Below are 57345 nucleotides of genomic sequence, written 5' to 3'. Positions count from 1 at the left end.
CCGCACACCGTCCGCTCGCTCGCCGAGCAGGTCGCGCTGTCGCCCTCCCGCTTCGCGCACCTGTTCACGCGGACGCTCGGGCAGTCGCCGATGCGGGCGCTGCGCGAGGCACGGCTGCGGCATGCGGCGCGGCTGCTGGAGAGCACCGATCTGACCGTGGAGCGGGTGGCCGCGGCTTCGGGCTTCGCGAGCCCGTTCCATTTCAATCGGGTGTTCCGGGAGCGGTACGGGGTGCCGCCCGGAGCGTACCGGGGCGGGCCTGTGACCAGGTGAATGAAGGCTGCTATTTCCATGTCGACACGGCGTCAGTCGGAAATGGGTCCCAATAGCAGACTGGATTGACGTTTCGTCAAGTCTCCATCAAGAGAAGGTAATCCACAAAACCCCGAGATCCCTTGTTCCGCTTCGCTGAGCTGTGTAAAGGTGTGCTCTGTCGGCGTGCAGTCAGAACATGCAGCCCACATACCCATTGGTATGGACTTTACGCCGGAAGCCCTTGAGAGGAAATGCAGCTGTGAAAGACGCAGGCCTGCCGAATTCCCCCACGTCCGCGCCCTTGTTCGAGGTGACGGACGAACAACTCAGCACCGAGCTGAGGAAATGGACGGGAACGGCGCCCGCGCTGCACCCCGTCGGTGAACTCCTCGACCGGCACTGGGAAGCGGCCTTCGCCTACGCGCGGTTGTGCACCGACGGCCCGCGGGCCGCGGGCATGCTCACCACGGCGGCCTTCACGAGGCTCTTCGGCGAGTCCCTGCGGCAGACCGGGCCGACGGCCGCCTGGCGGCCCCATCTGCTCGTCACGGTGCGCCGGATAGCCGCCGAGTGGGACGGCGACCGCAGACGCGAACAGCTCCACCCCGAGCTGAGATCCGAGGCCGGGGGCGGCGACCGTGTCGCGGCACGCCTGCTGCCGCCGGCGGACCGGCGCCTGATCTCCGGGGCCTTCCAGCGGCTGCCCCAGTCGGCCCGCTGCCTCCTCTGGCACATCGAGGTCGAGGGCGAACCGCTGCGGACACCGGCCGCACTGCTCGGCCTCGACGAAGAGGACGCGGGCGTCGAACTGCAGCGCGCCCGGGAGCGGTTGCGCGAGGAGTGCCTCCAGGTGCACCGCGAACTCGCCCCCGAGCAGGAGTGCCGGCGCTTCCAGCGGATGCTCGACGTCACCTACCGGCGCGGCGGAGTCGACGTCGACCCCGATCTGCGCGCGCACCTGGACGGCTGCAAGCACTGCCGCTACACCGCCGGCCAGCTCGACCACTTCAACGACGGGCTCGGCACGGCACTCGCCGAAGCGGTCCTCGGCTGGGGCGCGCGGGCCTACCGCGAGTACTGGGCGGTGGCACCCGAGGCAGTCGAGGAGGTGTCTCTCGGGGAGGAGCCCCTGGCACAACTGGCACAACCGCCCTTCGCCGGCGAGGAGTTCGCTCCCGCAGCGCCTTCCCCGCGCTCGCCCTCCCCCCGCTCGGCCCACAAGGCCGCCCGCCGCGCCGCGCGTCGTCGGAACGTCACCATGGCTGTCGCGATCGTGGGCGGCCTGATCGTCCTCCCCCTCGTCCTGTGGTCCGCGTTCGGCTCCGGCGACGAGACCACCCCGTCCGACGGCGGCCACTCCTCCGACGCACCCGTCCCGGGTGCATCGCCCGGCAACCCCTCCTGGGTCGGGTCGGGCGAGGAGGCGGACGGCGCCCTGAGCGGCCGGCTGCACAACGTGGACTCCGGTCTCTGCATCGGCATCGAGGGCAAGAAGGCCGTCGACGGCGCGGAGGCCGAGGTCACCAAGTGCTCCGCCGCGGCCGGTCAGCAGTGGTCGTACGAGCCCGACGGGCTGCTGCGCAACGTCGCCGACCCCGACCTCTGCCTCGACTCCCACCTCGGCTACGAGGTCCTGCTCGCCCCCTGCACCGGGACGTCCCAGCCGGACACGAAGAACGTCCGCTACGACTTCACCCTCCAGGGCAGCCTGGTCCCCCGCTGGAACCAGGACCTCGCCCTGACCTCCGCCGAAGACGGGGCCGGTGCGCTGGTGCTCAAGAACCGCGACGACAGCACGGCCCAGCGCTGGGTGATCGACACCGCCAAGACCGACCTCCAGATGGAGGTCGTCAACTGGGAAGCCGCCGCAAGCACCCCGAAGCCGCCCGCCGCCCCGACGCCTTCGACGACGCCCACACCCACCGCCACGCCCGAGCCGACGCCCACCGCGACCCCGTCGACCACACAGCCGACGCCGACCTCGTATCCCTCCTGCTACGGGTACTACTGCTCCTGGAACGGCCCGTACGGCTGGTACGGATACGGAGGCGGGTACGGCTATGGGTACGGCGGTAACGGGTACGACGGTTGGCGTCGCTGAGCCGCACGGCGGAGGGTCAGGCGCCGGTGCCGGGGCTGAAGACCGTCAGGAACACCGAGGACTCGTTGCCGCCCACCGGAACCTCACCGGCCGTCCATGCCACCTTGAGCGGGTCCCGCTCGTCGGGCGGCGTCACAAGCAGGGAGTCCGGTGTGGCCGTACGGGCCCCGCTGATCTCGGGGTTGGAGTACGACAGCCCGGCCCAGGCGCTGCTGCCGGGCGTCAGCGTGACCGTGGCGGGAGAGCCGTCGGAGCGCTTCGGGTCCGGGCCCAGCTGCTTGCCGGAGGCGTCGACGAAGGCGGCGCCCGGATAGCCGCGCACCGTGCAGGGGCTGGACGAGGTGTTGGTCAGCACGATCGGGTAGTTCCGCTGCCCGGCCCCAGGGTTGACGCGGCCGAGGGACGCCCGCAGCTCGGAGGTGTGGCAGCGGGTGCTGGTGGCGGGCCGGGTCTGCTCGGCGGGGGCGGACGAGGAGGGCGTCCCGGGTGTTTCCGGCGTGGCGGTCGGCTGGGTGGTCGAGGGGGAGGCCGAAGCGGGGGTGCTGGTGCCGGTCGCGGGAGCTGCCGTGCCGGGCAGCGTTTCCGGAGTGCTCGCGGTGTTGCTGCTGTCGCTGCCGTTGCCGCAGCCGGCCAGCAGCCCCAGCACGGCGACGGCGCTCGCCAGCAGGGTCGTCCGGCGTACGGACCGGTGGGTGTTCGCCATGGTTCTCAACGCTCCTGAGATGTCCCGCACCCGTCGTGACGCGTGCGTACGGCGCCTTGTGCCCCGTCACTCGTGTCCGATGCGCGCGGAACGGGAAAAGTTCGCGCCTTTCTCGTGCCTTTCATCCATTCGCCCGCACCGAGTCCAGGATGCGCCCTGACTGGGGCGGATCGCCGTTCTGCCGGATCTGCACATACACCTGAGGCTGCGCGTCGCCGTCGGCCGGAGTGAGCCCCGCCTCCGTGATCGACCCTCCGCCGCCCGCACAGTCGGTCCAGGTGCGGACCCGGCCGTGCCACCGCTCTCCGGTGTAGGTGCGGCCCCCTTCGTAATGGCAGCCGGCGTGGGCGAGGGCGTTCACCCGCCCGGTGACATCGCCGTGTTCGCTCAGGCCGACGAACACGCCGTTCACGTCCGAGGTCAGGTCCTGCCATTTCGCCAGGTCGTCCGCGACGGCGAACCCCGGCTCGCGTCCCGATTGCAGGCCGATCGACGCGGGATCCCACCCCGAGTCGCGTACCTGCCGGCCCCATGCGCCGGGCACTTCGGCCGTCACCCGGCCGCTGGAGTCCTCGACTCGGATGCCGGGGACGGGGGAGTCACGGGCCACCAGCGCCAGGGTCACACCGACGGCCGTGAGCAGCAGCAGCGCGGAGGCGGCCAGCGCGATGGCCCTACGAGGCCGCCGGGGGCGAGGCGCGCGGGACGCCAGCCGCTCGATCTCCTCGGCGAAGGCCTGGGCCGTGGGCCAGCGGCGCCCGCGGTCCGGTTCCAGTGCGCGCAGCAGGGCCCGCTGCACGCCGGGGTCGAGGCCGGGGCGCAGCCGTCCCGGCGGTACGACGTGTCCGGGCTCGCCGGGCACGGCGCCGGTGACGAGGTGGTAGCCGACCGCACCCAGGCTGTAGACGTCGGCCCGCTCGTCGATGCCCGCGCCGGGCCCGGCCTGCTCGGGCGGCCGGTATCCGGCCGAACCCGCCGCGAGGGTGAGACCGGACGCCTCCGCCAGGCTCTTGGCCAGCCCGAGGTCGGTGAGCAGCACCCGGGCGGCGCCGCCGGGGGAGGTGCGCAACAGCACGTTGGACGGCTTGATGTCCCGGTGCACGATCCCCGCCTCGTGCAGCGCCGCCGCGCCCCGGGCGGCCGATGCCGTCAGCCGCAGCGCCTCCGGCACGGGGAGCGGCCCGTTGGCGAGCAGGTCGGCGAGGGTACCGCCGTCGGCGTACTCCATCACGAAGTACGGCCTGCCGTCGGGGAGTTCGCCGATGTCGTAGACCTGGACGACCCGGTCGGAGCCGGCCCGGCGCAGCATCCGTGCCTCGGACAGGAAGCGCTCGCGGACGTCCAGCCGGTGCGCCCAGTTGTCGGCGAGCACCTTGACGGCCACGAGGGCGTCGAGCTCGTCGTCGTGGGCGAGCCAGACGGTGCCGAACGCCCCGGTGCCCAGGCGGCGTTCGGGGCGGTAGCGCCCGATCCGCTCGACGGAGTGCATACGACTATCATGCCTGGCCTCAGATCCACACCGAGGACTCGCGCCGAGGATCTGTTGACGCAAGACCGAGGGGAGCCCCCGTGTCCGACGCCGCGCCCACCGAGGACCTGGCCCGGCGCGCGGCCGCGGGCGACGGCGCCGCCTTGGACGGGCTGCTGCACGCGATCCGGCCCGAAGTCGTCCGGCGCTGCGGGCGGTTCCTGCCCAATCGGGAGGACGCCGAGGAGGCCGCGCAGGACGTATTGCTCCAGGTCGCGCGGAAGATCACCGGGTTCGAGGGCCGCAGCCGCTTCAGCACCTGGCTCTACACCGTCGTCGCCAACTGCGCTCGCCAGAAATACCGCGAGCTCAAGCGAAGGGCCGCCGAACAGCCCGCCCCGATCGACGCGGGGCAGTACGCCGACCCGCGGACGACGAGTGTCATCGCCGGCTCCCGCGTCGACCTGCTGGAAGCGCTGGACCGGCTGGAGCGCGAACACCCGCATCTGGTCGCGCCGTTGGTGTACCGCGACATCTGCCAGCTGGACTACGCCGAGGCCGCCGAACGCGCCGGCGTCCCCCTGGGCACACTGAAGTCCCGTCTGCACGAGGCACGCAAGCAGGTCCGACCCTGGCTGTCGGACACGCCCTGAGGGGCAGCGCCCCAAAGGGGCGCGGGGAACTGCGCGACCAGCCACGACGGCGCCGCAGCCGACCAGCGACCCATCGCGGCACCCCCAGCGGAGCGCTTACGCGTCGAGCAGCCCGATCTCCGCCCAGATCGTCTTGCCGTCCGCCGTGTGCCGGCTGCCCCAGCGCTGGGTGAGCTGGGCGACCAGCAGCAGACCCCGCCCGCCCTCGTCCCAGGTCTTGGCGCGCCGCAGATGCGGAGCCGTATGGCTGGTGTCGGACACCTCGCAGATCAGCGTGGCCGTGTCATGGATGAGCCGCAGCCTGATGGGGTGGGTGCCGTACCGGATGGCGTTGGTGACCAGCTCGCTCACCACCAGCTCCGCAGTGAACGAGGCGTCCGGCAGCCCCCAGAGGTCGAGCTGCCCGACGACCTGCTTGCGGATCGGGGCGACCAGCGCCGGGTCGGCCGGGATGTCCCAGGTCGCGACGCGGGAGGCGGGCAGTCCCTGGGTGCGGGCGAGCAGCAGGGCCACGTCGTCGGAGGCACCGCCCGTGGGGAGCAGCGTGTGCAGGATGCGGTCGCAGGTCTCGTCCAGGGAGTTGGAGGGGGCGGCGAGGGCATCGCAGAGCAGCGCGTGCCCGGCGTCGACGTCACGTTCGCGGGACTGGATCAGCCCGTCGGTGTAGAGCGTGAGCACCGTGCCCTCGGGGAGTTCGATCTCGGCCGGCTCGAACGGCAGCCCGCCCAGGCCCAGCGGCGGCCCCGCCGGCAGGTCGACCTGCCGGGGGCGGCCACCGGGTGGCTGCATCACGGGCGGCGGATGCCCGGCGCGGGCCAGTGTGCAGCGCCGGGACACCGGGTCGTAGACGGCGTACAGGCAGGTGGCGCCGACCGCGGCGGTGCTGCTGTCGCCGCCCGCCTCCGCGGACAGCCGTACGACCATGTCGTCGAGGTGGGTGAGCAGCTCGTCCGGGGCCAGGTCGATGTCGGCGAGCGTGCGCACGGCGGTGCGCAGCCGGCCCATGGTGGCCGAGGCCTGGATGCCGCGGCCGACGACGTCCCCGACGACCATCGCGACGCGCATCCCCGACAGCGGGATCACGTCGAACCAGTCGCCGCCCACCCCGGCCCGCGCCGCCGGAAGGTAGCGCGAGGCCGCGTCCAGTGCGGCCGTACGCGGCAGTGACTGGGGGAGCAGGCTGCGCTGCAGGGCGATGGCCGTCTCGCGCTCGCGTGAGTAGCGGCGGGCGTTGTCGATGCAGACCGCGGCGCGCGCCGTGATCTCCTCGGCCAGCAACTCGTCGTCCGGCGTGAAGGGGTCCGGGCGGCGGAAGCGGGTGAGGACGGCGACGCCGAGAGTCGCGCCGCGGGCCCGGATCGGCACGGCCATCGTGGAGTGGATGCCGTACTCCCTGACTCGCTCCATACGCGCCTTGTCCCAGCTCAGCCACTGGGTGAGGTCACCGGAGGGCACCGCCGCGACGATCGTCCGGCCGGCCAGCAAGGAGTCGGCCTGGGGCGAGGTGGCCGGGTACACGTCCAGCTGGCCCGGCTTGAGGACGGCCTCGGGGCTGCCGGGATTGACCGACTGATGGGCCGCCCGACGCAGGGTGACCGGCGGGGTGACCGGCCCCGTGGCAGGCTCGCCCGTGGGCTCGGGCGGGTCCAGGAGGTCGACGCTGACGAAGTCGGCGAGCGCGGGCACGCACACGTCGGCGAGCTCCTGTGCCGTGCGAGTGATGTCCAGGGTGGTGCCGATGCGGACGCTCGCCTCGTTGACCAGCTGGAGCCGCTCGCGCGACTTGTACTGCTCGGTGAAGTCGTGCACGGCGACACACACCCCGCGCGGCCGTCCCGCGGCGTCGGTGATCGGTGCCATCCGGGCCAGCCAGGCGTTGACCCGGCCGTGCACGCCGATCGGCACATAGGCCCGTACGTCGTCTCCCCGTCCGGTGGTGAGGACCCGGTGCAGCTGCTGCTCGATCCTCTCGCCGTCCAGCCGGCCGCTGAGCTCGGGTACGCGCAGTCCGCGGATCCGCTCCTCGGGCAGTCCGATCACCTCGGCCATGGCGTCGTTGATGCGGTGCAGCCGGAGCCGCTCGTCGTAGATCGCCACGGCGCAGGGGGACTGGATGAGGCCCGCCTGCTCCAGCGGATCGTCGGGGTGCTGCGGCCGGTCGCCCTCCAGCGGGGTGACCGCCAGCCAGTCGCCGGTGCCGCCGCTCTTGGGCTGCCGGTGGTGGACGAGCAGCCAGACGGTCACCGTATGGCCGTCCCGGTGGCGCAAAGTGACCGTTCCGTTCCAGCGGGGCGGGCGGACGGTGGGCGGCGGGCCCTGGATCAAGGCGGCGGAGGGGCGCCCCACGACCTCCTCGGCCGTCCAGCCCAGCAGCCGCCGGGCCCCTTCGCTCCACTCGGTCACCGTGCCGTCGCCGTCGAGGACAGCCCGGGCCGTGGCGGCCTCGTCGAACGGATACACCGGGCTCATCGTCGTCGCTCCATCGCGCGTACGCACAGTGAACAGATGGGTCACTTCAGTTCCAGCCTAGTGCGTCGCGCTCCCGCGCGAACGGGAACCGTGAGCCGTCCCGGCGCCCCCGGTCAAGAGAGAGATCCGGCCGATGTGACCCCTGGGACAGAAGCACCTCACGCGCCCCTTGACGGCCTCATGTGGCCCACCGTCAGAATCTGTTTGTTCACGATCAGTTGTGAGTACTTCTGGGCCCTGATGAGGGAGAGCCGCCATGACGGTCACTCGCAGATCGGTTTTGATCGCCTCTACGACCGCACCCGCGGCCGGGGTGCTTCTGGCCACCCCGGTGGCACGGGCCGCCGAGGCGGTCGCGGGCGCATCCGGCCGCCGTACCGTCGCCCTGCGCGACGGCTGGCGCTTCGCGCTGGTCAACCCGGGCGGCATCACCGACCCGACCGGCGCCTACGCCGACGCCGCCGCACCCGCATACGACGACTCGGACTGGCGTGAGGTCGCGGTCCCCCATGACTGGAGCATCGAGCAGTCCCCGACCACCGAGCACGGCACGACCAGCGGCACCGGCTTCCTCCCCGGCGGCCTCGGCTGGTACCGCCTCGCCTTCACCCTGCCGCCCGCCTTCGCCGGCCGCCGGATCTCGGTGGAGTTCGACGGCGTCTACATGGACGCGTACGTCTACTGCAACGGCAGGGAAGTCGGCCGTCACCCCTACGGCTACACCGGCTTCGCCTTCGACCTCACCGACCTCCTGCACACCGACGGCACCACCGAGAACGTCCTCGCGGTCAAGGTGCAGAACCAACTCCCCAGCAGCCGCTGGTACTCGGGCAGCGGCATCTACCGCGAGGCCCGGCTGGTGGTCACCGAGCCGGTGCACGTGGAGCGCTGGGGCACCTACGTCACCACACCGGAGATCACCGAGGAGCGGGCCGTCGTACGGGTGCGCACGTCCGTGCTCAACGAGTCGGGCGACGTTCAGGAGGTCGAGGTGAGATCGCGGGCCGTCGACGCCGACGGCCGTACGGTCGCCCGGACGTCCACCACCGTCTCCGTCGACGACCGGACGACGCAGACCCACGAACTCACCGTCGAGAGACCCAGGTTGTGGGGCTTCACGGACCCGCACCGCTACACCCTCCACACCGAACTCCGTATCGACGGCAAGACGATCGACACCTACCGCACCCCCTTCGGTATCCGCACCTTCCGCATCGACCCGGACGAGGGCTTCCAGCTCAACGGAGTCCCCGCCAAGCTCAAGGGCGTCGACCTGCACCACGACCTGGGCGCGCTCGGCGCGGCGGTCAGCAAGGACGCGGTGCGCAGACAGATGGTGATCATGAAGTCGATGGGCGTCAACGCCCTGCGCACCTCGCACAACCCGCCCGCGCCGGAGGTCATCCAGGTCTGCGAGGAACTGGGCGTGGTGATGCTGGTGGAGAACTTCGACTGCTGGCGCACCGGCAAGAACCGCTACGACTACGGCCGGTTCTTCGACGAGTGGTGCGAGAAGGACACCACCGAAATGGTCCTGGCCGCCCGCAACTCGCCCGCCGTCATCATGTGGTCCATCGGCAACGAGGTCCCCGACTCCACCACCACCGCCGGACTCGCCATGGCGGACCGCATCATCGCCGCCATCAAGGCCGCCGACGACACCCGCCCCCTCGTCATCGGCTCCGACAAATACCGCCGCCTCCCGGCCAAGGGCTCGGCCGCCGACCTGATGCTGGCCAAGCTCGACGGGCTCGGCCTGAACTACAACACCGCCAAGTCCGTCGACCAACTCCACGCCGCCTACCCCCACTTGTTCCTCTTCGAGTCGGAGTCCTCCTCCGAGACCTCCACCCGCGGCACCTACCAGGAGCCCGAGCGCCTCAACACCGGCGAGAACTACACCCCCGGCAAGCGGGCGACCTCCTCCTACGACAACAACCTCGCCTCCTGGACCATGAGCGGCGAGTACGGCCACAAGAAGGACCGCGACCGGAAGTGGTTCACGGGCCAGTTCCTGTGGTCGGGCATCGACTACATCGGGGAGCCCACGCCGTACGACGTCTTCCCGGTGAAGGCGTCCTTCTTCGGCGCGGTCGACACGGCGGGCTTCCCGAAGGACATGTACTACCTGTTCCAGAGTCAGTGGATCAGCAGGCCGATGGTGCATCTGCTGCCCATGACCTGGAACCACGCACCGGGGGATGTCGTAGAGGTGTGGGCGTACGCCAACGTCGACACCGTCGAGCTGTTCCTCAACGGCACGTCCCAGGGCGTACGGCGCTTCGACACGAAGAAGGCCGTCGACGGCCGCGCCTACCTGGAGACCACGGAGGCCACCGGCGACGACAAGACCTTCACCGACGGCCCCTACCCCGGCAGTTACACCAGCCCGAACGGCAGCGCGGGCAAGCTCCATCTGACCTGGAAAGTGCCGTATGCGCCCGGCGAGTTGAAGGCGGTGGCGCGCAGCGACGGCAAGGTGGTCGCCACGGACGTGCTGCGCACGGCCGGAAAGCCGTATGCCGTACGACTCACGCCTGACCGCAAGTCCCTTGCCGCCGACGGCCGTTCGCTGGTCTTCCTCACCGCCGAGGTCGTCGACGCCCGCGGCGTGGTCGTGCCCGACGCCGAGCACCTGATCACCTTCGACGTGACCGGCGGCTCCCTCGCCGGGCTCGACAACGGCCGGCAGGAGAGTGCCGAGCGCTATCAGGCCCGTACCCGGACGGCCTTCCACGGCAAGGCGCTCGCGATGGTCCGGTCCGGTACGAAGGCGAGCACGCTGAAGGTGACGGCACGGGCGGAAGGTCTGCGCGCGGGCACGGCGTCAGTGCGCACCACTCCTGCCCCGTCGGCGGCGACCACCCCCGCGGCGACGTTCAAGCCCGACCATCCGGCGCCCCCGAACCACCCCTACGCGGACGCCAGTTACTCGGGCCGCCCCGACACACTGCCCGCCGCGATGCTCGACGGCGACCCGTCCACCGGCTGGTCCAACGCCTTCTTCAAGGCCGCCACGCCCCTGCTGCCCGCCTTCGACGGGGCCCGGGAGGAGGACTGGGTCTCCGTCGACTGGGGGCGGTTGCGGACCCTGGACCGGGTGGAGGTCTCGTTCACCGTGGACTCGACGCACTCGCTGCCCGCGTCGGTCGAGGTCGCGGTGTGGGACGGCCGCCGGTATGAGCCGGTCGACGGGGCGGCCGTCGACTGGGCCGGCGCCTCGGACGAACCGACCGTGATCACTTTTGACGCCGTACGGGGCTCCCGGCTGCGGCTCACCATGACGAGTGGTCATCCGGGCGAGGCCCGGGGGGCGGTACGCATCAGCAGGCTGGAGGCTCCGGCCGGCTGATCGGCCCGCGTGGTCCGGACGGGACGGTGTCCAACCAGTCCCGTCCGGACCGTTGACGTGCCGTCAACTCTCCCACAAGCATGGTTCGCGCCCGCATCTGGGAGCGCTCCCACGCCGGTAGCGTCACCCGTACCTCTCCCGAGGAGCCCAGACGTGAAACGACGCAGAACCGCCCTGTTGTCCCTGACGGCCCTGCTGGCGGCGGCGCTCACCGCGCTGCCCGCCGCAGCCGACGAGGTCGAGCAACTCAAGAACGGCACCTTCGACACCACCACCGATCCCTGGTGGACGACGACCAACGTCACCGCCGGTCTGTCCGGCGGACAGCTCTGCGCGGACGTGCCGGGAGGCACCGCCAACCGCTGGGACGCGGCCGTCGGCCAGAACGACATCACCCTGGTGAAGGGGGAGTCGTACCGGATCTCCTTCACCGCGAACGGCGCGCCCGAGGGCCATGTGGTGCGTGCGATCGTGGGGCTGTCGGTGGCTCCGTACGACACCTGGTTCGAGGTGAGCCCGCAGCTGAGCGTCTCCGGCGACTCGTATGCCTACACGTTCACTTCGCCCGTCGACACCACCCAGGGCCAGGTCGGCTTCCAGCTCGGCGGCCAGCCGGACGACTGGCGGTTCTGCATGGACGACGTGTCGCTGCTGGGCGGGGTGGAGCCGGAGCCGTACGAGCCGGACACCGGGCCGCGCGTGCGGGTCAACCAGGTCGCCTATCTGCCCGCAGGGCCCAAGAACGCCACGCTGGTCACCGACGCCACCGGCAAGCTGCCCTGGCAGCTCAAGAACGCCGCCGGGACGACGGTCGCCCACGGCTGGACCGTGCCGCGCGGCACCGACGTGTCGTCCGCGCAGAACGTCCACTCGATCGACTTCGGCGGCTACCGAGCGCGCGGTCAGGGCTTCACGCTGGTCGCCGACGGGGAGACGAGCCGCCCGTTCGACATCGACGCGCGCGCCTATGAGCAGCTGCGCGTGGACGCGGTGAAGTACTACTACACGCAGCGCAGCGGCATCGCGATCCGCGACGACCTGCGGCCCGGCTACGGACGCCCCGCCGGCCATGTGAACGTCGCGCCCAACCAGGGCGACGCGAACGTCCCCTGCCAGCCCGGCGTCTGCGACTACACGCTCGACGTGACCGGCGGCTGGTACGACGCCGGCGACCACGGCAAGTACGTCGTCAACGGCGGCATCTCCACCTGGGAGGTGCTCAGCACCTACGAACGCTCCCTGCTGGCCCGCACCGGTCACCCGGCGAAGCTCGGCGACGGCTCGCTCGCCATACCGGAGAGCGGCAACAAGGTGCCGGACATCCTCGACGAGGCCCGCTGGGAGGTGGAGTTCCTGCTGAAGATGCAGGTGCCGGACGGGCAGCCGCTCGCGGGCATGGCCCACCACAAGATGCACGACGAGCAGTGGACCGGCCTGCCCCTGCTGCCCAGCGACGATCCGCAGAAGCGCGAACTGCACCCGCCGACGACCGAGGCGACCCTGAACCTGGCGGCGACGGCCGCGCAGGCGGCACGGCTGTACCGGCCGTACGACCGCCAGTTCGCGACCGAGGCACTGGCGGCCGCCCGGAAGGCCTGGTCCGCGGCGCTCGCGCACCCGGCGGTCCACCCCGATCCGAACGACGGCACCGGAGGCGGCGCCTACCCCGACACGGACGCGACCGACGAGTTCTACTGGGCCGCCGCCGAGCTGTATCTCACCACCGGCCAGAAGGAGTTCGAGAAGCACATCCTGAACTCGCCGGTCCACACGGCCGACATCTACGGCCCCCTCGGCTACGACTGGGCCAGGACGGCCGCCGCCGGACGACTGGACCTGGCGACCGTCCCGAGCAAGCTGCCCGGCCGGGACAAGGTGCGCCAGTCGGTGATCAAGGGCGCCGACACCTACCTGGCCACCCTGAAGTCACACCCGTACGGCATGCCGTACGCCCCCGAAGGCAACCTCTACGACTGGGGCTCCAACCACCAGATCCTGCACAACGCGGTCGTCATCGCCACCGCCTACGACCTCACCGGCGCCTCGAAGTACCGCGACGGCGCGCTGCAGAGCATGGACTACATCCTCGGCCGCAACGCGCTGAACATCTCCTACGTCACCGGCTACGGCGAGGTCGACGCCCGCAACCAGCACAGCCGTTGGTACGCCCACCAGCTCGACCCGAAGCTGCCGAACCCGCCGAAGGGCACGCTCGCCGGAGGCCCCAACTCGAGCATCCAGGACCCCTACGCACAGAGCAAACTCCAGGGCTGCGTCGGCCAGTTCTGCTACGTCGACGACATCCAGTCCTGGTCGACGAACGAGCACACCATCAACTGGAACTCCGCCCTGACCCGGATGGCGTCTTTCGTGGCGGATCAGGGCTGAGGCTCGCCCGCTCCACCTCCACCGGTTCCCCTGGCCGCTCATGGGCGGTCAGGGTGTGGAGCCGGGCCTGATCGAGCGGCTGGTGCACCTCGACGTACTCGCCGTGCGGCAGCCGCTTGATCACACCGGTCTCCCGGCCGTGCGCCACCAGCTCCTTGTCGCGGAGCTGGAGGCCCAAGCAGATGCGCCGGGTGACGACGAAGACGACCACCGGGACCACGAACACGGCGATCCGCACCGCCCACGTGACCGTGTTGATCGACAGATGGAGCCGGGTGGCCACGATGTCATTGCCGCCGCCCGCCAGCAGGATCAGATAGAGGCTGATCCAGGCCGCGCCGATGCCCGTACGCACAGGGCGGTTGCGCGGGCGGTCCAGGAGGTGGTGTTCCCGCTTGTCGCCGGTGATCCGGGCCTCCAGGAACGGATACACGCCGATGAAGAGCAGCAGGAGCGGGAAGACGACGACCGGGATCAGCACACCCATGACCAGCGTGTGACCCCACAGATTGATCTCCCAGCCCGGCATCACCCGGACCAGACCCTCCGCGAACCCCAGGTACCAGTCCGGCTGGGCGCCCGTGGAGACCTGATCGGCGCGGAAGGGGCCGTACTGCCAGACCGGGTTGATCGTCGCGATCGCCGCGATCAGCGTGAGGACACCGAAGACCAGGAAGAAGAAGCCGCCCGCCTTCGCCATGTACACCGGCATGAAGGGCGAGCCGACGACATTGCGCTCGGTGCGGCCGGGGCCCGCGAACTGCGTGTGCTTGTGGTAGAAGACCAGCAGGATGTGCGCCACCACCAGCGCGGCCATGATGCCCGGGACCACCAGGATGTGCAGCGAGTAGAAGCGGGCCACGATGTCGTCGCCCGGGAACTCGCCGCCGAACAGGAACATCGTCAGATACGTCCCCACGATCGGCACCGACAGCAGCGCGCCCTCGACGAACCGCATCCCCGTCCCCGACAGCAGGTCGTCCGGCAGCGAGTAGCCCATCAGGCCCTCGAACAGGCCGAGGAACAGCAGGGACCAGCCGAACAGCCAGTTGATCTCACGCGGCTTGCGGAACGAACCCGTGAAGAAGTGCCGCATCATGTGCGTCAGCATCGCGGCCACGAAGATCAGCGCCGCCCAGTGGTGCAACTGCCGCATCAGCAGCCCGCCGCGCACATCGAAGCTGATCTCCAATGTGGAGGCGTACGCCTCGGACATCCGGACGCCGTTCAGCGGGACGTAACTGCCGTGGTACACCACCTCGTTCATCGACGGATGGAAGAAGAAGGTGAGCCACACGCCGGTGAGGATCAGCACGATGAAGCTGTACAGGCAGACTTCGCCGAGCAGGAACGACCAGTGGTCGGGAAAGACCTTCCGCAGGTACTTCTTGCCGAGCGTGTGGGTGCCGAGGCGGCCGTCGAACCAGTCGGCGAGCCGCTCGCCCTTCCCGGGCCGCACGGTGGTGGTCACTCCTCCTCCTTGTGGACGTGCGTGAGCTTGTCGGGATTGGCGACGATGTAGACGCCGGACACCCGGTCGCCCTCGGGCGTGAGGTCCATGACCATCACCGCGTAGGGCTCGTCGCCCTGGAACAGCACCATCGCCTCGTCGCCGTTGACCCGGCGGTAGCGCAGTTCGAGGCCCTGCGCGGCACCCCGGGCGCTGAGCGAGCCGATGAGGCGGACCGCCTTCTCCCGGCCGTGCACCGGGCGCAGTGCCGCGCCCCTGCGCTTGCCGCCACCGTCCGACCACACCGTCACGTCCGGTGCGAGGATCTCCATCAGCGCGGCGATGTCCCCGCCGAGGGCCGCCTGCACGAACCGCTCGGTCGCCTCCCGGCGCACCCGCGGATGCGCCTGATACAGCGGCCGCCGCGCGTGCACATGCGCCCGCGCCCGATGCGCCAGCTGCCGTACGGCCGCCGGGGTGCGGTCGATCAGCTCCGCTATCTCGGTGTGGGCGTACCCGAACACCTCGTTGAGCACGAACACCGCGCGTTCCAGCGGCGTGAGCGACTCCAGCACGACCAGCATCGCCAGCGACACGGACTCGGTGCGCAGCGCGGGATCGTCGGCGCCGTCGTCGGCGACCAGCGGCTCCGGCAGCCAGGGACCGACGTAGGTCTCACGGGAGCGGTTGATCGCGGCGCGCCGTCCCAGCGCGTGGTTGACGGCGATACGGACCAGATAGGCCCGGGGGTTGTCGATTCCGTCGAGATCGCGGCCCCGGCCCCGAGCCGTCCAGGACAGCCAGGTCTCCTGGAGCACGTCCTCGGTGTCGGCGACACTGCCCAGGATGTTGTAGACGAGGCCGAACAACAGCTCACGGTGGTCGACGAAGACTCCGGTCGCCACGCTGAGTCGCTCGTCGGTGTCGGGCACAGGGAACTCGGACATGAACAGGCCTCCGCAGTGGTGCGCTCACTACTGCGAGGGCCGCAGGGGGCCGGACTGTGACATCGACGGCCGAATTGTGACCTACGTCTCACCACTCGCCCGTGCCGGGCTCAGGACGCGTCGTGAAAGACGAGCCCCAGCGAGTGCCGGCGGCCGGAACGCACCGGGCTCACCCCGTGCCGCATCGCCCCGGCCGACCAGCCGCGTCGGGTGCGCACGGGCCGGTCCCGGGTCGTGAAGACCAGACCGTGGCCCTGCTCGAGCGCGGTGGCGGTGCCCCGCGACTGGGCCCTGGGCCGCTGCTCCACCATCAGGAACTCGCCGCCGGTGTAGTCGGTGCCGTACGCGTCGAGTCCGACGACCACCTGGAGCGGGAAGAGCATCTCGCCGAACACATCACGGTGCAGCGCGTTCCAGTCGCCCTCCCCGTAGCGCAGCAGGATCTGCGCCGACCGGTCCTGTCCGGCCGAGTGGCAGCGCTCCAGCCACTCGTCGAGCGAGTCCGGCCACGGCGCCGGGCGGTCCAGCCGGGCCGCCCAGTCACGGGCGATCGGCAGCAGACGCGGATAGAGCGCGGCGCGCAGGGTGGCCACCGGGGCGGGCAGGTCATGGGTGAAGTAGCGGTACTCGCCCGAGCCGAAGCGGTGCCGTGCCATGTCGACGGTGGTCCGGAACAGCTCCGGCTTCTCGTACAGCGCCGCCAGGTCGCGGCACTCCGCCGGAGTCAGCAGCCGGCCCGTCCGCCCGCTGCCGTACGCGTCCAGTTCCTCGGCGAGGGCGGCCCAGTCCGTCCCGTCGACGCGGCGGCGGGCCCGGTCCGTGGTGAGCGTCATGAGATGGTCACCGTCCTGTGCGGTTCGTTCGTCGTGCTCTCGCTTCCGAGTCTGCCGCCCCGTCCGCGCCGCGTCCGGCGGGAATCAGACATGGCGTTCCGACCTTGTGGTACCGCGCTGTTGACGCTGTGACCTGGCGGTATTTACGAGTCAGTACCCGCGCGGTACCCTGAAATGCATGCCAGCCCTCAACGTGGAGTTCAGTGACCGCGAACTGGAGGACCTGCGGCAGATCGCCAAGGAGCGGGGTACGTCGATGAAGGCCCTCGTGCGTGAGGCCGCAGCCGCCGACATAGCCCGCCACCGTGCCCTCCAGGAGGGCGCGGAGGCCTTCCGCCGCTTCTTCGCGGCCCACGCCGACGAATTCGCGGCCGCCTTCCCCGACGACGAACCAGCCATCAAGGGCGAGGGGCGGGTCGCCTGACCGATGGCTCCCGTCGTCCACATCGACGTCCCGTGGCTGCTCCAGCGCCACGAAGAGGTCCTGCCCGACCAGCCGACCATCAACGACTTCTCGGCCCTGGTCGCCGCCGTCGCCCGTCATCGCGTCGACCCGCCGCGCCTCGGCGTGGACTCCGACCCGGCCTGGCGGGCCGCCGCCCTGCTGCACACCCTCGCCCTGCTCAAGCCGCTGCCGGCGGCCAACGCCCGCTTCGCCTGCGCCACCGCCGTGGCCTACATGTTCGTCAGCGACGTCGGTATCGACCCGCCCTACGGCGCCCTCGTCGACCTCGCCCGCGACCTGATCTCCGGCAAGGCGGACGTCTACGGCGCCGCCGACCGGCTGCGCTCCTGGCAGATCTGACACGGCTGGACGGCGCAAGGGCCGCCCGCCCCGATGCCGCCGGCCGAGGGCGGGAGGAGCAGGGCCGGCGGCCGGGTTCGCGCAGAAGAGCCGCCGTCCTGCGCGTGGCCTTCCGAGGTGGGCCGCCTCCAGTGGACTACGCGGGGGCGTGCGCGAGGGAGCGTGCGCGGCGCACCGGCGAGTGCGCCCGATTCACACGGGGCGCATGGAAAAACGGGAAAACAGGTGCCCAGAGGCGAGTTGCGACCGCTTCTGACTTTCTTTCAACGAGGCGGATGTTGCCCGAGTGCCTTGTTGGTCATGAGTGTGTTGTGCAAGGGTGAACAGCGCATGCGGGGGGCATTGGCGGAGTCGCATTCGTCCTGGGGGGAACAGGGCCGGATCGGCACTCGTGAATTCATGCTCCCCGCGTCGTCGCCCAAAAGGTACGCACCAACACTGAGTTCCTTTTTCGGCGACCAGAACATCTGAGAGTCACCTGCGCGTGGGAAGGAATCCGCTCAGTGCCCACCCCCCACCCCCCTCGCCCGCCCTACCCCCCGCCCGGCGGGGTTCCCGCAGAATCCGACGAGGGCCTCGCCACCCGGCTGAGAGGCCGCACGGACGTCGAGGCCTCCCCGTCCGTCGCGCTGCTGATGGCGCGGCACTGGCGACCCGCTCACGAATACGCGGTCATCTGCCTCGCCTCGAAGTCCGACGTCGCCTCCATGGTCACCGCTGCCGCATTTCACCAGGTTCTCGACCGGCTGGCGCTGGGCGAGCCGGCCGACGCGGTGCGCCCGCGGTTCCTCGTGGCCGTGCGGGACACCGTCGGACAGTGGTCTGCCGAGGAGCGAATATCCGGTGTTCTGCCGGATTTGGTGAAACCCGCCGGCGGCCGCGGTATGCGTGCCGCGAAGTCCATGACGCCGGAAAATCGCAAGCTGGCCGAGCGTTCATTCCACGCCCTTCCCGGACTCGCGCGGTGTCTGCTGTGGCACACCGAGGTCGAGGCGGAACCGATAACCGTTCCCGCCGGACTGCTGGGCATGGACATCGACACCGCGACGGCCGCTCTCGAACAGGCGCGTGAAAAATTCCGCGAGGGCTGTGTACATGCTCATCGGGAACTCGCGCCGAGCAAGGATTGCCGCTTCTACAACCGACTCCTCGATGTCCCGATCCGCCGGGGCGGCGCACTGCTTCCGGATGTCCAGCAGCATCTCGGAGAGTGCCGCTACTGCCGTTTCGCCGCCGAACAGCTGAGTCATTTCGAGGGCGGATTGGGTGTGCTGCTCGCCGAGGCCGTGCTCGGCTGGGGCGCGCGCCGATACCTCGACTCCCGTCCCGGCCGCGCCGAGCAGGGCACGCGGGCACGCGGCTCCGGCCGGCACGGCAGGGCGCGCCAGCGGATCCTGTCCCGCATCCCCGCGCCGGCCCGCCGTCGTGTCGCCGAGGCTCCGCGGCCCACCCGGGCGCTGCTCACGAGCGTGGGCATCGCCTCCGCCGGGCTCTTGGCGGGCGTGCTGGTCTCCAGCCTGTGGGCTCCGGACGGCGGAACCGAGCCGACCGAGTCCGCCGCCGCGACCGGCGCCCCGGGAACGGCCACCCGGCCGGGCACCGCCCAACTCCCCACCGCACCACTGCGGTCCACGCTGCGCAACGAGGCCGCGAATCTGTGCCTGGACATCCGCGGCGAGGCCAAGGCCGGCGCCGGGACCGAACTGGCCGCCTGCTCGTCCGACGAGACCCAGCAGTGGTCGTACGAAGCCGACGGACTGCTGCGCAGCGTGGCCGACCCGGGCCTGTGCCTGGACTCGCGTGCTGACGCCGGTGTCGTCATCCTCGGCACCTGTGCCCCCGAGGACTCCGAGCGCGGCGACGACGTCCGCTACGACCTGACCGTGCGGGGCGAGTTGCTGGCCCGCTGGCAGGAGGGACTCGCGCTGACGTCCACCACCGAGGACGAGGGCGCCGACATCGTCGTCAAGGTCCGTGACGGTTCCACCGAGCAGCGCTGGCTGACCGACCAGGCGACGGCCGACACCGGGTCGCTGTCGATCGCCGGGACCGCCGCCCCCTCCGTGCCGCCCACCCGGCTCTCCGGCCGGACGGCCTGAGGGGCGCGGCTCCCGCTAACTCACCACGTCCCGTGGGGGGTTGCCCGCCAGGAATCCGGCCACGTTCTGGACGGCGGCCAGCGCGATCCGGACCAGCGTCTCCCGGGTGACCCCCGCGGCATGCGGGGAGAGCACCACGTTCGGGGCCTTGAGCAGACGCAGGGCCGGGGTGGGCGGTTCCGGGTCGAAGACGTCGATGCCCGCCCCGGCCAGCGCGCCCCGCTCCAGCGCGTCGGCGAGGGCGGCCTGGTCGATCAGGGCACCCCGGGCAGTGTTGATCACGAACGCGGTCGGCTTCAGGAGCGCGAGGCGTTCGGCGTGCAGCAACTGCCGGGTCTCCTCGGTGAGGGGCGTGTGCAGGGAGACGTAGTCGGCCGTGCGCAGCAACTCGTCGAGCGGCACATGACGGGCGCCGCCGAGACTGGCCTCCGTCTCCGGCGGTACGCGGCGCCGCCCGGCGTAGACGACGGTCATGTCGAACGCGACCGCGCGCCGGGCGACTTCCTGCCCGATCTGCCCCAGGCCCACGATGCCGAGGGTCTTGCCGGACAGCTCGGTGAGGGAACGCTGCAGCCGGGGGAGCGCCCAGTCGGCCTCGACGAGGGCGGTGTGCGCGGGGATCAGCTGCTTGGCCAGGGCGAGCATGAGGGCGAAGGTCTGCTCGGCGACGTTCTGCGCCTCGGCGCCGCTGGAGCCGATCGTGCAGACGGGCACGTCGCGGGCGCGGGCGGCCGTCACGTCGACGTAGTCGAAGCCGTGGCTGGCGCACTGCACCAGCTCCAACTCCGGTGCGGCGGCGAGGTGTTCGGCGGTCACCGGGGCGAGTGCCGTGACGATGACATGCGCCGCGCGCAGGGCGGCGGGGTCCTCGTCGGCGGCCTCGACGACGGTGACGTGCGCCTCGCTGGGGAGGAGAGTGGCGAGTCCGGCTCCGGTCGCCCGGCCGCCGACGTGGGGTGCGACGACGGCGAGGACGTTCTTCTTCGCGTCGGTCATGCGGGGTCCTCGATGAGGTCGGCGGGGCCCACCGTGGCGGGGGTGGCGTGTCCGGACAGGGCGAGCGTGAGGTCGAACTCGGCGAGCAGACAGCGGATCACATGCTCGACGCCCGCCTGTCCGTCGAGGCCGAGCCCGTAGACGTACGGCCGTCCGACCAGCACCGCCCGCGCGCCGAGCGCGAGCGCCTTGAAGACGTCGTCGCCGGTGCGCACCCCGCTGTCGAAGAGGACGGTCAGCCGGTCGCCGACGGCCTCGACGACCCGGGGCAGCGCGTCGGCCGCAGCGACGGAACCCGCGACTTGGCGGCCGCCATGGTTGGACACCACGACCCCGTCCATCCCGGCGTCGGCGGCGAGCCGGGCGTCGTCGGGGTGCAGGATGCCCTTGAGGACGATCGGGCCGTCCCAGTTCTCCCGGAGGAACGCCAGGTCAGGCCAGGTCTTGCCGGGATCCGCGAACATGCCGACGAAGTGCATCACCGCGGCGTTCGGATCCTCGTGCACCGGCTTGGCCAGACCCGACTGGAACGCCGGGTCCGAGAAGTAGTTGGCGGTGCCCACGCCGTGCAGGAACGGCAGAAACGCCTGGTCGAGGTCGCGGGGCCGCCACGCCAGCATCGGCGTGTCCAGCGTGACGACCAACACCGAGAACCCGCTCGCCTTGGCGCGGCTCAGGAAACTCCGGGTCACCTCGCGGTCCTTGGCCCAGTACAGCTGGAACCACCGCTCGGCGTCGCCCATCGCCTCGGCGACCTGCTCGATCGGCGTACTCGACGCGGACGACAGGATGTACGGCACACCCTGCGCGGCGGCAGCACGGGCAGCGGCCGGCTCAGCGTCCGGGTGCATGATCGACAGCACGCCGACCGGCGCCAGCGCCAACGGGGCGGGCAGCGCGCGGCCCAGCACCTCGACCGACAGATCCCGCTCGTGCACGTCCCGCAGCATGCGCGGCACGATCCGGCGGCGCTGCAAAGCGGCCCGGTTGGCGCGGGCCGTGCTTCCGTCGCCGGCGCTGCCCGCCACATAGCCGACCGGGCCGGGGCCGAGCCGCTGCTCGGTCAGCTCCTCCAGCCGGGTCAGATCGGTGGGCAGCCGGGGTACGGCGCCCGACATGCCGTTGAGGTAGATCTCGTACTGGAAGTCGGCCCAGTGCTTGCCCATCTCCTGCATCCTGCCTCTCGTCGCTGAGAACGCGCAGTACGCAGACCATACCGACCGGTAGGCAGGACGGGACGATCAGGGTCGGGTCGCCGACTCGTGCAGGACGCGGGCGAGTTCGCGCGGCTGGGAGAACATCGGCCAGTGGCCGGTGTCCATCCGGACGAGGTCCCAGCGGTCGCTCTTGAGCGCCTCGGCCACCGCGTCCATCGGCTCTTCGCCGTCGAGCAGGCACTTGATGTACGTCGCCGGCAGCTCGGCGATCGGGCGCTTCAGGACGGCCGGTTCGGTCAGCGTCGCGCCCGGGTGCGGTGTCTGGCCGGCCACGATGCGGGCGATCTGCTCGTCCGTCAGGCCCTGGCCCGCGTAGTCGTCGGCACCCGCCGACGGCCAAAAGCCGTCGTGCGCGGCGATCTCCTGGCGTACGTGCTCGCTCGGCCAGCCCGACAGGAAGTTCTCTCCGTCGACCGGGACGTTGGAGTCGACGAACACCACACGGGCCAGCCGGTCGCCGATGCGCTCGGCGGCCTGCCCCACCGGGATTCCCGCGTAGCTGTGCCCGACCAGGACGACATCCCGCAGATCGAGGCGCTCGACCTCCGAGACGATGTCCTGGACATGGGTCTGCTGCCCCGCCGGCACACCCTGCTTCTCCGCGAGGCCGGTCAGGGTCAGCGCATGCACCTCATGACCGGCCGCACGCAGCTCGGCCGCCACCTCGTCCCACGCCCACGCTCCGAGCCGGGCTCCTGCCACCAACACGAATTGAGTCATGCCCGCAACGTAGTCGGGGGGTCTGACAACGGCGCGTCGTTCTGCGGAGCGTCCGGCCCGGTGATCGGCAGCACCGGTGTGTCGACCGTCCGCGCGAGCCGCGCACCCTCAGGCCCGTACACCGCGCGCGGCTCCGGGAACAGCCGCAGCAGCGTCAGGAACAGCACCGCGGCCACGACCAGTGCCAGCGGCAGGCTGATGTCGACGCCGTTCGCCAGATCGCCGAGCGGGCCGACGAACTGGCCCGGGATGTTGGTGAACAGCACGCCGAGCAGTGCGGAGACCCACCAGGCGGTCATGCCGCGCCAGTTCCAGCCGTGCGCGAACCAGTAACGGCCGCCGCGCTGGCGGCGGTTGAAGACCTGGAGCGCGTCCGGGTCGTACCAGCCGCGCCGGGTGTGGAAGCCCAGCATCATCACGACCATCCAGGGGGTGGTGCAGGTGACGATCACGGTGGCGAAGGTCGAGATGGAGCGCACGATGTCGAGACCGAACCGGCCGACGAAGATGAAGGCGATCGACGACGCGCCGACCAGCAGCGTCGCCTGCACCCGGGACAGCCGCGGGAAGACGGAGGAGAAGTCAAGACCGGTGCCGTACAGCGCCGTCGTGCCCGTCGACATGCCGCCGATCAGCGCCAGCAGACAGACCGGCAGGAAGAACCAGCCCGGCGAGATCGCCAGCAGCCCGCCCACGAAGTCGGGGGCGGCCGGATCGACGTACTCCGGCGCCTTCGTGGCGATGATGCTCGCGGTCGCCAGACCGAAGACGAACGGCAGCAGCGTCGCGATCTGCGACAGGAACGCCGCGCCGATCACCCTGCGGCGCGGTGTGCTCGCGGGGATGTAGCGCGACCAGTCGCCCAGGAACGCCCCGAACGACACCGGGTTGGACAGCACGATCAAGGCCGCGCCGATGAACGACGGCCAGAACAGCGACCGCGTCGCGGCGTCCGCGGAGTCCGTGAAGACACCGGCGTACGACGGGTCGAAGTCACCGGCGAACGCGATCGCGCCGACCAGGAAGAGCGCGGTCGCCGAGGTCACGGCGACCTTGTTGACGAACAGCATGAACCGGAAGCCGTAGACACAGACCGCGAGGACCAGTCCCGCGAACAGCGCGTACGCGATGACGTACGACGGCGTGGAGCGCTCCAGGCCGAACAGCCGGTGCGCACCGCCGACCAGGGCGTCGCCGGAGCTCCACACGGAGATCGAGAAGAAGGCGATGGCCGTGAGCAGGGACAGGAACGAGCCGACCACGCGTCCGTGGACGCCCAGGTGCGCGGAGGACGAGACGGCGTTGTTCGTGCCGTTGACCGGGCCGAACACGGCCATCGGGCACAGGATCAGCGCACCGACGACCACGCCGAGGAGCGTGGCGGCGAGCCCCTGCCAGAAGGACAGGCCGAACAGGATCGGGAACGCGCCGAGGACACAGGTGGAGAAGGTGTTGGCGCCGCCGAAGGCGAGGCGGAACAGGTCGAGCGGGGTCGCGGTGCGGTCCGCGTCGGGGATGCGGTCGACGCCGTGGGTCTCGACTTCGGTGAGGGACGGTGGCGTCGTGGGGGAGGGGACGGGCTCGGGCTGCGGGGACAAGGGGGCTCCAGCGAGGGGACGGCGGTGGAGCGCGTGGGGTGGCGCGGTGGCACGGGGGAGGGGCGGGCGGTCGCGGTCGCAGGGGTGTGCGACGGGAACGGATGCCGTCCTCTTGGGGGTCAGCAGACGGTAAGGCGGTGTGCGTGACGTGCACCAGAGGACGGTTCATCCATCTTTCGGGCCGTGACGGGACGATTCCTCCATTGCCTCCCTACTCGCCGTCCGCCGGGGTGTCCTCGGGCTGCGTGTCGGGTCCCTGGGCGCGCACCCGCTGGACGTGCTCCAGGGAGTCCCTGAGTTCGGCGAGCCAGTCGTCGGTGTGCCGCTGGACCAGGCGTACGCACCAGGCGAGGGCGTCGCTGCGGCTGCGGGCGACGCCGCCGGCGATGAGCGTGTCCAGGACCTGACGTTCGGGCTGGCGCAGCCGGGTCATGACCGGCGCGGCGATATGCGTGAACAGGGCGCGCTCACCGCCGCACTCCACGCCCCAGGACACCTTCCGGCGGAACCGGTGCTCGGCCTCGCGGGCCACCGCGATCCGGGACTCGCGGGTGCGCTCCCGGAACTCCTCGATCCGGCCCTGCACGGCCGCCTCCCGCTCGGCCGCCGGGGCGTCCTCCGCCAGGCGCGGTTCGGGGATCCGGCCGATCACGGTGATCTCCTCGCGGTCCACCGTCACCTCGACCAGCTCTTCGAAGAGGTCGTCGGGCAGTCGGCCGGCGAACCAGCCGCGCAGCTTCTCTCGTTGCTCTGTCGTAATCATGTAATGACGATTACTCCATTCGGACGTGAAGGCAAGAGGCCACGGCGGGGTGCGCCCAGGGCTGAACCGGAATGTTTCAGGACGATTAACGAGCACCGGGAAACCGGCCACTCAAGCGCTTTCGACGATCAAGAGTGGCTTGGTTGTGGGCTTGGAACGTTCGAATTCCGTGACTTCACGCCACTGATTCAACACGCAAGGTTACTGAAACCCATGGGTCCGATGTGACCTCCGGCGGCGGACTCGGCAGACTCGCGCTCGCCGATCCGGCACCGATCGAGCCGGCTGAGGCACACCCTCTCTTTCAAGCGGAAGGATGCACACAATGCGGAACACCGCGCGCTGGGCAGCGACCCTCGGCCTCACGGCCACTGCCGTCTGCGGGCCCCTCACCGGGGCCGCGCTCGCCACCCCGGCCGCCCCCGCCTCGCTCTACGCCCCCTCGGCGCTGGTACTCACCGCCGGCCACGGCGAGAGCGCGGCCACCGTCACCCCGGAACGCGCGGTCACCCTGACCTGCGCCCCGAAGGCCTCCGGCACCCATCCGGCCGCCGCGGACGCCTGTGCCGAACTACGCGGCACGGACGGTGACTTCGACGCTCTGAAGAGCAGAGACGGAGTGCTGTGCACCAAGCAGTACGACCCGGTGGTCGTCACCGTCGACGGCGTCTGGCAGGGCAAGCGCGTCTCCTATGAGCGCACCTTCTCCAACGAGTGCGTGAAGAACTCCTACGGGACGAGCGTCTTCACGTTCTGAGGGACCGGGATCGCACGGCCCCCGTGATCACCAGCAGGGCACGTAGCTGGGGAGTGCGGACCCTGTGACGGGGCCCCTGTGATCTCGCACAAGGCCGGCGGGCGGAGTGGGGCCGCCCGCCGGCCCTCGATCACTCCCGTTCCTCCGGGATGGCAGGAAGCGGAGGGAACCGGTCCAGCAGGCCCGATGCGCGCAGCAGCCGGCGCAGCCGTGCATCGTCCGCGACGATCCGCAGCCGGCCACCGCGCGCCGCGGCGCGTTCCTCGGCCCGGCACAGCACACGCAGGCCGGAGCAGTCGAAGAAGTCCACGCCGCGCAGATCGGCCAGCACATCCGGCTCCGGTCCAGCGGTCGCCGCATCGAGATGCTCCGCGAGGAATCCCGCGGTCGCCAGATCGATGTCACCGGCCGCCTCGACCACGGTGAACGGGCCGTGCGCACGGGTCCGGGCATGACCGTTCGGCGCGGGCCGCGCCGCCCTGAAGGCGTCCACGACCGCGCCCTCGGCCGGCTCGCGGGCGCGGTCGTCTGCTTCCGGCGTCATGTCTGCTCCACCTCGACAGGGGGCGCATTCGATCTCCGTAGGTACCCCGGCGCGGTCTTGACCATCCCTGTGGAGCGGCCCGCAAGATCTGGTTCACCCGACCTGGTGAATTTCCCGTCCGGGCGTTGACTTTTGGTCAATCCTCGGGTGTACGCCGAATACGGCTGCGGTGGCTCGTGTCGCACCAGGGGTAACGGCGGCTGCGCCGGCAGGTGCACAGGGCGACCCGGAAGCGGTCGGAGGTGACGGTGGTGCCGTCCTCCAGTTCCACCTCGACCGGTCCGTCCACGAGGAGTGGGCCCGGATCGTGGAAGGTGAGGCGACGCGGCCGGTCAGCGGGGGCGTTCGGCACGGATGACCACCAGCTCTTCCCTGTCCTGGGCCGCGGTCAGCAGGCACTGCTCGCGCAGCCAGCCCTGCCGGGTGCGCAGTACCGGGCCGAATGCGATGCGGCGCCGCAGTGTCACGGTGGTCCTCAGGCCTGATCCACGCAGATGAGCGAGGGTACGGCCGGGGCAGCTCAGCGCGGAGTGCACGACCAGCAGGACTCCGCCCGGGCGCAGCAGGGCGGGTGCGTCCCGGCAGAGCGGGTCGAGGACGAACCGGCCGTCGCGGCCCGCGTCCCACGACCGCGCCCCGCCGCGAGGGCGCGGGCGGGCGTCGGGTGCCGGTACGTACGGCGGGTTGGCGAGGATGAGGTCGAAGGTCTGCTCGCGCACCGGGGCGAAGAGATCCCCGTGCCGGATACGGACCGTAAGTCCCGCCAGGCGGGCGTTCAGCCGTGCGGTCCACACCGCCCGCCATGACACGTCCACCGCGGTCACCCGGGTGCCCCGGCGCGCGGCCTGGAGCGCCAGCGCACCCGTCCCGGTGCCCACGTCGAGGACCTCCGCATTCGGCGGGAGCCGTTCCTGGGCCAGGGCTCCGGCAAGCATGGCGGTGTCATCCTGCGGGGCGTACACGCCGGGTGGGGCGAGCGGAAACGCCAGAGCATTCATGCGTTCCAGGTACCCCTGATTTCATGAGATACCGGATATGTCATGCCCCAGCGGTCTCCGGAGTGACGACCGGCCCGCGCGCCACTCCGTGAGCAGGGCGGTGGCGAGACGGTCCTCCAGGTGTCCGGTGACGTCGACGCCGAAGGCCACGTCCGCCGCGAGGTGTGGTTCCGCCTCCAGCAGCCCGCCGATCACATCGTGGCGTACGACCTGCTCGTGGACCGCGTCGGCTTCGACGTGCTCGTCGTAGAAGGACACGGCGGCGGGACCGGCTCCGGTGCGGCGCAGGGCTTCGGCGAGTCGCTGGGAGCCGGGCGACGACGTGATCTCGACCGCCGCGAAGTGGCCCACCAGGGCGCCCCGCAGGGACCGGTGCAGGCCGAGGAGGGACATCAGGTTCACCGTGGCCAAGGTGTCGGCGGAGGCGACGTCGAGGTAGCGGCCGTACGTCGGGTCCAGGCCGAGGTCCGTCATCAGGTCGGCGAACAGGCGCGCGTGGAGCCGCTCGGGTCGGCCCCCGCCGTACTCGTCGAACTCCACCGCCGCCATGGCCGACTTGGCCCGGCCCGACAGCCGCGGCAGCACCCAGGCGTGCGGGTCGGCCTCCTTGAGGTGGTACAGGGAACGCTGGGCCGCGTACTCGCGCAGCTGCCACAACTCGCCCTCGTCGCAGAGGTAATGGGTGACCCCCGAGCCGTTGACGGGCTCGACGAGGATCTCCGCCAGCGAGCCGTCGACGGTGTCGTGGACCGGGGTGTCCGCGCGCAGGGCGGACAGGAAGCGGTGCTCCAGCACCGCGCGGAGGCGCAGCAGATCCGGGTCCCACTCATGGTCCGGAGGCACGCCCGCGAAGCCTCGGTAGTGCAGTTCGTAGCACAGGTACAGGGCGAGCTGGAGGTCGTCGCCGTAGGCGGGTGCGCCGGTGATGTTCGCGTCGCTCGGCAGCGGTCCCGCGCCGAGCAGGTACTCCTCGACGGCTGCGGAGATCCGGCCCCGGGCCGACGGCAGCGAGGGTTCCGTGCGGTGCTGCTCCATGCGGCCCGGGTACCCGGGTGTCGCCGTGCGACCCGTGCGATGGGACTCGGCCGCCGGTCAGTCGCCCCGGGACTCTTCCTGCGCCTGCGTGTTGGGGGTGATGGCCTCGCCGGCCTCGCCCCTGTGGTGGCGCTGCCGTTCGGAGTCCTCGGGGCCCTCGACGCGGTGCTCGGCCTCCCTGATCTCGCGGAGGACCTCGTCGAGTGCCCGCTCGGGCTGGTCGTCGGGCCGGTGATCGTGCTGGGGCACGATGTCTCCTCGGTCGGTTCGGTTCGGTTGGTTCGGTTCGTCAGTCCGTCGCGGTCGCGACCCGCAAGGGCACCGGCTCCGGGGGAGAGGGTTCCTCGGCGGGCCGGGTGATCTCCGCCCACCAGGCGGAGCCGTCCTCGAGGTGCCGCAGCAGGATGCCCTCGCGGAGTGCCCAGGGGCAGAGGGTGACCGCCTTGAGACCGGTCAGCTTCATCGCGGTGTGCCCGACCACCGCGCCTGCCAGGCTCTGCTCGGCGCGCGGCGCGGAGATGCCGGGGAGCTCGGCGCGTTCGGCGGCGGGCAGCGCGGCCAGCCGGTCGATCGCCGCGCGCAGGTCCGAGCGGTGCAGCAGTCGTTCGGTGAACGGGCCCTTCCGGCCGGGCGGGGCTCCGCACAGCCGCCCCAACTGCTGGAACGTACGGGAGGTGGCGACCGCGCTACGCGGCCCCTCCCAGCGGATCCGGGCCGCCACGTCCCGCAGCTGGTGCCGGACCGTGCGGCGCAGCGCCTTCACCTGCTCCGGCGGCGGCGGATCCTGGCCGTCGAAGAACTCACGCGTCAGCCGTCCCGCACCGAGCGGCAGTGAGGCCACGAAGTCCGGCAACCGGCCGCGGCCGAAGGCCACTTCGAGGGAACCGCCGCCGATGTCGAGCAGCCCGAGCGGCCCCGCCTGCCAGCCCATCCAGCGCCGGGCGCCCAGGAACGTCAGCTCGGCCTCGACCTCACCCGGCAAGGTGCACAGCTCGACCCCGGTGCGCGTCCGCACGGTGCGCAGGACGTCCTGCCGGTTCGGGGCGTTTCGCACCACAGCCGTGGCGAAGGCCAGCGGACCCGCGGCGCCCCACTTCGAGGCGGTCGCGCTCGCCTCGGCGACCGCGTCGACGAGCCGTTCCACGGCCCTCTCGGGAATGCGGCCACCGGGCCCGACCTCGTCCGACAACCTCAGGCGCCACTTGGCGGTGTGGACCGGCAGCGGCACCCCACCCGCCGCATCCGCCACCACCAGCCGGACCGTGTTCGACCCCACATCCACCACGCTGATTCGCATGGGCTGACGAGTACCCAGCCGGCGGAGGGACGAACGGGATCACTCCCCGCGACACGGCGTCAACCGCGGCCACCAGCCCGGCACGGCCCGGCGGTAGCGCTCGTACTCGGCGCCGAACCGGCCGGCGAGTGCGGGCTCCTCGTACCATCGCGCGAACGCCCACATCCCGAGCCCGGCGAAGGCCCCGTACCAGAACAGCACCGGCCGGGCCAGCAGCAGTGCCTGGCCGGCGATCGTCGCGTCCACCGCGACGTACATCGGATTGCGCACGAACCGGTACAGCCCGCCCACCACCAGATGCTCGGTGGGCGCGACCGGAGCGGGGGTGCCCAACCCTTCGACGACGAACCGGGTGAAGGCGGAGAGCAGGACGGCCGCGCCCGCGGCGAGCGGGACGAGGCCGAGCAGCCGCACGGGCGGCCACCAGTCCCCGGCCCGCCAGTCGGTGAGCCACCACGGGAGCAGCAGGGCCACGGTGCCGGGAGCCAGCGCGAGGAAGAGCGTGCTGCCAAGTGCCGCCGTCCGCTTGCGCATACGGTCACTCTGACAGCGAGGAGGGGCCGCCGTCTCCCTGCAGACGGCGGCCCCTCGGTCAGCGGGCGGTACGGCTCACATGTGGACGACCGGCGCGGCGTCCGCGTCCTGCTGCGGCACCCCGCGGCGGAAGAGCAGGAACGCGATCACCGCACCCGCCGCGAAGAAGCCCGCCGACCACCAGAACGCGGTGGTGTAGCTCTCGATCGTGGACTGTGCCTGCACCAGCCTGTTCGTGGCGTCCCGGCCGGAGAGGTAGTTCGTCGCGGCGCTCGCGGCGAGCGTGTTGAGCAGCGCCGTGCCGATCGAACCACCCACCTGCTGCATGGCGTTGACGGTGGCGGAGGCCACACCTGCGTCCTCGGCGGCCACCCCGCCGGTGGCCATCTGCATGGCCGGCGGCATCACCAGGCCGAGGCCCAGGCCGATGACGATCAGCTGCGGCAGCACCGCGCTCACATAGTCCGAGCCGACCCCGATGCCGGTCAGCCAGGCCATGCCGCCCGTGGCGATCGCGAAGCCCAGCGGGATCACGGCCTTGGGGCCGAGCCGCGGCACCAGCATCGTGGTGCCGACCTGCGCCGCCGCCATCAGCGCCGCGACCATCGGCAGGAAGGCCACGCCGGTCTTCGTCGGGCTGAAGCCCAGGTTCAGCTGGAGGTAGTAGGTGAGGAACAGGAACACACCGAACATGCCGGCGCCGCTGATCAGCACGGCGAGGAGCGAGGCCCCACGGTCCCGGTCGAGCAGGATGCGCAGCGGCAGCAGCGGGTGGGACGCACGGGTCTGCCACCAGGCGAAGGCCGCCAGCAGAATGCCGCCCGCGAGCAGGAAGCCCCAGGTCTGCGGCGAGGACCAGTCGTGCGTCTCGGCGTTGGAGAAGCCGTAGACCAGGCCGAACAGACCACCGGCGACCAGGATGGTGCCCGGCACGTCGAGCTTGGAGCCCGCCGCGTCGCGGTGGTTGCTCAGCAGCATCCAGCCGCCGACGAAGGCGACGAGGGCGATGGCCACGTTGACGTAGAGCGTCCAGCGCCAGTCCAGCGCGTCGGTCAGGATGCCGCCTAGCAGCAGGCCCACCGCACCGCCGGCGCCCGCGATGGCGCCGTACACGCTGAACGCCCTGGCGCGCTCGCGGGCGTCGGTGAAGGTGGTGTTGAGGAGGGAGAGCGCGGCGGGCGCGAGCAGGGCGCCGAAGACACCCTGGAGGGCACGGGCGACGACCAGCATCTCGAAGCTGGTCGCGGCGCCGCCGAGTGCGGAGACGGCACCGAAGCCGACGACCCCCACGAGGAAGGCGGTCTTGCGGCCGAACAGGTCGGCGATCCGTCCGCCGAGCAGCAGCAGGGAGGCGAACGCGAGCGCGTACGCCGTCACGACCCACTGCCGGTTGCCGTCGGAGAAGCCGAGGTCGGCCTGGGCCGAGGGCAGGGCGATGTTCACGATCGTGGCGTCGAGGACGACCATCAACTGGGCGAGCGCGACGATCGCGAGGATCCACCACCGCTTGCCGGAGTCCGCCTCGGTCGGCGCCGCGGCGCCCGCGCGGGCGCCGTCGGACAGGGTCTTCTGGGACATCGGGAACCACTCCAGGGAAGTCGTTCGAAGGTCAACAGGCTCGTCGAAGGTCAAGAGACCGTAAACGAAACTGTTTCGTACACATCGAGGCTAGGCCTGTTTCTGCGAAACGGCAACGTTTCGCAGAAACGGGGGTTTGTGACGTGCGCAACGTCTGCCGCCGAGTATTCCTTGACGGGAATATAACCGCTGAGGCATATTGGACTCATGTCCGACGCCGCCCTCTGGACCGCCCTCGCCGATCCGCACCGGCGGGCCATCGTCGCGCTGCTCCTGGAGCGGCCGCGGCCCGTCGGGGAGATCGTCGAGGCATGCGGGCTGAGCCAGCCGAGCACGTCGAAGCATCTGCGGGTGCTGCGTGATGCCGGTCTGGTGCGGGTCCGGCAGGACGCGCAGCGGCGGGTCTACGCCCTCGACCCGGCGCCGATCGAAGAACTCGACGCCTGGCTGGCCCCGTACCGGAGGCTGTGGAACCGCAGCCTCGACGCGCTGGGCCGCCGCCTGGACGAGACGTCGGACGACTCCACCGAGGACCCCTCTCCGAAGGACTGATCCACCATGTCCGTCGAACGCACCGGCACCTATCTGACCCTGGACGACGGCCGCCCCGCCGTCCGCTTCACCCGTACCTACGACCATCCCGTCGACCGCGTCTGGCAGTTCGTGACCGACGCCGACGAGCTCGTCCACTGGTTCCCGTCCCGCGCCGAGATCGAGCTGCGCCCCGGCGGCACGATCAAGTTCAGCGGCGACCCGGCCATGGAGGACACCACGGGCACTGTGCTCGCCGTCGACGAGCCCCGGCACCTCTCCTTCGAGTGGGGCGGCGACGAACTCCACTTCGACCTCGAAGCCCTGGACGACAAGCGCACCCGCTTCACGCTCACCAACATCCTGGCCGCCGAGAACACCGCCGCCCGCAACGGCGCCGGCTGGGACGTCTGCCTCGCCGCCCTCGATGCCCGAGCCAGGGGCGAGCACTTCGAGGGCCCGCACGCCGGGATGACGGCACCCTGGGAGGAGGCCTACGCAAGCTGGGTCGCGGCCGGGGTTCCGTCCGGCGCGCCGATCCCCGGCACGGACTGACCGCGCCCCGTAGGGGCGCGGGGAACTGCGCGACCAGCCACGACGGCGCCGCAGAAGACCAACGACCCATCGCGGCACCACCCAGCGGAGCGCTACGCCATCTGCCGCTTCACCAGCTCGTGCAGCCGCCCGCCCGTGTCCGCCAGCAGCTGCGCGGGCGGGCCCTGCTGCGCGACCTTGCCGTCCTCCATCACGATGACGCGGTCGGCGTCCAGCACCGTCGACAGGCGGTGCGCGATGACGATGCGGGTGGCGTTGAGGGCCTTGGTGCTCTCGATGACCGTGCGCTGGGTCTCGTTGTCGAGGGCGCTGGTCGCCTCGTCGAAGAAGAGGATGCGGGGCCGGCGGATCAGCGCCTGGGCGATCATCAGCCGCTGCCGCTGGCCGCCGGATATCGCGCCGTTGCCCGCGACGATCGTGTGCAGCCCCATCGGCATCCGCTGGATGTCCTCGGCGAGCCCCGCCATCGCCGCCGCCGCCATCGCCTCCTCGGGCGTGTAGGGCTCGGTGCCGCAGATGACGTCCAGGATGGAGCCGGTGAACGGCTGCGCATGCTGGAGCACCACACCGCACTGCCGGCGTACGGCGGACTGGTCGAGCGCCGCCAGGTCCTGGCCGTCGTACAGCACACTGCCCGAGACCGGCTTGTCGAAGCCGATGAGCAGCCGCAGCAGCGTCGACTTGCCGCAGCCGCTGGGGCCGACGATCGCCACGAACTCGCCCGGCCGCACCTCGAACGACACGTCGTCCAGCACCAGCGGGCCGTCGTCCGAGTACCGGAACGACAGCCGTCGCGTCTCCATCGCTCCGGTCAGCGGTCCCGGCCTTGTGCTCGCCGTGCGCACCTCCGGTGTCGCGTCGAGCACCGGCTTGATCTCCTCGAACAACGGCAGCGCGGCCACCGCCGAGACGAAGGCGCCGGTGAGCTGGGTGACGGAGGTCAGCAGCATCGTCACCGACGTGTTGAAGGTGAGGAACGCCGCTGCCGACATCTCGCCGCGCGCCGGACCGGCCAGCAGCATGAACATCAGCAGGGTGCACAGCGGCAGATACACCGCGCTCAGCACCGCGTTGAGGTTCTTGATGTGGCCCGCCTTCTGCTGCAGCTCGCGGCTGCGGGCGAACTCGGACGCCCAGGCGGCGTACGCGTAGTTCTCGGCCGCCGCGACCCTGAGCTTCGGCAGGCCGCGTAGCGTCTGGAAGGCCTGGTTGTTCAGCTTGTTGCCGAGCACGACGAGCCGCCGCTGCCAGCGCACCTGCCACAGCCCGAGCCCCAGGAACACCGCCGCGATCACCACGAGCATGCCGATCGCGGCGAGGGCCATCGGCACGCTGTACCAGAACAGCAGCGCCAGGTTCATCACGCCGACGGTCAGCGACTGGGCGACCACCGGGCCGACTCCCGCCATGAGCCGGCGAATCGAGCTGATGCCCATGGCGGCGCTGGCCAGCTCGCCTGTCGACCGCTCGGTGAAGAACTTGGTCGGCAGTCGCAACAGGCGGTCCCAGACGGCCGGTTGGAGCGTCGCCTCGATACGGCCCTCCAGGCGCAGGATCGTCAGGTTCTGCAGCAGCATGAAGGCCGCCGCCACCACGCTGCTGACCGTGACCGCCAGACAGACCTGCACGATCAGTCCGGTCTGGGCCTTCGGCACGAACTCGCCGAGCACCTTGCCGGTCGCGATCGGCACCAGCGCGCCGATGGCCACCGTGACCAGTCCGCTGATGATGAGGCTCGTCAGATCGCCGCTCGTGCCCCGCATGCTGAACCGCAGCAGCCGCAGCGGGCTGAGCCCGCGGTCCGGCAGCGGACGGTAGAACATCACCGCACGCGGCTCGAACTCCTCCGCGTTGGCCTTCTCGATCGGCGTCTCCCGGCCGGTCGCCGGATGGACGGCGACATAGCCGCCGCGCCGCCACAGCAGGGCGACCGGCGCTCCGGACAGCGCCCGGTGGCCGACCATCGGGCCGACGTTGTCCCGCCACCAGCGGCCGTCCAGCCGTACGGACCTGGTGCGGACGCGGGAGGCGACGGCGACCTGCTCGACGGGATCGAGCCGGTCACTTCCGGTGCCGGTCTGCGCGGGCTCCGTGAGAGTGATCCCGCAGGCCTGGGCGACCAGCTTGCACGCGGCATAGCTGGCGTCCGCGTCAGCGGCCGTCGCACGCTTCGCCGACGACTTGCCGATCGACGCGAGCAGCGTCCGGTCGGCCTCGGCGCGGACCGCCTCACCGGCCTTGATACCGGCCGCCGTCCGCGTCTCGTGGGTGCGCTCCAACTGCTCGATCCAGCGGTCCAGCGTCGACAGCAGCCGGTACTGCTGGTCGACCATGCCCTGCCAGACACCCGGGTCCATCAGCAGGTCGGCGGCGGCCTCCGCGCCGTACAGGGAGCCGTACTGCACGCTGCCCGGCGGCACCTGCATCCAGAACACGTCGTCGTCGGTGGGCGCGGCGGCCGAGTCGCCGGCCATCGGCGCCTGGAAGAGGATCGACAGGCTGCGGCCGACGCCGAGCGCGAGGGCGTACTCCAGCGGGCTGGTCGTGGGCGGGACGTACTGGGGGTTGCCGTACTCGTCGTACGACCAGGTCTGGGTGTTCGCGGGCTGGTACAGCTCGCGCAGGCCGATGCGGTGGACGACGCAGTCGCGTGAGGGGCGGGCGACCAGGGTGTGCTGGGGACCCGGGACCGGGCCGAGCAGCAGCGAGCCCGTCTCCAGGCGGCCGAGGTGGTGCCAGTGGCCCTGCTGCTCGGCGTCGACCGCGAACAGGTCCATGGCGCCGGACGCGACCAGCCACAGCACCTGCGGGCCTTCGAGGTCGAGGCGGTTGAGCCCGGTGCAGTCGATCGGCGTGCCCATCTGACCCAGCGCGCCGAGGACCAGGTCGCCCTCGTGAACGGACGTCATCTCACCGCTCCTTGACCAGCGCGGCGTAGGTGCCGCCCGCTGCGACCAGGGCGTCGTGCCGCCCGCGTTCCACGATCGTGCCGTGCTGGAGTACGACGATCTCGTCGCTGTCGCGCACGGTGCTGAGCCGGTGGGCGATGACCACGCAGGCGCAGCCGCGCTTGCGGAGGTTGTCCATCACCGTCAGCTCGGTCTCGGCGTCCAGGGCGCTGGTCACCTCGTCGAGTACGAGGATGCTCGGCCTGCGCACCAGCGCCCGGGCGATCTCCAGGCGTTGCCGCTGCCCGCCGGAGAAGTTCCGGCCGTCCTGCTCGACCCGGCTCTGGATGCCGCCCGGCCTGCGCATGACGACGTCGTACAGCGCCGCGTCCCGCAGCGCGTCCACCACCGCCTCGTCCGGGATCGACGGGTCCCACAGCGCCACGTTGTCCCGGACAGTGCCCTCGAAGAGGAAGACGTCCTGGTCGACGAAGGAGACGGAGGCGGCGAGCGCGCCGCGCGGGATGTCGTCGAGCCGCTGTCCGTCGATGCGGATCACGCCGTCCCAGGGGGTGTAGAGGCCGGAGATGAGGCGGGACACCGTGGACTTGCCGCTGCCGGAGCCGCCGACCAGCGCGACCTGCTGGCCCGGGCCCACGGTCAGGTCGAAGCCGGTGAGCAGGGGCTTGTCGAGGGGGTTGTAGCCGAAGGTGATGTTCTGCAGCTCGACGTGTCCGTGCAGGCGGCGCGTCGAGTCGCCGGTGCCGGAGCGGCCGTAGAGCGGGTCGGCCTGGAAGTTCTCGACGTCCTTCAGACGGGCCACGTCGGCGGCGAAGTCCTGGATGCGGCCCGCGACGCCGTTGAGGCGGGTGATCGGGGCGGTGAAGCGGGTGACGAGCGCCTGGAAGGCGACCAGCAGGCCGACGGATATACCGCCCTCGACCGCCCGCATCCCGCCGATCCACAGGATCAGCGCGCTGTTGAGGGTCGCGAGCGTCGGTGCGACCACGCCCAGCCAGGCGCTCGGTACGCCGAGCCGCTGCTGTTCTTCCAGCGTGGTGGCGTGCTGCCCGGCCCACTTGCGGAAGTAGCCGTCCTCACCGCCGGTCGCCTTCATCGTCTCGATCAACTGCAGGCCCGTGTACGCGGTGTTGGTGAGCCGGGCGCTGTCCGCGCGCAGCTTCGCCGTACGGGTCGCGCGCAGCCGGATGACGACCCGCATCGCCACCAGGTTCAGCAGGGCGACGCCGATGCCGACGAAGGTGAGCTGGGGGTCGTACGTGTAGAGGAGGATGGCGTAGAGGACCACGACCACCGCGTCCACGCCCGCCGCCGCGAGGTCGCGGGCCAGCGTCTCGGCCACCTGGTCGTTCGACTGGAGGCGCTGCACCAGGTCGGCCGGGCTGCGCTGGGAGAAGAACGTCACCGGCAGCCGCAGCAGATGGCGCAGGAAGCGGGCGCTGGAGAGCGTGGAGGAGATGATGCGGCCGCGCAGCAGGTTCGCCTGTTGCAGCCACGTCAGCACGAGCGTGAGCAGGACGCACGTCCCCATCGACGCGAACAGCACGCCGAGCAGGGAGGTCTGGCCCCCGATGAGGAACATGTCGATGTACGTGCGGCTCAGCGCCGGCACCGACGCGCCGACCACCACCAGCAGCAGGCTCGCCAGCACCGCGGCGGGCATCGTGCCCGCGGTGCCGCGCAGCCGGGCGGGCATCGCACCCAGGACGCCCGGCTTCCGGCCGCCCTTCTCGAACTCCTCGCCCGGCTCCATGACCAGGACGACGCCCGTGAAGCTGGAGTCGAAGTCCTCCATCGGCACGAAGCGGCGGCCCTTGCCGGGGTCGTTGATGTACACCCCGCGGCGGCCGAAGCGGCGCCCGATGCCGTCGTAGACGACGTAGTGGTTGAACTCCCAGAACAGGATCGCGGGCGCCTTCACCTCGGCGAGCGCCGCGGTGTCCATCTGCATGCCCTTGGCCGTCAGGCCGTAACTGCGTGCCGCCTTCAGCAGATTGCTGGCGCGCGAGCCGTCCCGGGACACGCCGCACGCGATGCGCAGCTCCTCCAGCGGGACATGCCGTCCGAAGTGGCCGAGCACCATGGCGAGGGAGGCGGCCCCGCACTCGACGGCCTCCATCTGGAGCACGGTGGGGGTACGGACGCTCTTGCCCCGGCCCTTGGGCACCGGGCGGCGCTTCGGCGGCGCGGCCCGGCGTCTGCTGCGGGTCTCCTGTGCGGCGCTCACGGCAGCAGCCAGTCGACGGGGCGCTGATCGGCGAGCCGTATCTGGCCTTCGGCCGCGGTCATGGAAGTGAGGGCGAACGGCGGACCGTCCGCGGACGACCACTTGTAGCCGCTCTTCGTGCTCTTCTTCTTGTCGAGCCTGACCAGCACGGCCACCGGCCTGCCGTCCTTGGTGAACTGCTCGCCCAGCTGGCTGTCCCCGAGGAACGAGGCGATCTGCTGCGCCGACTGCGCGGAGCGGTCCACCGACTTCACATGGCCGCGCAGCACGCCGTACTCCTGGGTCGGCACGGACTGGACGGTGAGGTCGACGGCCGCGTTCGCGGGGATGGAGGCCGCGTTCTCGGCGGGCACGTAGACCGTCGCGTACAGCGGGTCCTTGGCGCGGGCGACCTTCTCGACGGCGGCGACGTTCGCGCCGGCGGAGATGATCTGCCCGATGGTGGCGGCGAGCGCGGTGAGCCGGCCGGCGGCGATGGTGCGGACGACGGTGTCGCCCTGACTCGTGCGGACCTTCAGTACCGGCGTGTTCGCGGGCAGCTGCTCGCCCTCCTCGGCGAGGATCGCCGTGACCTGGCCGGCGACCGGGCTCTGCAGGATGTAACTGCCCTGTCCGTGCGTGAGGATGGCGGGCGCGCTGACCGTGGAGGCCACCGAGCCGGTCACCGCCCACACCGAGGCGGCCGCCATGACGATCACCGTCACGGAGAGGACGAGCCAGCCCTGAGGGCGGGCGAAACGCACCGGAAGGTCGAGTTCCTCCGGTGATTGGAGCTTGGCGAGGGCCTGCTGGCGGAACTGCACGGAACTTTCCCTCACCTGCAAACGACAACGGACCGGTTCTCCCGAACCGGCTGAATGATGGCATCCGAGAGTCCCGGAACCGGTGTACGGCTCCGGGACTCCACGGCACAGGCTGCGATCAGAGACCGGCGACCAGGCTGGTGACCGGGGCGGTGTTCAGGCCGGTGGCGCCCTCGACGGTGCCAACGACCGTGTCGACCAGGCCGGAAACCGGAGCAATGCCGTCCACGATGCCGGTGACGGTGCCAAGGGCGTTCACGGACAGGCCGCCGGAGACGTTGTCCAGCTCGGCGTCGGAGATCTCGACGGTCTCAACCTGGGGGGTGGAGTTCATGATGGAACTTCCCTTCATATGGATATCTCACAAGGGGGGAGCGGCCCCCTTCTGGGGGACAGACCGAAGGCCGCGAACCGCAGGTGCCGGGCACCCGTTTCCGGGGTCCCTTCGCGGCCCCCGCGGTGCAACGGATCAAAGCACGCGGCCACCGTGGGCTTCCAATCAACCAAGGGCCTCACCAGGGCACTTGAGTCCCACAGGCCCCGTTCCGTGCAGGCGTGCGCACGGCTCGACGGCGAGTTCTTCACATCCGGCACCGCATCGGCGCGCGCCACCCCCTTCCGGTCGCGCGGCCGAATCCGACACTCCGGCCACAAAGGCGTGCCGGGGGGCGCGGGCATGTGCAGAACCTTCGCCCACGGTGACTTGGTTGCGTATTCAATGTGCAGATTCGCTGAAGCCGGGATTCCGATCGTGATTTCAAGCAGACCGTAATTGATCGAATACTGAACGTGTCAGCCCGGTAGGGCGAACGCCATCGGGCGGCCCAGCTTGGTCACCACCGACTCGATCAAGACATCCGCGCCGGTCCCCGCGCGCAGGAACGACGTGGACTGCTGACTGTCGTCATCGGCCCGTGGGCAGTCGCAGGATCGCGCGGTGGTCGCCCAACGCCTCCACGGACAGGGCCAGTTGGAGGACTCAGAGGGCGAAGTCGTCGGCGAGGATCTTGTCGGCTTCGGCGGTGGTCATCGTCATATGGGGGATTGTTCCCGGCGCCGGGACACAGGACGCCGACCGTGGCCGAATCGGCGTAGCCCGTAAGCGGAATTGAACGCCCCGAGCGCCCTCTGCGTACCCATGGCCATCCAGGCGCCCCAACAGTTGCCGCACGGCAGCACAGACCCCGTCCCCGGGAGGTCGAGAAGTTTGAGTCACAAGCGAATTCCGAAGCGCAAGGCCGCGATAGCGGCGGGCAGCGTCGTGGCGCTCGGCGCGGCCGCGATTCTGCTGCCCAACGCCAACGCGTCCCAGGACGGCGCGTCGGACGGCGCCGCGCCCAAGACTCTGAAGGCGGCGGACGCCTCGGATCTCGCCTCGCAGCTCGCCGGGCTGCTCGGCGACGCCTTCGCCGGCTCCTACTACGACGAAGCCGAGCAGCAGCTGGTCGTCAACGTGGTCGGCGACAACAACCAGGTGGTCGTGGAGGCCAAGAAGGCCGGCGCGGAGGTCCGCCAGGTCGACAACAGCATGGCCGAACTGGAGTCCGGCGCGGCGACGCTGAAGTCCGAGGCGACCATCCCGGGCACCGCCTGGGCCGTCGACCCGCGCACCAACAAGATCCAGGTCACCGCCGACTCCACGGTCACCGGCGCCAATTGGGACAGACTGGAGTCGACCGTCCAGGGCCTGGGCGGAGACATGGCGACCATCAAGAAGTCCGCCGGTACCTTCAAGACGTTCGCGTCGGGCGGCGACGCCATCTTCGCCGGCGGCGCGCGCTGCTCCCTCGGCTTCAACGTCACCGCGGGCGACGGCACCCCCGCCTTCCTGACCGCGGGTCACTGCGGGGTCGCGGCCGAGGCGTGGTCGGACTCCGAGGCAGGTGCGCCGATCGCCACCGTCGACCAGGCCGTCTTCCCCGGTGAGGGCGACTTCGCGCTCGTCAAGTACGACGACCCGGCGACCGAGGCCCCGAGCGAGGTCAACCTCGGCGACCAGACCGTCCCGATCGCCCAGGCCGCGGAAGCCGCCGTAGGCCAGGAAGTCTTCCGGATGGGCAGCACCACCGGACTCGCCGACGGCACCGTCACCGGCCTCAACGCCACGGTGAACTACCCGGAGGGCACCGTCACCGGGCTCATCCAGACCGACGTCTGCGCCGAGCCCGGCGACAGCGGCGGCTCGATGTTCACCCAGGACGGCAGCGCCATCGGCCTGACCTCCGGCGGCAGCGGTGACTGCACCGTCGGCGGCGAGACGTTCTTCCAGCCGGTCACCACCGCGCTGGAAGCGGTCGGCGCGACCCTCGGCGACGCGGCGGGCGGCGGCGCGGGCGCCGGCGACGAAGCGGGCGCGGGCGAGGACGCCGGAGCCGGTGAAGGCGCCGGAGCGGGCGAGGAAGCGGGCGCCGGTGAGGAAGCCGGTGCCGGTGAAGAGGCCGGAGCCGGTGAGGAAGCCGGTGCCGGCAACGCCGAAGGCACCGGCAACGGCCTCGGTGAGATCGTCGGCAACGGCGTCGGCGTGAACTGACACACCGATTCCGGCGCACGGATCCGAGCAGATCCGCAGGAACGTGGTCCGGCCCTCCGGCGGGAGGGCCGGACCGCCTGTGCGCGGGGCGCCGCCTGGTGCGCCGAAGCCCCGTCACTCCCGCGCCCGCAACAGCAGCAACGCCACGTCGTCCAGCCGTTCCTCGGTCGCCGCGCTCCCTTCCACGAGCCGGTCCGCCAGCTCGTCCAGGGGCAGGTCCCCGGCCTCGCCGAGCCGCTGCCCGAGATCGGCGAGCGCGTCCTCGATGTCGATGCCGGGGGATTCGATCAGCCCGTCGGTGTAGAGGACGAGCACACAGCCGGGGGCGAGGTCGACCTCCGTCGTCGGATACGTGGCCGACGCGTCGATGCCCAGCAGCGGACCGCCCGCCAGGTCGAGCACCCGGACCCGGCCGTCCGCCCGGCGCAGCAACGGCGGCGGATGCCCCGCCCGTGCCATCACGGCCCGCCCGCGCGCGGGATCGAGCCGCAGATACAGGCAGCTGGCGAACAGATCGGCGCCCAGGTCGATCATCAGCCGGTTGGTGCTGCGCATGACCTCCTCGGGGGCCTGCCCGACGGCCGTGTACGCACGTACGGCGGTACGGAGCTGCCCCATCAGCCCCGCCGCCGTCACGTTGTGCCCCTGCACGTCCCCGATCACCGCGGCGGCCAGCGGCAGGCTGGGCACCAGGTCGTAGAAGTCGCCGCCGATCTCCATGCCCCGGGTCGCGGGCAGATAGCGCGCGGCGGCGTCGATGCCGGGCAGCCGCGGCAGCGAGTGCGGCAGCAGCGCCGCCTGCAGTCCGTGGGCGAGCTGATGCTTGGCGTCGTAGAGCAGGGCCCGTTCCAGCGCCTGCGCGATCAGCCCGCCCAGGCTGTTGAGCACCGCCCGCTCGTCGGCGGGGAAGGGGTGCGGCTCGGCATAGGCGAGCACACAGGTGCCCACCGGCCGGCTGGAGGCGATCAGCGGCAGATACGCCCAGGCCGCAAAGCCGTCCGGGGTCGCGTGCTTCAGCGGGTACAGGCGCTCCAGCTGCTCCCGGGACTCGAAGAACGCGGGCACCCCGCTGGTCAGGGCGTGTGTGCCCGGCGTCCGCTCGGTCATCGGCATCCCGTCGAACCGCTCCACGACGTGCGGGTCCGGGTAGCCGCGATGCCCCAGCACATGCAGCCGGCCGCCGCGCGAGCCGAGGACCACCAGGGCCTGGCTGCCCACGGCCGGCGCGATCTCGTCGGCGACCAGTTGCACCACGTCCTGCACACTGACCGCCTCGGTGAGCGCGCCGGCCAGGCTCAGCACCTGGGAGATGGTGACCAGCCGGGACGGGGCACCGCCCGGCTGCGGCCCGGCCCTGCTCATCTCGGCCACGGCCCGCGCCCGGCTGATGCGCACGCTCAGCCCGGTCGTACTCGGATACAGCCGGAACGACAGCCAGTCGCCCGGCGGGCGCAGCGCCACGAACGACGTGGACTGCTGGCTGAGCAGCGCCGCCCGGTAGCGGTCCTCGTACACCGGGTCGTTCAGCCAGGGCACCGCCGCCCACAGCTGGGTGCCCAGCAGCCCGCTCACCGGCTTGCCGATGAGCTCGGCGGCTGCCGCGTTGGCGAAGCAGATCCGGCCGTGCAGATCGAGCGAGCACAGGCCGTACGGCAGCCGCGCCACCATCCGCGCGGCCTCGACCGTGCCGAGCGTGCCGGCCGTCCCGCCGAGCAGCGGCGCCGCCAGCAGATCCGGCTCGGGATGGGGCGGGCGGCTGTCCTGCACGGCACGCTCCAGCCGTACCGCGAGCCGGTCGCAGGCGGCCGTCAGGTGGTCACGCTCCCGGTCGGACAGCTCCGGCGCGTGCGCCCCGGGCCAGGTCACGAACACGGCCCCGTACTTGGTGGTCGGCGTCGCCACCGGCAGCGCCGCCATCGCGAACGGATAGGGGAGCACCACGGCGATGCGCGGATAGCGGCGTGCCATGTCCTCCTCGCCGCCGATCCAGACCAGCCGCCGCTCCCGCAGCGCGTCCGACACCGGGATGGGGGCGCTCAGGCCGACCCGCTCCCACGGGGCGGCGAACGCCCGGGGCAGCCCCGCCATGACCGCCATCTCCAGCACCGGCTCGTCGGCGGCCAGCAGATACACCGCGCCGGAGTGCGCGTGCACCTCGTCCATCATCGAGGCCAGCGCGAGCGACAGCAGCGGTCGGCCGACCCGCGTCCTGGCGGCCGCCGGCGCCTGTGTGGGCGGCCGCTGCTCCTCGGACACGCCGACCACCTCCTCGCACGGCCGCGCGGACGGGTTCCAGGGATCAAATCTCTCTCCTGCCGGGCTGTCGCGCACGGCGAGCACGCCAACGAGCCGGGCGCGGCACGGGTAAGTGAAGGCGCGTAGCCGCCGAACGGTCACAGGGGCTGCGCACGCGCCCCATACGCGCTGTAATTGCGGACGTGGTCACTGAGGGCGATGCGGCACGCGGAACGCGAACCCTGCGTGCCGAAACCGCCCTCAAGACGCTGACGGCCGATGCCGAGTCCCCCGACCGGCTGCGCCGGATCCTCGAACAGGTCCTCGTCTTCGCGCGGGCCTCGTTCGCCGCCGTGTACACCCCGAGTGGGGACGGCGAGACGCTGTGCCTGGTCGAGTCGGCAGGCGTGCCCAGGACGCTGTACGGACTGCGCGACAGCTATCCGGTGTCCGGACGGTCCCCGCTGGCCGACGCCCACCGCTCGGGGCAGGCGGTGTGGCTCGGCCCGCAGGAACTGGCCGAGGGAGCCGAGTCACGGCGCGTGCCCTCCCGGGAGTTCTTCCTGGCCGCCCTCCCCGTGCACGGCGCCGGCGGTGGCACGCTCGTCGCCCTGAGTGACAACCCCGACGGCTACGACACCGACGACCGTGCCTGCCTCGAACTGATCGCCGACGCCGTCGTCTCGCCCGTGCCGACGGCGTCCGCCGAAGGCGGCGAACTGCCCTCGGGCGAGTTCAGCCTCGCCATGGACAGCGGCCGCGTCGAGGTCGGCGACGACATCCTGGAGCTGTTCGGCCTGGACCCGGCGGACTTCGACGGCCGGGTCGAGACCCTGCTGGGCCTGACCGTCCCCGAGGACCTGCCCTCCCTGATGTCCGTCGTCGAGGCCGACCACATGTCCATCGGCGAGCGTGAGCTGGAGTTCCGGGTCCTGCAGCCCGCCGGCCCGCCGAAGTGGCTGCGGCTGCGCGGCCGGCTGGTACCCGGCGGCGAGGGCCGCCCGGCCCGGCTCGTCGGCACCGTCGCCGACGCGTCCAAGCTGCGCTCCGACGTCACCGACGTGGCCCGCGTCCAGCGGCTGGCCGCCGCGCTGGCCATCGCCGGGACCGTACGCGACGTCGGCAAGGCCGTCGTATCGGCGCTGCGCGGCCCCCTGCGGGCCGACCGGATCGCGCTCGCCGAGCTGGAGGCGGACCGGCTCGTCGTCACCGTCCTCGACCCGCCCGAACCGGAGTCCTGGCCCGAGCTGTGGCGCACCGAATGGCGCACCGAGTGGCCGGACGCGCCCGTGCGGGCGATGCCCACCCTCGCCGCCGCCCTGCGCGAGGGCCGCGCCCAGATCTGGCCCGCCGGCACCGCCCTGGAGCCCGCGCTCGCCGAGGTCGGCCCGGGCGGCCTGGCCGTGCTGCCGTTGCCCGGGGCGGGCCGCATGGCCGGCGCCTGTCTGATCGGCTGGGACCTCCCGCACGACTTCGGGCCCGACGAACGGGCCCTGCTCACCGCCTCCGCCGGCCTCGCCGGGCAGGCCCTGATGCGGGCCCGCGCCTTCGACGCCGAGCACGAACTCGTCGGCATGCTTCAGCGCCAGCTGCTGCCGCGCCGCCTGCCGCGGCTGCCGGGCGCGGAAGCCGTCGCCCGCTACCTGCCCAGCACGGCGGGACTGGAACTCGGCGGCGACTGGTACGACGTGATCCCGCTGCCCGACAACCATGTAGCCCTCGTCATCGGCGACGTCCAGGGCCACAGCGCCGCCGCCGCCACCCTCATGGGCCAGATGCGCACGGCACTGCGCGCCTACGCCGCCGAAGGCCACCCGCCCGACGTCGTGGTCTCCCACTCCAACCGGCTCCTGATGGAGCTGGAGACGGACCTCTTCGCCACCTGCTGCTACGTCGACATCGACCTGGAGGAGGGCTCCGCCTGGTGCGTCCGCGCCGGCCATCTGCCGCCGGTGCTGCGCCACCCGGACGGCAGCACGGAGATCGCCGAGGCGGAGGGCGGCCCGCCGCTCGGCGTGGTGACGCAGACCGAGTTCCCGATGAGCCCGCTGCGCCTGCAGCCGGGCACGCTGGTCGCCCTGACCACGGACGGTCTGGTCGAGTCCACCGAGGCCGACATCGACGAGGGCATGGACCGGTTCGCCCGCGAGCTGTCCCTCTCCGACCCCGCCCACCTCGGCCTCGTCGCAGACGGCCTCCTCGGCAACGCCCGCCGCAGCGACGACGTGGCCCTGCTCCTGCTGCGCTACGACGGCATGGCCGTGCGCCCGCTGCGCGAGAGCTGGACGGTGTGGCGCGTCCCCGAGGCCGTCCGGCACGCGCGCCGCTTCACCCGGCGCACCCTGCGCGCCTGGGGCGTGACCGAGGAACAGGACGCCGTCCTGCTCGTGGTCTCCGAGCTGGTCACCAACGCCCTGGTGCACACCGACGGCCGGGTCCGCCTCGACCTCACCCTCGTCAACCACCGGATGCGCGTCACGGTCACCGACGCCTCGCCCCGCAGCCCGATCAAGCCGACCAGCATCGGCTGGGAGGCCACCGGCGGTCGTGGCATCCTCCTCGTCGAGGCCATGTCGGTGTCCTGGGGGACCGTCCCGGTCAGCGGCGGCAAGCAGGTCTGGAGCGAGATCGCCCTCGTACGGATCAAATAAAGGGTTAACGTTCCCTTTCCGCTGAACGAGGCTATGGTGAACCAGATGAAGGCTCTCGTGCTGTCCGGGGGCGCCGGTACGCGATTGAGGCCGATCACTCACACATCGGCCAAACAACTCGTCCCGGTCGCCAACAAGGCTGTGTTGTTCTACGGGTTGGAGTCCATCGCCGCCGCAGGCATAACCGAAGTCGGCATGATCGTCGGCGACACCGCGGCCGAGATCCAGGACGCCGTCGGCGACGGATCGAAGTTCGGCCTGCAGGTCACCTACATCCCGCAGGAGCGGCCGCTGGGGCTGGCCCACGCGGTGCTGATCGCCCGTGACTATCTCGGCGACGACGACTTCGTGATGTACCTCGGCGACAACTTCATCGTCGGCGGCATCACCGACCTCGTCGACGGCTTCCGCAGAAACCGCCCCGACGCCCAGATCCTGCTCACCCGCGTCCCCGACCCGCGCGCCTTCGGCGTCGCCGAACTCGACGCGACCGGGCAGGTGATCGGCCTGGAGGAGAAGCCGGAACACCCCAAGAGCGACCTCGCCCTCGTCGGCGTCTACCTGTTCACCCCGGTGATCCACGAGGCCGTGCGCGCCATCGAGCCGTCCTGGCGCGGCGAGTTGGAGATCACCCACGCCATCCAGCACCTCATCGACGCCCACGCCGACGTCCGCTCCACGGTCATCCACGGCTACTGGAAGGACACCGGGAACGTCGTCGACATGCTTGAGGTGAACCGGACAGTCCTGGAAGGCCTCGAACGCCGCATCGACGGCGAGGTGGACGAGCGGTCCGAGACCATCGGGCGGGTCGTGGTCGAGGAAGGCGCGCGCGTCACCGACTCACGCATCGTCGGCCCCTGCGTCATCGGCGCCGGAACCGTCGTCAGCGACTCCTACATCGGCCCGTTCACCTCCGTCGCGGAGAACTGCCGTATCACCGACAGCGAGTTGGAGTTCTCCATCGTCCTGCGGGACTCCTCGATCGCCGGAGTGGGCCGCATCGAGAGCTCCCTCATCGGGCGGCACGTCCAGGTGACCCCGGCGCCGAACGTGCCCAGTGCCCATCGACTCGTCCTCGGAGACCACAGCAAGGTGCAGATCCACACATGAACCTCCTCGTCACCGGCGCCGCCGGGTTCATCGGCTCGACGTACGTCCGTACGCTGCTCGCCGCCGACGGCCCCGACATCACGGTGCTCGACAAACTGACCTACGCCGGCACGCTCGACAACCTCGAACTCGACCATCCCCGGCTGGAGTTCGTGCAGGGCGACATCTGCGACGCCGAACTCGTGGACAAGTTGATGTCCCGGGCCGACCAGGTGGTGCACTTCGCGGCGGAGTCCCACGTGGACCGCTCGATCACCGGCGCCACCGATTTCGTACGCACCAACGTCCTGGGCACCCAGACCCTGCTGGACGCGGCCCTGCGGCACGGCGTCGGCCCGTTCGTGCACGTCTCCACCGACGAGGTCTACGGGTCCATCGACACCGGATCCTGGCCGGAGGACCACCCGCTGAGCCCCAACTCGCCCTACTCCGCCTCCAAGGCCTCCTCCGACCTGCTCGCCCTCGCCTACCACCGCACCCACGGCCTGGACGTCCGCGTCACCCGCTGCTCCAACAACTACGGCCCGCACCAGTTCCCCGAGAAGGTCATCCCGCTGTTCGTCACCAACCTCCTCGACGGCAAGAAGGTCCCGCTGTACGGCGAGGGCCTCAACGTCCGCGACTGGCTGCACGTCGACGACCACTGCCAGGGCGTCGAACTCGTCCGTACCCAGGGCCGCCCCGGCGAGGTCTACAACATCGGCGGCGGCACCGAGTTGAGCAACAAGGAGCTGACCGGGCTGCTCCTGGACGCCTGCGGCGCGGGCTGGGACCGGGTGGAGCATGTCGAGGACCGCAAGGGCCACGACCTGCGCTACTCGGTGGACTGGAGCAAGGCCCGCACCGAGCTCGGTTACCAGCCCCGCCACGACTTCACCACCGGCCTCGCCGACACCGTCGCCTGGTACCGGGAGAACCGGGCCTGGTGGGAGCCGCTCAAGCAGCGCGTCGGACGGGAGAGCGCATGAACTGGCTGGTCACCGGAGCGGGCGGCATGCTCGGCCGCGACCTGGTCGCGGAACTCCGCGGCCGGGGCGCACCCGTGGTCGCCCTGGACCACGCCGCCCTCGACATCACCCGGCCCGACGCCGTTTCGGCCGCCTTCGCCGAGCATCGCCCGGACGTCGTCGTCAACTGCGCGGCGTACACGGCCGTCGACGACGCGGAGAGCGACGAGGAGCGGGCCCTGCGGATCAACGGCGACGGACCGCGACTGCTGGCCCGCGCCTGCGCGTCCGCCGGCGCCCGCCTCGTGCACGTCTCCACCGACTACGTCTTCGCCGGCGACGACCGCTCCGCCCCCTACCCGGAGGACCACCCCCCGGCCCCGCGCACCGCGTACGGCCGCACGAAGCTCGCCGGCGAGCTCGCCGTACTCGAGGAACTCCCGGCCGCGGGCGCCGTCGTGCGCACCGCCTGGCTCTACGGCGTCCACGGCCGCAGTTTCGTCCGTACGATGATCGAGCTCGAGGGACGCCGGGACACCCTGGACGTCGTCGACGACCAGCGCGGACAGCCCACGTGGAGCGCCGACGTCGCCACGCGCATCGCCGACCTCGGCCCCGGCGCGAACGGCGTGTTCCACGCCACGAGTTCCGGCGAGGCCACCTGGTACGAACTGGCCCGGGAAGTCTTCCGACTCCTCGGCGCCGACCCGGACCGGGTGCGCCCCACCGGCAGCGAGGCCTTTCCCCGGCCCGCACCCCGCCCCGCCTACAGCGCCCTCGCGCACGGCCGGTGGCAGCAGATCGGCCTGCCGGCTCCGCGCGACTGGCGGGACGCCCTGAATGAAGCAATGCCCCATATCCGCAAGGAGATTACGTCGTGAAACGTCATGAGTTCCTGCGGGAACTCCACAAGGTCAGCGCGAACCGCAACTACCTGGAGATCGGTGTCAACGACGGCCGCAGCCTGACACTGTCGCGTGTGCCCAGCATCGCGATCGATCCCGCGTTCAAGGTGGTCACGGAGATCCGCTGCGACGTCCATCTGGCGAAGGCGACGAGTGACGACTTCTTCGCCCGCCAGAACCCGCTGGGGCATCTGAAGGGCGGCCGGCACCCGCTGCGCAATCTCGCCCGCAACCGCAGCCCGTTCGGCCACTGGCAGCGCACCACCCTCGACCTGTCGTTCATCGACGGCATGCACCTCTTCGAGTACACGCTGCGCGACTTCATCAACGTCGAGAAGCACTCCGACTGGGCGAGCGTCATCGTCTTCGACGACATGCTGCCGCGCAATGTCGACGAGGCGGCGCGGGACCGGCACACCGGCGCCTGGACCGGCGACGTCTACAAGATGGTCGAGGTGCTGAACCGCTTCCGCCCCGACCTGGTGACGGTCCTCGTCGACACCCAGCCGACCGGCCAGCTCGTCGTCTTCGGCGCCGATCCCGACAACACCGTCCTGACGGACAAGTACGACGAGATCGTCGCCGAGTACGTCGTCCCCGACCCGCAGAAGGTGCCGGAGACGGTCCTGGAACGGACCTCAGCGGTGAAGCCCGAGACGCTGGTCGGGGCCGGGTTCTGGGCGCCGCTCGTGCGGGCCCGCAACCGCGGAACCAAGCGGTCCCGCGGCTGGGAGCCGTTGCGCCGCAGCGTGGAGCAGCTCAGCGTCAGTCGCTGAGCCCGCGCAGCCGCCGGTAGTAGGCGGAGCAGTCCTTGTACGACGGCAGCAGCCCGGACCGCTCCGCCTCGGCCAGCGAGGGCGCGGCCGCGTCCTTCTCCGACAGCACCGGCGGGATGTCCCGCGGCCACTCGATCCCCAGGTCCGGATCCAGCGGATCCACCCCGTGCTCGCGCCCGGGCGCGTACCCGGTCGAGCACAGGTAGACCACCGTCGCGTCGTCGGTGAGCGCCATGAAGGCGTGCCCGAGCCCCTCCGCGAGGAACACGGCGTGCCGGGTGTCGTCGTCGAGCCGTACCGCTTCCCACTGCCCGAAGGTCGGTGACCCCACGCGGATGTCGGCCACCACGTCGAGCACGGCCCCGCGCACACAGGTGAGGTACTTGGCCTGGCCGGGCGGCACGTCGGCGAAGTGCAGGCCCCGCAGCACGCCCCGGCGGGAGACCGAGCAGTTGGCCTGGGCGAGCGTCAGGTCGTATCCGGTGGCCTCGCGGAACTCATCGCCGCGGTACCACTCGTGGAAGCTGCCCCGCTCGTCCGGGAACACCTTGGGTTCCAGCACCCAGGCACCTTCGATCCCCAGTGGTCGCATCCGTTCACGCCCTCCGATTCCTGATGCGGGCCGCCGCCTTTCGTACGACCCTGCCCACGGCGCGTCGCAGCCGTCGCAGCACGCCGGGAGACTGCTTCTGCTTCCGCTTCCGCACCACGCGCACCCCACCGACACCGGCCGTGACGGTGAACGGCAGCGCGAGGAATCGCGGTGCGGCGGTACGCGGACTGACGGCGACCTTCCAGGTCGCGCCCTTCAGACGGTCGGCGGGCAGAACGGCCTCCAGCCGCGCCCCGGATCCGTCCGCGTACAGGGTGCCCGGCACGTCCACCTTCGCGTCACCGGAGCTGACACGCAGCAGGACCTCGGTGTCACCGGCGACGTACAGCGGCAGCGCGGCGCGGAGCCGGCCGCCGGAGACCGAGACGGCATCCGGCAACAGCCCGCCGAGGCCGAGCCGGGTGCTCGCGCGGTCGATGTCCAGGGAGAGGTTGGCGTGCGGTTCGGTCCAGTACGGCAGCACCACACGGCCGCTCACCACACCGGCGTGCGGGGCCCGGCGGGCATCCCGAGGGGCCGGACCCAACCGGCACTCCTTGGTCCAGCCGCCCAGCCGGACCCGGACATACGCGTCCCACACACCGTCGCCCGCCACGGCCGTGGGATCCACGGTGGCCCCGGCGCGCAGCACCAGCCGCACACCGTCCCCGTCCTCGATCCGCTCGCGGGTGAACTCCACCGGCTGGAAGTACTGGGCGGCGCTGGAGCGCTCGCGCAGCAGCAGATCGACCCGGGCCTCGCCGAACCGGGCGGCGGTGTCCGCGGTGACCCAGGCGACGGCGTCGGACACGTCCAGCGGTGTACGGACCCCGTCGGCGGGAAACACCAAGGGTTTGCCGCGCGACACGTACTCGGCGGTGAAGTCGATCCGCAGCGTGCCGTCCTGCCAGGTGAGGCTCTCCGGCGCGGCCTTCGGTACGACGGAGGCCTCCCATTCGGCGAAGTCCTCGACATCGGCATACCGGTCGGCGGCGATCAGTGCGGCGACGACCTGCTGGGTCGGCTGCAGCCCGGCCGCGACACCCGGGCCGAAGCGCTCGACGACGACGCCGCGCATCGCGTCGAACAGCTCCTTGCGGTAGTCGGCCGGCATCGCCAGCAGCCGGCGGCCACGCATCCGCTCGACGATCTCCACCCGCAGCCACCGCCGGTGCAGCCGGTCCCGCAGCGGCCCCGGCTCGGTGTAGCGGTCGACGACGTCGAGGGCCTCGCAGAGGTTCTTGAAGTATCCGACGGGGTCGAAGCGCTGGAAGCCCGCGTTCGAGGCGTCGTCCCGCTTGACGTGGTAGTAGCAGACGTAGTCGCTGAGCACCGAGACGTTGTCCGCGCGCAGATACGCCTCGGCGATGAAGACGTGGTCCTCCAGCCGCCGCCGCCCCTCGGGGAAGCGCAGGCCGATCCGGTCGAGGAAGTCCCGGCGGATCATCTTGTGCGGGGTGAGGCTGTCGATCAGCGGGGCGTTCTCGACGGTGGCGTGCGGGTGGTTGCGACGGAACAACTCCACCGGAACGCCGCGGCCCTTGCCGGCCATCTTTCCCACGACGACGTCGGCGCCGTTGGCCACGCCGTAGTCGTACATCCGCTCCAGGGCCTCGTCGCCCAGGTAGTCGTCGTTGTCGACGAACATCACGAACTCGCCCTTGGCGGCGGCGATGCCGACGTTGCGGGGCTTGCCCGACCAGCCGGAGTTCTCCTGGTGGATGACCTGGACGAGACCGGGGCGGTCGGCGGCGAGCGCGTCGAGGCGGGCCGGGGTCTCGTCGGTGGAGCCGTCGTCGACGAAGATCACTTCGAACTCGTCGGGCGGCAGGGACTGCCGCAGCAGCGAGGAGATGCAATCCTCGACATATGGCCCGGGGTTGTACACCGGGACGACGACGCTGACCTTGACCGGCATCCGGCTGAAGCCCCCTTAGTTCGCTTCCCGTTTCCACTGTGGCACGGTGGGCGTTGCCCGATGCTAACCCGTTTGCCCGGGCCGGCATGCGCAGGGTCCACCGCGTGGCGCCGATCACCGCGGCCTAGGCTGACGACGTGCGCCTGCTCCTGATGTCCGACACCCATCTCCCCAAGCGCGCCAAGGCGCTGCCGGGGCAGCTGCTTGCCGAACTCCCGCACGCCGACGTGGTGTTCCACGCGGGCGACTGGGTCGACACGGCCACGCTCGACCTGCTGGAGGCCCACTGTCGCAGACTGATCGGCGTGTACGGCAACAATGACGGTCCCGACCTGCGGGCCCGGCTCCCCGAGGTGGCGTACGCCGAACTCGCCGGCCTGCGGTTCGGTGTCGTCCACGAGACGGGCGCCGCCCAGGGCAGGGAGGCCCGCTGTGCCGCGCGCTTCCCCGACCTGGACGTGCTGGTCTTCGGTCACAGCCACATCCCGTGGGACACCACGGCCCCGAACGGGTTGCGACTGCTCAATCCCGGTTCGCCGACCGACCGGCGCCGTCAGCCGCACCGCACGTACATGACGGCGACGGTGGCCGACGCGCGCCTCACGGACGTGGAACTGCGCCGGTTGCCGTCAGCTCGCTGAACCAGCGGACCACGTCGGCGGTGGCCGCCTGCTGGGAGCCCAGGTGCCGGGAGCCGCCGTAGTCGGGTGTGCCCAGGTTGATCAGCGGAGCGTCGAGAGCGGCTCGGCAGTACTCGCTGTTGGCGTTGACGGCCTGCTCGTCGTTCTCTGCCGCGTACAGCCGTATCGGCACCCGCGGCGTCCAGTCGGTGCACACGCCGTCGGCCACGCGCAGAGCGGCGGCCAGCGGGCCGGTCGGGTGCGCGAGCAGTGTGCGAGCGCGGGGCGTCAGCAGCTTGTCGAGGGTGCCCGGGGTGCCCGCCACGACCTCCTGACCGGTGTGGGTGCCGTCCAGCAGCCGCTCGATCCGCCGGTCGTAGGGGGCGCGGAACATCTCGCTCGGCGAGTCGTAGAGATGGTGCAGCCGGTTGAAGGCGACCAGGGTGAGCGCGGCGTAGATCACGCCGGCCTTCGGGTCGGTCTCGCCGTTCAGCAGCGCGGGCAGTTCCACGTCCCGGAACGCGTACGCACCGCTGACCGGTGCCACCGCACCGAGCCGGAACCGTGGATCGGCGCCCTCCTGCAAGGTCCGGGCCAGCCCCAGTGCCGCCGAGGCGCCCTGCGAGAAGCCCGTGACCAGCACCTCGTCCCGCAGCTGGCGACCGGCCGTCGGTACGAAATCGCGAGCCGCGCGCAGCATGTCCAGGGAGGCTGTGGTCTCCGAGGGGACGTCCATCCAGGGGTGCGGTCCGGGGCCGAGGCCCAGCCCGAGGTAGTCGGGTGCCACCGCGGTGAATCCGGCCGAGGCGTACGTCAGCGCCGGGGCCTGATCCCACACGTCCTGGGAGACGGAGGGCGCGTCGCCTTTGAACAGCTCGGTGCCATGGGTGAACGACACCGTCCGCAGGTGACGCTCGCCGTTGCGGGGGAGGGCGAGCAGACCGCTGGCGATCGTGGGGCGGCCGTGCGGGTCCACGGTCCGGTACACCAGCCGGTAGGTGTCCACGCCGAAGCGGACCGCGTCGGTGTCCCAGGCCCCCGCCTCGTCCCCGGCCAGCTCGGCCCGCACGGCCCGCGCCGACAGCGTCCGCAGATGCTCGGCCGAGACCACATGTCCGCGCTCGGCCGGCCCGGTCCGGTCTGCGGCAGCGGTCTTCGCCGGTGGTGTCGCGACCGCGGTGGCCGTCCACGACCCCGCCATCGCCACCGCGACGACCGTCCCGGCGACCAACGCCGTCCGAGCCCGGCGACGCCGCCTCTCTCGCCTCAACCTCAGTCGCAATACGTCCTGTTGTGCATGAATTGGCTTCATACCTCGACGGTAGAAACGCACCTCTCTCCGGGCCATCCGGCCAACCCGCCGGCCGGGCAGGGGACTACCCCCCTGTTCAGCCGCGGCGCCCCAAGATCCGCCGCACTCCTACGACCACCAGCACCACCGCGGCCACCGCCCCGACGATCCCGGCCGCCCGCTTGGCGACCGGCACCCCGATCAGGCGGAACACGTCCAGCGGCTGGTCCGGGTACTCCTCGGCCTCCTCGGCGCCCACCGTCTCGCCCAGCCGCTCGGAGAGGCACGCGGCGAACTGCCCGACCAGCCGGTCGCCGACCTCCGCCAGCACCCCGCGCCCGAACTGCGCCGGACGTCCGGTCACCGTCAGATCGGTCCGTACGGACACGGCCGTGCCGCCGTCGCGTTCGCTCAGCGTGCCGGTCACCGTGGCCCGTGCGGTGCCCTGGCCGCGGGTCTCCCGGCCGCTGGCGATCAGGACCATGCGGTGTGCCGACTCGTCCTGCTCCTCGAAGACGGCCGTGCCCTTGTAGGTCACGGTGATCGGGCCGACCTTGACCTTCACCGAACCGGTCACGGTCTTGCCGTCGTACTCCTCGACGCTCGCGCCCGGCATGCAGGGTGCGACCCGCTCGATGTCGAGGAGCGTCCGCCAGGCGTCGTCGACCGGGACGGGCACGGTGAACTCGTGGTGCAGCTCCATGACTTCCTCCTTCACGCTCCCTGCGGATGGATGGCTCCGGCCGTCGCCGTCAGCGGGGCCCCGGTCCCGCCCCAGCGGAGCGCGACGATCTCGGCGGCGACGGACACGGCGACCTCCTCGGGCGTACGGGCGCCCAGGTCGAGCCCGACCGGGGAGCGCAGCCGAGACAGCTCGCGTTGGGTGAGGCCGGCCTCGGTGAGCCGTTTCGTCCGGTCGTCGTGGGTACGGCGGCTGCCCATCGCCCCGATGTACGCGGCCGGTCGGCGTAGCGCTTCCTCCAGCAGCGGCACGTCGAACTTCGGGTCGTGGGTGAGGACGCAGATCACCGTGCGCTCGTCGGTGTCGGTGGAGCGCAGATAGCGGTGCGGCCAGTCAACGACGACCTCCACGCCCGCCGGGAACCGCTTCGGCGTGGCGAAGACCGGGCGGGCGTCGCAAACGGTGACCCGGTAGCCGAGAAAATCACCGATGCGGGCGACCGCTGCCGCGTAGTCGATGGCGCCGAAGACCAGCATGCGCGGCGGAGGGGCGAAGGAGTGCAGGAAGACGGTGACGACGTCCTCGCGGCGTTCTCCGTGCGGGCCGTAGTGGCGCAACCCCGTGGCGCCGAGGGCGAGTTCGCCGCGTGCGTCGGCGGTGACGGCCACGTCCAGGCCCTCCGTGCCGAGCGTGCCGGACACGGTGTCCGGCCATACGGCGAGGGTGGCTCCGCGTGGCGCGGGACCGTCGGTCACCGTGGCGACGGTCACGGGGCGGTGTGCGGCGACCGACTCGGCGACCGCGCCGAAGGAGGGGTCCAGGGCGGCCGTCACGGGACGTACGAGCAGGGTGATCTCGCCGCCGCAGGTGAGGCCGACCGCGAACGCGTCCTCGTCGCTGTACCCGAAGGTCTCCAGGCGCGCCTCGCCGCTCGCCACCACTTCCTGGGCGAGTTCGAAGACGGCTCCCTCGACGCACCCACCGGACACACTGCCGACGACCTCGTCGTCCGGTCCCACGGCCATCGCCGCACCGGGATCGCGCGGTGCGCTGCGGCTGGTCGCGACGACCGTGGCGAGTCCGAACGGGACCCGTGCCGTGTACCAGCCGTGCAGCACCGGGAGGATGTCACGCATCGTCGGCTCCTTTCACCACCGCCGCAAGCCGCTCCAGCGCGGCCACGCTGTGCCCCTCGACGAACGCGTCCACGCTCGGCAGCGCCGCCGCCATCCCGCCGGCCACGGGTGCGTAACCGGGGCGCGCCTTACGGGGGTTGGCCCAGATCACCCGGTGGGCCAGCCGGTGCAGACGGCGCATCTGGTCAGCCAGCAGTTCGGGGTCGCCGCGTTCCCAGCCGTCGGAGAGCAGGACCACCACCGCGCCGCGCGCCAGCCCGCGCTGTCCCCAGCGGTTCAGGAACTCCCGCAGCAGTTCGCCCAGTCGGGTGCCGCCGCGCCAGTCGGGCACCGCAGCCGCGAGCGCGGCCATCGCCAAGTCCGGGTCGCGGTGCGACAGTTCGCGGGTGACCCGGGTCAGCCGGGTGCCGATGGTGAAGACTTCGGTGTGTGTTCCGCGGGCTGCCGCGTGCGCGAAGCGGAGCAGCGCGTCGGCGTACGGCGCCATGGAACCGCTGACGTCCACCAGCAGCACGACCCGCCGAGGCCGCTCTGCCCGGGCGTGGCGGAGCAACCGCGCGGGCTCACCGCCGCGGCGCAGCAACTCCCGTACCGTCCGGTGCGGATCGACCTGCCCGCGCCGCGCCGGACGCCGCCGCGCACTGCGCCGGGCCTCGCCGCACAGCGCGAACGCGGCCAGCAGCCGGCGCACCTGCTCGCGTTCGGCGGCGTCCAGCTCGGCGACGTCGCGGTGCCGGAGGACCTCGGCGGGGCTGGCCAGGGCGGCGGCGGGCGGTCCCTGCCGATCTCCTTCGTGGTGGCCTCCGGCGTGCGCGTCCCGTACGACCAGTCGCAGCCGGGGCTGCGGAGTGGCCCGTACCGCTTCCGCGGCGGGCGAGCCGGAGCCGAAGTACGCGGCGAACACCCGCTCGTACCGCTCCAAGTCGTCCCGGCCCCCGCACAGCGTCAGCCGTCCCGCCCAGTACACGTCCGCCCGTGCCTCCGGCCGCAGCATGTCCACCGCACTGAGGAACGCGTGCAGCCGTTCCGTGCTCGCGTCGACGCCGGCCGCGCGCAGCGCACGGGCGAAACCGAGGAGGGCGGCGTCCGCGGCGAGCACGCTCCTCACGCCCCTCGGACGGCGAGCACCGCCGACAGATCCAGCCCGCGCGCCCGCTCGGCGTCCTCCCGGTACTTCAGCACCGAACCCAGCGTCGCCACCGCCAGCTCCGCGTCCACCTCGGTCGCGCCGAGCGCGTCGAGGGCCTGCGCCCAGTCGATCGTCTCGGCGACGCCCGGCGGCTTGAGCAGGTCCTCGCCGCGCAGCGCCTGCACCAGAGCCGTCACCTGCTCGGCCAGGCGTGCCGACACACCGGGCAACCGCC

Annotated in this window: 48 protein-coding genes and 2 pseudogenes (1 of these 50 only partly in view); 18 read left to right on the top strand and 32 right to left on the bottom strand. The window is 71.4% G+C overall.

Translation table 11 applies throughout. The features are described from left to right. Window positions 1-273, top strand: partial view of a helix-turn-helix domain-containing protein gene (locus tag ACTWQO_RS12760; RefSeq protein ID WP_443237379.1) — the end only. It extends 636 nt beyond the left edge of the window; 273 of the gene's 909 nt are visible here — the last part of the coding sequence; the start codon falls outside the window, past its left edge; its stop codon occupies window positions 271-273. 241 nt (window positions 274-514) lie between these two features. Then, a complete protein-coding gene (locus tag ACTWQO_RS12755) occupies window positions 515-2356 on the top strand; it encodes a ricin-type beta-trefoil lectin domain protein (protein ID WP_443237378.1) in 1842 nt (613 codons plus the stop codon). Window positions 2357-2372: 16 nt separating this feature from the next. On the opposite strand, the gene ACTWQO_RS12750 is transcribed toward ACTWQO_RS12755, so the two are convergent. Together ACTWQO_RS12750 and ACTWQO_RS12745 are read right to left on the bottom strand one after the other, a co-directional pair. Beyond that, window positions 2373-3059 (bottom strand): DUF4232 domain-containing protein, encoded by a 687-nt coding sequence (locus ACTWQO_RS12750; protein ID WP_443237377.1) that lies wholly within the window; start codon window positions 3057-3059, stop codon window positions 2373-2375. Window positions 3060-3180: 121 nt separating this feature from the next. Then, on the bottom strand, window positions 3181-4548 hold the full coding sequence (locus ACTWQO_RS12745; protein ID WP_443237376.1) for a serine/threonine-protein kinase: 1368 nt from the start codon (window positions 4546-4548) through the stop codon (window positions 3181-3183). Window positions 4549-4628: 80 nt separating this feature from the next. On the opposite strand from ACTWQO_RS12745, the gene ACTWQO_RS12740 reads away from it, so the two are divergent. Beyond that, window positions 4629-5180, top strand: a complete 552-nt coding sequence (locus ACTWQO_RS12740; RefSeq protein WP_443237375.1) for an RNA polymerase sigma factor — start codon at window positions 4629-4631, stop codon at window positions 5178-5180. A gap of 96 nt (window positions 5181-5276) precedes the next feature. Here the strand turns inward: ACTWQO_RS12740 and ACTWQO_RS12735 are convergent, their stop codons facing one another. Further along, complete coding sequence (locus ACTWQO_RS12735) at window positions 5277-7649, bottom strand: SpoIIE family protein phosphatase (RefSeq protein WP_443237374.1); 2373 nt, start codon at window positions 7647-7649, stop codon at window positions 5277-5279. Between the two features lie 256 nt (window positions 7650-7905). Here ACTWQO_RS12735 and ACTWQO_RS12730 point away from each other — a divergent pair, with 256 nt between their 5' ends. Beyond that, window positions 7906-11001, top strand: a complete 3096-nt coding sequence (locus ACTWQO_RS12730) for a glycoside hydrolase family 2 TIM barrel-domain containing protein (protein WP_443237373.1) — start codon at window positions 7906-7908, stop codon at window positions 10999-11001. Window positions 11002-11154: 153 nt separating this feature from the next. Beyond that, complete coding sequence (locus tag ACTWQO_RS12725; RefSeq protein WP_443237372.1) at window positions 11155-13389, top strand: glycoside hydrolase family 9 protein; 2235 nt, start codon at window positions 11155-11157, stop codon at window positions 13387-13389. Here ACTWQO_RS12725 and qcrB read toward each other — a convergent pair. The 3 genes from qcrB to ACTWQO_RS12710 all read right to left on the bottom strand — a co-directional run bounded on the left by qcrB (window position 13334) and on the right by ACTWQO_RS12710 (window position 16619). Beyond that, window positions 13334-14860 (bottom strand): cytochrome bc1 complex cytochrome b subunit, encoded by a 1527-nt coding sequence (gene qcrB, locus ACTWQO_RS12720; RefSeq protein WP_443237371.1) that lies wholly within the window; start codon window positions 14858-14860, stop codon window positions 13334-13336. The genes ACTWQO_RS12725 and qcrB overlap by 56 nt on opposite strands. Beyond that, window positions 14857-15786, bottom strand: coding sequence for an RNA polymerase sigma factor SigJ (gene sigJ, locus ACTWQO_RS12715; protein WP_443237370.1), 930 nt, complete (start codon window positions 15784-15786; stop codon window positions 14857-14859). Before sigJ ends, qcrB begins: the two co-directional genes overlap by 4 nt. A gap of 110 nt (window positions 15787-15896) precedes the next feature. Then, window positions 15897-16619: a 2OG-Fe(II) oxygenase gene (locus ACTWQO_RS12710; RefSeq protein ID WP_443237369.1), complete on the bottom strand. Its 723-nt coding sequence runs from the start codon at window positions 16617-16619 to the stop codon at window positions 15897-15899. A gap of 178 nt (window positions 16620-16797) precedes the next feature. On the opposite strand from ACTWQO_RS12710, the gene ACTWQO_RS12705 reads away from it, so the two are divergent. The 3 genes from ACTWQO_RS12705 (at window position 16798) to ACTWQO_RS12695 (ending at window position 19523) form a co-directional block, all read left to right on the top strand. Then, on the top strand, window positions 16798-17043 hold the full coding sequence (locus ACTWQO_RS12705) for a hypothetical protein (protein ID WP_443237368.1): 246 nt from the start codon (window positions 16798-16800) through the stop codon (window positions 17041-17043). 3 nt (window positions 17044-17046) lie between these two features. Further along, window positions 17047-17424 (top strand): toxin Doc, encoded by a 378-nt coding sequence (locus ACTWQO_RS12700; RefSeq protein ID WP_443237367.1) that lies wholly within the window; start codon window positions 17047-17049, stop codon window positions 17422-17424. 503 nt (window positions 17425-17927) lie between these two features. Then, window positions 17928-19523, top strand: a complete 1596-nt coding sequence (locus ACTWQO_RS12695) for an RICIN domain-containing protein (protein ID WP_443237366.1) — start codon at window positions 17928-17930, stop codon at window positions 19521-19523. Between the two features lie 15 nt (window positions 19524-19538). Here ACTWQO_RS12695 and ACTWQO_RS12690 read toward each other — a convergent pair whose 3' ends face one another. The 5 genes from ACTWQO_RS12690 to ACTWQO_RS12670 form a co-directional block, all read right to left on the bottom strand. Then, window positions 19539-20519 carry a 2-hydroxyacid dehydrogenase gene (locus tag ACTWQO_RS12690; protein ID WP_443237365.1) on the bottom strand — a complete coding sequence of 327 codons (981 nt, stop codon included), beginning with the start codon at window positions 20517-20519 and terminating at the stop codon, window positions 19539-19541. Further along, complete coding sequence (locus ACTWQO_RS12685) at window positions 20516-21685, bottom strand: lactate 2-monooxygenase (protein WP_443237364.1); 1170 nt, start codon at window positions 21683-21685, stop codon at window positions 20516-20518. Before ACTWQO_RS12685 ends, ACTWQO_RS12690 begins: the two co-directional genes overlap by 4 nt. Window positions 21686-21760: 75 nt before the next feature. Continuing rightward, window positions 21761-22456 carry an alpha/beta fold hydrolase gene (locus ACTWQO_RS12680; RefSeq protein WP_443237363.1) on the bottom strand — a complete coding sequence of 232 codons (696 nt, stop codon included), beginning with the start codon at window positions 22454-22456 and terminating at the stop codon, window positions 21761-21763. Then, entirely contained in the window at window positions 22453-24054 is a 1602-nt protein-coding gene (locus ACTWQO_RS12675) for a purine-cytosine permease family protein (RefSeq protein ID WP_443237362.1), read from the bottom strand. The genes ACTWQO_RS12680 and ACTWQO_RS12675 overlap by 4 nt, the downstream gene beginning before the upstream one ends. A gap of 211 nt (window positions 24055-24265) precedes the next feature. Then, a complete protein-coding gene (locus ACTWQO_RS12670) occupies window positions 24266-24817 on the bottom strand; it encodes a hypothetical protein (RefSeq protein WP_443237361.1) in 552 nt (183 codons plus the stop codon). A gap of 325 nt (window positions 24818-25142) precedes the next feature. Here ACTWQO_RS12670 and ACTWQO_RS12665 point away from each other — a divergent pair, with 325 nt between their 5' ends. After that, window positions 25143-25574 carry a protease inhibitor gene (locus ACTWQO_RS12665; RefSeq protein WP_443237360.1) on the top strand — a complete coding sequence of 144 codons (432 nt, stop codon included), beginning with the start codon at window positions 25143-25145 and terminating at the stop codon, window positions 25572-25574. Window positions 25575-25704: 130 nt separating this feature from the next. On the opposite strand, the gene ACTWQO_RS12660 is transcribed toward ACTWQO_RS12665, so the two are convergent. From ACTWQO_RS12660 to ACTWQO_RS12625, 8 genes are all read right to left on the bottom strand, one after another. After that, window positions 25705-26118, bottom strand: a complete 414-nt coding sequence (locus tag ACTWQO_RS12660) for an STAS domain-containing protein (RefSeq protein ID WP_443237359.1) — start codon at window positions 26116-26118, stop codon at window positions 25705-25707. Window positions 26119-26254: 136 nt separating this feature from the next. Next, window positions 26255-26470 (bottom strand): CDGSH iron-sulfur domain-containing protein, encoded by a 216-nt coding sequence (locus ACTWQO_RS12655; protein WP_443237358.1) that lies wholly within the window; start codon window positions 26468-26470, stop codon window positions 26255-26257. Beyond that, a complete protein-coding gene (locus ACTWQO_RS12650) occupies window positions 26451-27116 on the bottom strand; it encodes a HemK2/MTQ2 family protein methyltransferase (RefSeq protein WP_443237357.1) in 666 nt (221 codons plus the stop codon). Before ACTWQO_RS12650 ends, ACTWQO_RS12655 begins: the two co-directional genes overlap by 20 nt. Before the next feature lie 21 nt (window positions 27117-27137). Then, complete coding sequence (locus tag ACTWQO_RS12645; RefSeq protein WP_443237356.1) at window positions 27138-28151, bottom strand: iron-containing redox enzyme family protein; 1014 nt, start codon at window positions 28149-28151, stop codon at window positions 27138-27140. A gap of 57 nt (window positions 28152-28208) precedes the next feature. Next, window positions 28209-28400 carry a hypothetical protein gene (locus ACTWQO_RS12640; RefSeq protein WP_443237355.1) on the bottom strand — a complete coding sequence of 64 codons (192 nt, stop codon included), beginning with the start codon at window positions 28398-28400 and terminating at the stop codon, window positions 28209-28211. A gap of 40 nt (window positions 28401-28440) precedes the next feature. Further along, a complete protein-coding gene (locus tag ACTWQO_RS12635) occupies window positions 28441-29448 on the bottom strand; it encodes a Ppx/GppA phosphatase family protein (RefSeq protein ID WP_443237354.1) in 1008 nt (335 codons plus the stop codon). A 39-nt stretch (window positions 29449-29487) separates the two neighbouring features. Continuing rightward, the gene (locus ACTWQO_RS12630) at window positions 29488-29982 is read right to left on the bottom strand and encodes a methyltransferase family protein (RefSeq protein ID WP_443237353.1); all 495 of its coding nucleotides are present in this window, start codon (window positions 29980-29982) and stop codon (window positions 29488-29490) included. A gap of 75 nt (window positions 29983-30057) precedes the next feature. Further along, window positions 30058-31560, bottom strand: coding sequence for an MFS transporter (locus ACTWQO_RS12625; protein WP_443237352.1), 1503 nt, complete (start codon window positions 31558-31560; stop codon window positions 30058-30060). 207 nt (window positions 31561-31767) lie between these two features. Between ACTWQO_RS12625 and ACTWQO_RS12620 the strand changes: the two genes are divergently transcribed. After that, complete coding sequence (locus ACTWQO_RS12620) at window positions 31768-32112, top strand: ArsR/SmtB family transcription factor (protein WP_443237351.1); 345 nt, start codon at window positions 31768-31770, stop codon at window positions 32110-32112. 6 nt (window positions 32113-32118) lie between these two features. After that, on the top strand, window positions 32119-32646 hold the full coding sequence (locus ACTWQO_RS12615; protein ID WP_443237350.1) for an SRPBCC family protein: 528 nt from the start codon (window positions 32119-32121) through the stop codon (window positions 32644-32646). A 92-nt stretch (window positions 32647-32738) separates the two neighbouring features. On the opposite strand, the gene ACTWQO_RS12610 is transcribed toward ACTWQO_RS12615, so the two are convergent. The 5 genes and pseudogenes from ACTWQO_RS12610 to ACTWQO_RS12590 all read right to left on the bottom strand — a co-directional run. After that, window positions 32739-35555 (bottom strand): NHLP bacteriocin export ABC transporter permease/ATPase subunit, encoded by a 2817-nt coding sequence (locus ACTWQO_RS12610; RefSeq protein ID WP_443237349.1) that lies wholly within the window; start codon window positions 35553-35555, stop codon window positions 32739-32741. A 1-nt stretch (window position 35556) separates the two neighbouring features. Beyond that, the gene (locus ACTWQO_RS12605; RefSeq protein WP_443237348.1) at window positions 35557-37782 is read right to left on the bottom strand and encodes an NHLP family bacteriocin export ABC transporter peptidase/permease/ATPase subunit; all 2226 of its coding nucleotides are present in this window, start codon (window positions 37780-37782) and stop codon (window positions 35557-35559) included. Further along, window positions 37779-38585, bottom strand: a complete 807-nt coding sequence (locus ACTWQO_RS12600) for an HlyD family efflux transporter periplasmic adaptor subunit (protein ID WP_443237347.1) — start codon at window positions 38583-38585, stop codon at window positions 37779-37781. The genes ACTWQO_RS12605 and ACTWQO_RS12600 overlap by 4 nt, the downstream gene beginning before the upstream one ends. 118 nt (window positions 38586-38703) lie before the next feature. Then, the gene (locus tag ACTWQO_RS12595) at window positions 38704-38919 is read right to left on the bottom strand and encodes a type A2 lantipeptide (RefSeq protein WP_210570002.1); all 216 of its coding nucleotides are present in this window, start codon (window positions 38917-38919) and stop codon (window positions 38704-38706) included. Between the two features lie 470 nt (window positions 38920-39389). Beyond that, window positions 39390-39621 (bottom strand): annotated as a pseudogene (locus tag ACTWQO_RS12590) (thioesterase); the annotation flags it as partial. Window positions 39622-39792: 171 nt separating this feature from the next. Between ACTWQO_RS12590 and ACTWQO_RS12585 the strand changes: the two are divergent. Then, window positions 39793-41115: a S1 family peptidase gene (locus ACTWQO_RS12585; RefSeq protein ID WP_443237346.1), complete on the top strand. Its 1323-nt coding sequence runs from the start codon at window positions 39793-39795 to the stop codon at window positions 41113-41115. Between the two features lie 114 nt (window positions 41116-41229). Here ACTWQO_RS12585 and ACTWQO_RS12580 read toward each other — a convergent pair whose 3' ends face one another. Further along, window positions 41230-43380, bottom strand: a complete 2151-nt coding sequence (locus ACTWQO_RS12580; protein WP_443237541.1) for a SpoIIE family protein phosphatase — start codon at window positions 43378-43380, stop codon at window positions 41230-41232. Window positions 43381-43553: 173 nt separating this feature from the next. Between ACTWQO_RS12580 and ACTWQO_RS12575 the strand changes: the two genes are divergently transcribed. From ACTWQO_RS12575 to ACTWQO_RS12555, 5 genes are read left to right on the top strand one after another with little or no spacing between them, the layout of a single operon-like run. Then, complete coding sequence (locus ACTWQO_RS12575) at window positions 43554-46001, top strand: SpoIIE family protein phosphatase (protein WP_443237345.1); 2448 nt, start codon at window positions 43554-43556, stop codon at window positions 45999-46001. A gap of 45 nt (window positions 46002-46046) precedes the next feature. After that, window positions 46047-47114, top strand: a complete 1068-nt coding sequence (locus ACTWQO_RS12570; protein WP_443237344.1) for a glucose-1-phosphate thymidylyltransferase — start codon at window positions 46047-46049, stop codon at window positions 47112-47114. Next, window positions 47111-48082 (top strand): dTDP-glucose 4,6-dehydratase, encoded by a 972-nt coding sequence (rfbB, locus tag ACTWQO_RS12565; RefSeq protein ID WP_443237343.1) that lies wholly within the window; start codon window positions 47111-47113, stop codon window positions 48080-48082. Before ACTWQO_RS12570 ends, rfbB begins: the two co-directional genes overlap by 4 nt. Further along, window positions 48079-48942 (top strand): dTDP-4-dehydrorhamnose reductase, encoded by an 864-nt coding sequence (gene rfbD, locus ACTWQO_RS12560; RefSeq protein WP_443237342.1) that lies wholly within the window; start codon window positions 48079-48081, stop codon window positions 48940-48942. Before rfbB ends, rfbD begins: the two co-directional genes overlap by 4 nt. Then, the gene (locus ACTWQO_RS12555; RefSeq protein WP_443237341.1) at window positions 48939-49742 is read left to right on the top strand and encodes a class I SAM-dependent methyltransferase; all 804 of its coding nucleotides are present in this window, start codon (window positions 48939-48941) and stop codon (window positions 49740-49742) included. Before rfbD ends, ACTWQO_RS12555 begins: the two co-directional genes overlap by 4 nt. Here ACTWQO_RS12555 and rfbC read toward each other — a convergent pair. Together rfbC and ACTWQO_RS12545 are read right to left on the bottom strand one after the other, a co-directional pair. Beyond that, the gene (gene rfbC / locus ACTWQO_RS12550; protein ID WP_443237340.1) at window positions 49732-50334 is read right to left on the bottom strand and encodes a dTDP-4-dehydrorhamnose 3,5-epimerase; all 603 of its coding nucleotides are present in this window, start codon (window positions 50332-50334) and stop codon (window positions 49732-49734) included. The two genes, ACTWQO_RS12555 and rfbC, sit on opposite strands and share 11 nt — an antisense overlap. Window positions 50335-50338: 4 nt before the next feature. After that, a complete protein-coding gene (locus ACTWQO_RS12545) occupies window positions 50339-52252 on the bottom strand; it encodes a glycosyltransferase family 2 protein (RefSeq protein ID WP_443237339.1) in 1914 nt (637 codons plus the stop codon). 137 nt (window positions 52253-52389) lie between these two features. Between ACTWQO_RS12545 and ACTWQO_RS12540 the strand changes: the two genes are divergently transcribed. Continuing rightward, window positions 52390-52893, top strand: coding sequence for a metallophosphoesterase family protein (locus tag ACTWQO_RS12540; RefSeq protein ID WP_443237338.1), 504 nt, complete (start codon window positions 52390-52392; stop codon window positions 52891-52893). Here the strand turns inward: ACTWQO_RS12540 and ACTWQO_RS12535 are convergent. The 5 genes and pseudogenes from ACTWQO_RS12535 to ACTWQO_RS12515 form a co-directional block, all read right to left on the bottom strand. Then, window positions 52853-54184 (bottom strand): alpha/beta hydrolase family protein, encoded by a 1332-nt coding sequence (locus ACTWQO_RS12535; protein ID WP_443237337.1) that lies wholly within the window; start codon window positions 54182-54184, stop codon window positions 52853-52855. The genes ACTWQO_RS12540 and ACTWQO_RS12535 overlap by 41 nt on opposite strands. Before the next feature lie 76 nt (window positions 54185-54260). Beyond that, complete coding sequence (locus ACTWQO_RS12530) at window positions 54261-54866, bottom strand: SRPBCC family protein (RefSeq protein ID WP_443237336.1); 606 nt, start codon at window positions 54864-54866, stop codon at window positions 54261-54263. 11 nt (window positions 54867-54877) lie between these two features. Next, entirely contained in the window at window positions 54878-55981 is a 1104-nt protein-coding gene (locus tag ACTWQO_RS12525; protein WP_443237335.1) for an XdhC family protein, read from the bottom strand. After that, window positions 55974-57080 carry a vWA domain-containing protein gene (locus ACTWQO_RS12520; protein WP_443237334.1) on the bottom strand — a complete coding sequence of 369 codons (1107 nt, stop codon included), beginning with the start codon at window positions 57078-57080 and terminating at the stop codon, window positions 55974-55976. The genes ACTWQO_RS12525 and ACTWQO_RS12520 overlap by 8 nt, the downstream gene beginning before the upstream one ends. Before the next feature lie 5 nt (window positions 57081-57085). Continuing rightward, window positions 57086-57345, bottom strand: a pseudogene (locus tag ACTWQO_RS12515) (AAA family ATPase); the annotation flags it as partial.

This window comes from Streptomyces sp. 4N124, assembly GCF_052245395.1.
In the GTDB taxonomy this organism is placed as follows: domain Bacteria; phylum Actinomycetota; class Actinomycetes; order Streptomycetales; family Streptomycetaceae; genus Streptomyces.
This window is presented reverse-complemented; position numbering and strand designations above follow the sequence as displayed.

Excerpts from the sequence above, each read along its gene's own strand:
- ACTWQO_RS12750 (WP_443237377.1), bottom strand. The coding sequence starts at position 3,059 with ATGGCGAACACCCACCGGTCCGTACGCCGGACGACCCTGCTGGCGAGC.
- ACTWQO_RS12745 (WP_443237376.1), bottom strand. The coding sequence starts at position 4,548 with ATGCACTCCGTCGAGCGGATCGGGCGCTACCGCCCCGAACGCCGCCTG.
- ACTWQO_RS12735 (WP_443237374.1), bottom strand. The coding sequence starts at position 7,649 with ATGAGCCCGGTGTATCCGTTCGACGAGGCCGCCACGGCCCGGGCTGTC.
- ACTWQO_RS12730 (WP_443237373.1), top strand. The coding sequence starts at position 7,906 with ATGACGGTCACTCGCAGATCGGTTTTGATCGCCTCTACGACCGCACCC.
- sigJ (WP_443237370.1), bottom strand. The coding sequence starts at position 15,786 with ATGTCCGAGTTCCCTGTGCCCGACACCGACGAGCGACTCAGCGTGGCG.
- ACTWQO_RS12710 (WP_443237369.1), bottom strand. The coding sequence starts at position 16,619 with ATGACGCTCACCACGGACCGGGCCCGCCGCCGCGTCGACGGGACGGAC.
- ACTWQO_RS12705 (WP_443237368.1), top strand. The coding sequence starts at position 16,798 with ATGCCAGCCCTCAACGTGGAGTTCAGTGACCGCGAACTGGAGGACCTG.
- ACTWQO_RS12700 (WP_443237367.1), top strand. The coding sequence starts at position 17,047 with ATGGCTCCCGTCGTCCACATCGACGTCCCGTGGCTGCTCCAGCGCCAC.
- ACTWQO_RS12690 (WP_443237365.1), bottom strand. The coding sequence starts at position 20,519 with ATGACCGACGCGAAGAAGAACGTCCTCGCCGTCGTCGCACCCCACGTC.
- ACTWQO_RS12685 (WP_443237364.1), bottom strand. The coding sequence starts at position 21,685 with ATGGGCAAGCACTGGGCCGACTTCCAGTACGAGATCTACCTCAACGGC.
- ACTWQO_RS12680 (WP_443237363.1), bottom strand. The coding sequence starts at position 22,456 with ATGACTCAATTCGTGTTGGTGGCAGGAGCCCGGCTCGGAGCGTGGGCG.
- ACTWQO_RS12670 (WP_443237361.1), bottom strand. The coding sequence starts at position 24,817 with ATGATTACGACAGAGCAACGAGAGAAGCTGCGCGGCTGGTTCGCCGGC.
- ACTWQO_RS12665 (WP_443237360.1), top strand. The coding sequence starts at position 25,143 with ATGCGGAACACCGCGCGCTGGGCAGCGACCCTCGGCCTCACGGCCACT.
- ACTWQO_RS12660 (WP_443237359.1), bottom strand. The coding sequence starts at position 26,118 with ATGACGCCGGAAGCAGACGACCGCGCCCGCGAGCCGGCCGAGGGCGCG.
- ACTWQO_RS12650 (WP_443237357.1), bottom strand. The coding sequence starts at position 27,116 with ATGAATGCTCTGGCGTTTCCGCTCGCCCCACCCGGCGTGTACGCCCCG.
- ACTWQO_RS12645 (WP_443237356.1), bottom strand. The coding sequence starts at position 28,151 with ATGGAGCAGCACCGCACGGAACCCTCGCTGCCGTCGGCCCGGGGCCGG.
- ACTWQO_RS12635 (WP_443237354.1), bottom strand. The coding sequence starts at position 29,448 with ATGCGAATCAGCGTGGTGGATGTGGGGTCGAACACGGTCCGGCTGGTG.
- ACTWQO_RS12630 (WP_443237353.1), bottom strand. The coding sequence starts at position 29,982 with ATGCGCAAGCGGACGGCGGCACTTGGCAGCACGCTCTTCCTCGCGCTG.
- ACTWQO_RS12625 (WP_443237352.1), bottom strand. The coding sequence starts at position 31,560 with ATGTCCCAGAAGACCCTGTCCGACGGCGCCCGCGCGGGCGCCGCGGCG.
- ACTWQO_RS12620 (WP_443237351.1), top strand. The coding sequence starts at position 31,768 with ATGTCCGACGCCGCCCTCTGGACCGCCCTCGCCGATCCGCACCGGCGG.
- ACTWQO_RS12615 (WP_443237350.1), top strand. The coding sequence starts at position 32,119 with ATGTCCGTCGAACGCACCGGCACCTATCTGACCCTGGACGACGGCCGC.
- ACTWQO_RS12610 (WP_443237349.1), bottom strand. The coding sequence starts at position 35,555 with ATGACGTCCGTTCACGAGGGCGACCTGGTCCTCGGCGCGCTGGGTCAG.
- ACTWQO_RS12595 (WP_210570002.1), bottom strand. The coding sequence starts at position 38,919 with ATGAACTCCACCCCCCAGGTTGAGACCGTCGAGATCTCCGACGCCGAG.
- ACTWQO_RS12570 (WP_443237344.1), top strand. The coding sequence starts at position 46,047 with ATGAAGGCTCTCGTGCTGTCCGGGGGCGCCGGTACGCGATTGAGGCCG.
- rfbB (WP_443237343.1), top strand. The coding sequence starts at position 47,111 with ATGAACCTCCTCGTCACCGGCGCCGCCGGGTTCATCGGCTCGACGTAC.
- rfbD (WP_443237342.1), top strand. The coding sequence starts at position 48,079 with ATGAACTGGCTGGTCACCGGAGCGGGCGGCATGCTCGGCCGCGACCTG.
- rfbC (WP_443237340.1), bottom strand. The coding sequence starts at position 50,334 with ATGCGACCACTGGGGATCGAAGGTGCCTGGGTGCTGGAACCCAAGGTG.
- ACTWQO_RS12545 (WP_443237339.1), bottom strand. The coding sequence starts at position 52,252 with ATGCCGGTCAAGGTCAGCGTCGTCGTCCCGGTGTACAACCCCGGGCCA.
- ACTWQO_RS12535 (WP_443237337.1), bottom strand. The coding sequence starts at position 54,184 with ATGAAGCCAATTCATGCACAACAGGACGTATTGCGACTGAGGTTGAGG.
- ACTWQO_RS12530 (WP_443237336.1), bottom strand. The coding sequence starts at position 54,866 with ATGGAGCTGCACCACGAGTTCACCGTGCCCGTCCCGGTCGACGACGCC.
- ACTWQO_RS12525 (WP_443237335.1), bottom strand. The coding sequence starts at position 55,981 with ATGCGTGACATCCTCCCGGTGCTGCACGGCTGGTACACGGCACGGGTC.